At 58.6% G+C, this 56,599-nt stretch carries 59 protein-coding genes, 1 tRNA gene, 1 rRNA gene and 1 riboswitch (1 of these 62 cut by a window edge); of the genes, 55 read left to right on the forward strand and 6 right to left on the reverse strand.

Going from position 1 to position 56,599, the window contains the following annotated elements; genetic code table 11:
* Positions 1-96, forward strand: a 5S ribosomal RNA gene (gene rrf, locus ACSEXW_RS25005); the annotation flags it as partial.
* A 442-nt stretch (positions 97-538) separates the two neighbouring features.
* On the opposite strand, the gene ACSEXW_RS25010 is transcribed toward rrf, so the two are convergent.
* Entirely contained in the window at positions 539-1,066 is a 528-nt protein-coding gene (locus tag ACSEXW_RS25010) for a hypothetical protein (RefSeq protein ID WP_438448922.1), read from the reverse strand.
* Positions 1,067-1,286: 220 nt separating this feature from the next.
* Between ACSEXW_RS25010 and ACSEXW_RS25015 the strand changes: the two genes are divergently transcribed.
* The 10 genes from ACSEXW_RS25015 (at position 1,287) to rsmI (ending at position 9,198) form a co-directional block, all read left to right on the forward strand.
* On the forward strand, positions 1,287-1,472 hold the full coding sequence (locus ACSEXW_RS25015; RefSeq protein ID WP_438448923.1) for a sigma factor G inhibitor Gin: 186 nt from the start codon (positions 1,287-1,289) through the stop codon (positions 1,470-1,472).
* A gap of 109 nt (positions 1,473-1,581) precedes the next feature.
* Positions 1,582-3,087, forward strand: a complete 1,506-nt coding sequence (locus tag ACSEXW_RS25020) for an aminotransferase class I/II-fold pyridoxal phosphate-dependent enzyme (RefSeq protein WP_438448924.1) — start codon at positions 1,582-1,584, stop codon at positions 3,085-3,087.
* 2 nt (positions 3,088-3,089) lie between these two features.
* On the forward strand, positions 3,090-3,743 hold the full coding sequence (gene tmk / locus ACSEXW_RS25025; RefSeq protein WP_438448925.1) for a dTMP kinase: 654 nt from the start codon (positions 3,090-3,092) through the stop codon (positions 3,741-3,743).
* Between the two features lie 128 nt (positions 3,744-3,871).
* Positions 3,872-4,201: a cyclic di-AMP receptor DarA gene (gene darA, locus ACSEXW_RS25030; protein ID WP_438448926.1), complete on the forward strand. Its 330-nt coding sequence runs from the start codon at positions 3,872-3,874 to the stop codon at positions 4,199-4,201.
* A 37-nt stretch (positions 4,202-4,238) separates the two neighbouring features.
* Positions 4,239-4,685 (forward strand): YaaR family protein, encoded by a 447-nt coding sequence (locus ACSEXW_RS25035; protein ID WP_438448927.1) that lies wholly within the window; start codon positions 4,239-4,241, stop codon positions 4,683-4,685.
* 17 nt (positions 4,686-4,702) lie between these two features.
* Positions 4,703-5,680, forward strand: coding sequence for a DNA polymerase III subunit delta' (holB, locus tag ACSEXW_RS25040; protein WP_438448928.1), 978 nt, complete (start codon positions 4,703-4,705; stop codon positions 5,678-5,680).
* Between the two features lie 70 nt (positions 5,681-5,750).
* Positions 5,751-6,557, forward strand: coding sequence for a PSP1 domain-containing protein (locus tag ACSEXW_RS25045; RefSeq protein ID WP_438448929.1), 807 nt, complete (start codon positions 5,751-5,753; stop codon positions 6,555-6,557).
* A 53-nt stretch (positions 6,558-6,610) separates the two neighbouring features.
* Entirely contained in the window at positions 6,611-6,967 is a 357-nt protein-coding gene (gene yabA, locus ACSEXW_RS25050; RefSeq protein ID WP_438448930.1) for a DNA replication initiation control protein YabA, read from the forward strand.
* A gap of 571 nt (positions 6,968-7,538) precedes the next feature.
* Positions 7,539-8,297: a tRNA1(Val) (adenine(37)-N6)-methyltransferase gene (locus tag ACSEXW_RS25055; RefSeq protein WP_438448931.1), complete on the forward strand. Its 759-nt coding sequence runs from the start codon at positions 7,539-7,541 to the stop codon at positions 8,295-8,297.
* A gap of 4 nt (positions 8,298-8,301) precedes the next feature.
* Entirely contained in the window at positions 8,302-9,198 is an 897-nt protein-coding gene (gene rsmI, locus ACSEXW_RS25060; protein WP_438448932.1) for a 16S rRNA (cytidine(1402)-2'-O)-methyltransferase, read from the forward strand.
* 143 nt (positions 9,199-9,341) lie between these two features.
* Here rsmI and ACSEXW_RS25065 read toward each other — a convergent pair whose 3' ends face one another.
* Entirely contained in the window at positions 9,342-9,596 is a 255-nt protein-coding gene (locus tag ACSEXW_RS25065; protein WP_438448933.1) for an AbrB/MazE/SpoVT family DNA-binding domain-containing protein, read from the reverse strand.
* Between the two features lie 336 nt (positions 9,597-9,932).
* On the opposite strand from ACSEXW_RS25065, the gene ACSEXW_RS25070 reads away from it, so the two are divergent.
* Both ACSEXW_RS25070 and ACSEXW_RS25075 read left to right on the forward strand, forming a co-directional pair.
* A complete protein-coding gene (locus ACSEXW_RS25070; RefSeq protein ID WP_438448934.1) occupies positions 9,933-11,216 on the forward strand; it encodes an HD domain-containing protein in 1,284 nt (427 codons plus the stop codon).
* Between the two features lie 35 nt (positions 11,217-11,251).
* Positions 11,252-12,019, forward strand: coding sequence for a TatD family hydrolase (locus ACSEXW_RS25075; protein WP_438448935.1), 768 nt, complete (start codon positions 11,252-11,254; stop codon positions 12,017-12,019).
* A gap of 66 nt (positions 12,020-12,085) precedes the next feature.
* Here the strand turns inward: ACSEXW_RS25075 and ACSEXW_RS25080 are convergent, their stop codons facing one another.
* Both ACSEXW_RS25080 and ACSEXW_RS25085 read right to left on the reverse strand, forming a co-directional pair.
* Entirely contained in the window at positions 12,086-13,306 is a 1,221-nt protein-coding gene (locus ACSEXW_RS25080) for an ABC transporter permease (RefSeq protein ID WP_438448936.1), read from the reverse strand.
* The gene (locus tag ACSEXW_RS25085) at positions 13,303-14,052 is read right to left on the reverse strand and encodes an ABC transporter ATP-binding protein (RefSeq protein ID WP_438448990.1); all 750 of its coding nucleotides are present in this window, start codon (positions 14,050-14,052) and stop codon (positions 13,303-13,305) included. The genes ACSEXW_RS25080 and ACSEXW_RS25085 overlap by 4 nt, the downstream gene beginning before the upstream one ends.
* Positions 14,053-14,400: 348 nt before the next feature.
* Positions 14,401-14,592, forward strand: a riboswitch (cyclic di-AMP (ydaO/yuaA leader).
* A gap of 261 nt (positions 14,593-14,853) precedes the next feature.
* Here ACSEXW_RS25085 and ACSEXW_RS25090 point away from each other — a divergent pair.
* The 6 genes from ACSEXW_RS25090 (at position 14,854) to ACSEXW_RS25115 (ending at position 20,034) form a co-directional block, all read left to right on the forward strand.
* On the forward strand, positions 14,854-15,948 hold the full coding sequence (locus ACSEXW_RS25090; protein ID WP_438448937.1) for a resuscitation-promoting factor: 1,095 nt from the start codon (positions 14,854-14,856) through the stop codon (positions 15,946-15,948).
* Between the two features lie 86 nt (positions 15,949-16,034).
* Entirely contained in the window at positions 16,035-16,583 is a 549-nt protein-coding gene (gene rnmV, locus ACSEXW_RS25095; protein WP_438448938.1) for a ribonuclease M5, read from the forward strand.
* Positions 16,580-17,479, forward strand: a complete 900-nt coding sequence (gene rsmA / locus ACSEXW_RS25100; RefSeq protein ID WP_438448939.1) for a 16S rRNA (adenine(1518)-N(6)/adenine(1519)-N(6))-dimethyltransferase RsmA — start codon at positions 16,580-16,582, stop codon at positions 17,477-17,479. Before rnmV ends, rsmA begins: the two co-directional genes overlap by 4 nt.
* A gap of 127 nt (positions 17,480-17,606) precedes the next feature.
* Positions 17,607-18,467: a sporulation peptidase YabG gene (gene yabG, locus ACSEXW_RS25105; protein ID WP_438448940.1), complete on the forward strand. Its 861-nt coding sequence runs from the start codon at positions 17,607-17,609 to the stop codon at positions 18,465-18,467.
* Between the two features lie 84 nt (positions 18,468-18,551).
* Positions 18,552-19,628, forward strand: coding sequence for a Gfo/Idh/MocA family protein (locus tag ACSEXW_RS25110; protein ID WP_438448941.1), 1,077 nt, complete (start codon positions 18,552-18,554; stop codon positions 19,626-19,628).
* A 205-nt stretch (positions 19,629-19,833) separates the two neighbouring features.
* The gene (locus ACSEXW_RS25115; RefSeq protein ID WP_438448942.1) at positions 19,834-20,034 is read left to right on the forward strand and encodes a hypothetical protein; all 201 of its coding nucleotides are present in this window, start codon (positions 19,834-19,836) and stop codon (positions 20,032-20,034) included.
* Between the two features lie 36 nt (positions 20,035-20,070).
* On the opposite strand, the gene ACSEXW_RS25120 is transcribed toward ACSEXW_RS25115, so the two are convergent.
* Positions 20,071-20,271: a hypothetical protein gene (locus ACSEXW_RS25120; RefSeq protein ID WP_438448943.1), complete on the reverse strand. Its 201-nt coding sequence runs from the start codon at positions 20,269-20,271 to the stop codon at positions 20,071-20,073.
* Positions 20,272-20,530: 259 nt separating this feature from the next.
* Between ACSEXW_RS25120 and veg the strand changes: the two genes are divergently transcribed.
* The 9 genes from veg (at position 20,531) to ACSEXW_RS25165 (ending at position 27,170) form a co-directional block, all read left to right on the forward strand.
* On the forward strand, positions 20,531-20,806 hold the full coding sequence (gene veg / locus ACSEXW_RS25125) for a biofilm formation stimulator Veg (RefSeq protein WP_438448944.1): 276 nt from the start codon (positions 20,531-20,533) through the stop codon (positions 20,804-20,806).
* 133 nt (positions 20,807-20,939) lie between these two features.
* Positions 20,940-21,134: a small, acid-soluble spore protein, alpha/beta type gene (locus ACSEXW_RS25130; RefSeq protein ID WP_438448945.1), complete on the forward strand. Its 195-nt coding sequence runs from the start codon at positions 20,940-20,942 to the stop codon at positions 21,132-21,134.
* Between the two features lie 151 nt (positions 21,135-21,285).
* Entirely contained in the window at positions 21,286-22,152 is an 867-nt protein-coding gene (ispE, locus tag ACSEXW_RS25135; RefSeq protein ID WP_438448946.1) for a 4-(cytidine 5'-diphospho)-2-C-methyl-D-erythritol kinase, read from the forward strand.
* A gap of 133 nt (positions 22,153-22,285) precedes the next feature.
* Positions 22,286-23,125, forward strand: a complete 840-nt coding sequence (purR, locus tag ACSEXW_RS25140; protein WP_438448947.1) for a pur operon repressor — start codon at positions 22,286-22,288, stop codon at positions 23,123-23,125.
* Positions 23,126-23,130: 5 nt separating this feature from the next.
* The gene (locus ACSEXW_RS25145) at positions 23,131-23,520 is read left to right on the forward strand and encodes a RidA family protein (RefSeq protein ID WP_438448948.1); all 390 of its coding nucleotides are present in this window, start codon (positions 23,131-23,133) and stop codon (positions 23,518-23,520) included.
* A 115-nt stretch (positions 23,521-23,635) separates the two neighbouring features.
* A complete protein-coding gene (spoVG, locus tag ACSEXW_RS25150; protein ID WP_438448949.1) occupies positions 23,636-23,920 on the forward strand; it encodes a septation regulator SpoVG in 285 nt (94 codons plus the stop codon).
* A gap of 96 nt (positions 23,921-24,016) precedes the next feature.
* Positions 24,017-25,420, forward strand: coding sequence for a bifunctional UDP-N-acetylglucosamine diphosphorylase/glucosamine-1-phosphate N-acetyltransferase GlmU (glmU, locus tag ACSEXW_RS25155; protein WP_438448950.1), 1,404 nt, complete (start codon positions 24,017-24,019; stop codon positions 25,418-25,420).
* 46 nt (positions 25,421-25,466) lie between these two features.
* On the forward strand, positions 25,467-26,417 hold the full coding sequence (locus tag ACSEXW_RS25160) for a ribose-phosphate diphosphokinase (protein WP_438448951.1): 951 nt from the start codon (positions 25,467-25,469) through the stop codon (positions 26,415-26,417).
* 108 nt (positions 26,418-26,525) lie between these two features.
* Complete coding sequence (locus ACSEXW_RS25165; protein WP_438448952.1) at positions 26,526-27,170, forward strand: 50S ribosomal protein L25; 645 nt, start codon at positions 26,526-26,528, stop codon at positions 27,168-27,170.
* 97 nt (positions 27,171-27,267) lie between these two features.
* Here ACSEXW_RS25165 and ACSEXW_RS25170 read toward each other — a convergent pair whose 3' ends face one another.
* The gene (locus ACSEXW_RS25170) at positions 27,268-27,468 is read right to left on the reverse strand and encodes a hypothetical protein (protein ID WP_438448953.1); all 201 of its coding nucleotides are present in this window, start codon (positions 27,466-27,468) and stop codon (positions 27,268-27,270) included.
* Between the two features lie 205 nt (positions 27,469-27,673).
* Here ACSEXW_RS25170 and pth point away from each other — a divergent pair, with 205 nt between their 5' ends.
* The 27 genes from pth to hslO form a co-directional block, all read left to right on the forward strand.
* Positions 27,674-28,237: an aminoacyl-tRNA hydrolase gene (pth, locus tag ACSEXW_RS25175; RefSeq protein ID WP_438448954.1), complete on the forward strand. Its 564-nt coding sequence runs from the start codon at positions 27,674-27,676 to the stop codon at positions 28,235-28,237.
* Between the two features lie 79 nt (positions 28,238-28,316).
* Positions 28,317-28,547 carry an anti-sigma-F factor Fin gene (gene fin, locus ACSEXW_RS25180; protein WP_438448955.1) on the forward strand — a complete coding sequence of 77 codons (231 nt, stop codon included), beginning with the start codon at positions 28,317-28,319 and terminating at the stop codon, positions 28,545-28,547.
* Between the two features lie 142 nt (positions 28,548-28,689).
* Positions 28,690-32,217, forward strand: coding sequence for a transcription-repair coupling factor (mfd, locus tag ACSEXW_RS25185; RefSeq protein WP_438448956.1), 3,528 nt, complete (start codon positions 28,690-28,692; stop codon positions 32,215-32,217).
* Positions 32,201-33,280 (forward strand): peptidylprolyl isomerase, encoded by a 1,080-nt coding sequence (locus tag ACSEXW_RS25190; RefSeq protein WP_438448957.1) that lies wholly within the window; start codon positions 32,201-32,203, stop codon positions 33,278-33,280. The genes mfd and ACSEXW_RS25190 overlap by 17 nt, the downstream gene beginning before the upstream one ends.
* A gap of 291 nt (positions 33,281-33,571) precedes the next feature.
* The gene (gene spoVT / locus ACSEXW_RS25195; RefSeq protein WP_438448958.1) at positions 33,572-34,114 is read left to right on the forward strand and encodes a stage V sporulation protein T; all 543 of its coding nucleotides are present in this window, start codon (positions 33,572-33,574) and stop codon (positions 34,112-34,114) included.
* Between the two features lie 180 nt (positions 34,115-34,294).
* On the forward strand, positions 34,295-36,019 hold the full coding sequence (locus ACSEXW_RS25200; RefSeq protein WP_438448959.1) for a putative polysaccharide biosynthesis protein: 1,725 nt from the start codon (positions 34,295-34,297) through the stop codon (positions 36,017-36,019).
* Between the two features lie 26 nt (positions 36,020-36,045).
* The gene (gene yabN, locus ACSEXW_RS25205; protein ID WP_438448960.1) at positions 36,046-37,539 is read left to right on the forward strand and encodes a bifunctional methyltransferase/pyrophosphohydrolase YabN; all 1,494 of its coding nucleotides are present in this window, start codon (positions 36,046-36,048) and stop codon (positions 37,537-37,539) included.
* A gap of 87 nt (positions 37,540-37,626) precedes the next feature.
* Complete coding sequence (locus ACSEXW_RS25210; RefSeq protein WP_438448961.1) at positions 37,627-37,899, forward strand: HU family DNA-binding protein; 273 nt, start codon at positions 37,627-37,629, stop codon at positions 37,897-37,899.
* Positions 37,899-38,159, forward strand: coding sequence for an RNA-binding S4 domain-containing protein (locus ACSEXW_RS25215; protein ID WP_438448962.1), 261 nt, complete (start codon positions 37,899-37,901; stop codon positions 38,157-38,159). The genes ACSEXW_RS25210 and ACSEXW_RS25215 overlap by 1 nt, the downstream gene beginning before the upstream one ends.
* Positions 38,160-38,337: 178 nt before the next feature.
* Positions 38,338-39,492, forward strand: coding sequence for a substrate-binding domain-containing protein (locus tag ACSEXW_RS25220; RefSeq protein ID WP_438448963.1), 1,155 nt, complete (start codon positions 38,338-38,340; stop codon positions 39,490-39,492).
* Positions 39,493-39,551: 59 nt separating this feature from the next.
* Complete coding sequence (gene yabP, locus ACSEXW_RS25225; protein WP_438448964.1) at positions 39,552-39,839, forward strand: sporulation protein YabP; 288 nt, start codon at positions 39,552-39,554, stop codon at positions 39,837-39,839.
* Positions 39,836-40,399: a spore cortex biosynthesis protein YabQ gene (yabQ, locus tag ACSEXW_RS25230; RefSeq protein ID WP_438448965.1), complete on the forward strand. Its 564-nt coding sequence runs from the start codon at positions 39,836-39,838 to the stop codon at positions 40,397-40,399. The genes yabP and yabQ overlap by 4 nt, the downstream gene beginning before the upstream one ends.
* A 32-nt stretch (positions 40,400-40,431) precedes the next feature.
* Positions 40,432-40,773 (forward strand): FtsB family cell division protein, encoded by a 342-nt coding sequence (locus ACSEXW_RS25235; protein WP_438448966.1) that lies wholly within the window; start codon positions 40,432-40,434, stop codon positions 40,771-40,773.
* 115 nt (positions 40,774-40,888) lie between these two features.
* Positions 40,889-41,410, forward strand: coding sequence for a S1 domain-containing RNA-binding protein (locus tag ACSEXW_RS25240; RefSeq protein WP_438448967.1), 522 nt, complete (start codon positions 40,889-40,891; stop codon positions 41,408-41,410).
* Positions 41,411-41,695: 285 nt separating this feature from the next.
* Positions 41,696-42,847, forward strand: coding sequence for a cation:proton antiporter (locus ACSEXW_RS25245; protein WP_438448968.1), 1,152 nt, complete (start codon positions 41,696-41,698; stop codon positions 42,845-42,847).
* A 43-nt stretch (positions 42,848-42,890) separates the two neighbouring features.
* Positions 42,891-42,964: transfer RNA gene (locus tag ACSEXW_RS25250), tRNA-Met, on the forward strand.
* Between the two features lie 369 nt (positions 42,965-43,333).
* Positions 43,334-45,826, forward strand: coding sequence for a stage II sporulation protein E (gene spoIIE / locus ACSEXW_RS25255; RefSeq protein ID WP_438448991.1), 2,493 nt, complete (start codon positions 43,334-43,336; stop codon positions 45,824-45,826).
* A gap of 147 nt (positions 45,827-45,973) precedes the next feature.
* Positions 45,974-46,696 carry a vWA domain-containing protein gene (locus ACSEXW_RS25260; protein ID WP_438448969.1) on the forward strand — a complete coding sequence of 241 codons (723 nt, stop codon included), beginning with the start codon at positions 45,974-45,976 and terminating at the stop codon, positions 46,694-46,696.
* On the forward strand, positions 46,680-47,594 hold the full coding sequence (locus ACSEXW_RS25265; RefSeq protein WP_438448970.1) for a protein kinase domain-containing protein: 915 nt from the start codon (positions 46,680-46,682) through the stop codon (positions 47,592-47,594). The genes ACSEXW_RS25260 and ACSEXW_RS25265 overlap by 17 nt, the downstream gene beginning before the upstream one ends.
* A 23-nt stretch (positions 47,595-47,617) precedes the next feature.
* Complete coding sequence (gene tilS / locus ACSEXW_RS25270; RefSeq protein ID WP_438448971.1) at positions 47,618-49,057, forward strand: tRNA lysidine(34) synthetase TilS; 1,440 nt, start codon at positions 47,618-47,620, stop codon at positions 49,055-49,057.
* A 69-nt stretch (positions 49,058-49,126) separates the two neighbouring features.
* Entirely contained in the window at positions 49,127-49,666 is a 540-nt protein-coding gene (hpt, locus tag ACSEXW_RS25275) for a hypoxanthine phosphoribosyltransferase (RefSeq protein ID WP_438448972.1), read from the forward strand.
* Positions 49,667-49,814: 148 nt separating this feature from the next.
* Positions 49,815-51,770: an ATP-dependent zinc metalloprotease FtsH gene (gene ftsH / locus ACSEXW_RS25280; RefSeq protein WP_438448973.1), complete on the forward strand. Its 1,956-nt coding sequence runs from the start codon at positions 49,815-49,817 to the stop codon at positions 51,768-51,770.
* 271 nt (positions 51,771-52,041) lie between these two features.
* On the forward strand, positions 52,042-52,980 hold the full coding sequence (nadA, locus tag ACSEXW_RS25285) for a quinolinate synthase NadA (RefSeq protein ID WP_438448974.1): 939 nt from the start codon (positions 52,042-52,044) through the stop codon (positions 52,978-52,980).
* A gap of 43 nt (positions 52,981-53,023) precedes the next feature.
* Positions 53,024-54,643 carry an L-aspartate oxidase gene (nadB, locus tag ACSEXW_RS25290; protein ID WP_438448975.1) on the forward strand — a complete coding sequence of 540 codons (1,620 nt, stop codon included), beginning with the start codon at positions 53,024-53,026 and terminating at the stop codon, positions 54,641-54,643.
* Positions 54,636-55,505 (forward strand): carboxylating nicotinate-nucleotide diphosphorylase, encoded by an 870-nt coding sequence (gene nadC, locus ACSEXW_RS25295; protein ID WP_438448976.1) that lies wholly within the window; start codon positions 54,636-54,638, stop codon positions 55,503-55,505. Before nadB ends, nadC begins: the two co-directional genes overlap by 8 nt.
* Positions 55,502-56,287, forward strand: a complete 786-nt coding sequence (locus tag ACSEXW_RS25300; protein ID WP_438448977.1) for a type III pantothenate kinase — start codon at positions 55,502-55,504, stop codon at positions 56,285-56,287. Before nadC ends, ACSEXW_RS25300 begins: the two co-directional genes overlap by 4 nt.
* Positions 56,288-56,328: 41 nt before the next feature.
* Positions 56,329-56,599, forward strand: the 5' portion of a protein-coding gene (hslO, locus tag ACSEXW_RS25305; RefSeq protein ID WP_438448978.1) for an Hsp33 family molecular chaperone HslO. 614 nt of this gene lie beyond the right edge of the window; the window shows 271 of its 885 coding nt (coding positions 1-271); its start codon is at positions 56,329-56,331; the stop codon falls past the right edge of the window.

Raw genomic sequence — 56,599 nt, forward strand, 5'->3', positions numbered from 1 at the left:
GAACCACGCGTTCCCATCTCGAACACGACCGTTAAGCCCTCCAGCGCCGATGGTACTTGGACCGCAGGGTCCTGGGAGAGTAGGACGTCGCCAAGCACTGAGAAGCCTCTAAGCATATTGCTTAGAGGCTTCTTTGTTTTGTGCGCGAGGTCCTACGATGTAGAGTGTCCGAACCTACTTATCGTTGCAGCGAAGAAGCTAGCCCGGCACGAGATGTTGGACGCCGACCACCCGGCAATACCGCCATATGGCGGCCGTGGAGGTGCGGAATGGACGTCTCTAAGCGCAAACGAGCTCTTTGGTCTTTTGACCAGAGGGCTCGCCGTGGAGGTGCGGAGTTTGGAATCTAACGGTTGCCACCGGAGCTATTGTACCGAAAACGCCGTCAGTAGAATTCTAACTGTTATTAGCCGCGTTATTTAACCTGGATGCGCGCAGGAATCCCTGTTTACACGAAATAACGATCCCTGCAACCGTTAGACTCTCTGAATGGTCTATATGAGCTAAATAACGCTTGTGGTGATCGTTAGAGCACTTTTTAAGCCTTATACAACGAGATGTCTTGCGGGTTCAGCTTCACCAGACCGCTGCGGTTGATCCGGCGGCAGCTGCTGACATAGATCAGCTGCGGCAGCAGAAGGAAGTAGTGGGCGGCTGCAGCGTTCGCGAACCAGGGGAAGGGCAGCCATACGTACAATAGAGCCACCAGGGCGAAGCCGATGGTCAACCGGTGCCGGTTGGCCCGGTTCCAAGAGCTGACGGGAATGTAGCCGGAAGGCAGGTAGCCGTAGAACGGGAAGGTTGCGGCCCATCCCCAGGTCCGCGGGACCGTGCCCTGGGCGAACCGGAGCAGCAGCAAGGTGATGGCAGCATGCAGCACCAGCCCCGCCAAGCCTGTGCCGAGAAACAGTACGAGCCCATGAGCCTGCCAATAGATCACGTCCACAGCCAGCCACAGGAGCATGGCAGCCGCATAGGTCCAATAAAATGGATGTTTGCGCGTAAACCGGTATAATAGCGTATAATGATAAACAGTGGAGTCTTCCGAGATGCGGTGCTTTGCCATAGCCTTCCTCCTGTAAGTCTTCTATTCCATAATATCGGCATCCGGTCGGGCAGAGTATAGAGCCGCAGCCCCCGAATACGAAATAAATCCCGTACAAACACCATTCCACCCACGCCCACATAGAAATATACAACAAATACCGATTCCGAAACTTTGAAAGAGGGTTAAAAGGATAGATTTCGGACATACTGATAGGTAAAAGACTAGAGGTGAGAACGCCATGGAAGAACAAAAGGATCAGGTCTGCATCATCTGCGGCGGCTCCGGCCGGGATGGGATTACGATTGTGTCCGAGTTTATCTGCGAAGGCTGCGAGATGGAGATGGTCCGGACGGATGTGCAGGATGCCAAATATCCATTCTTCATCCACCAGATGAAACAAATTTGGTACAGAAAAAATGCCTAGACGGATTCGTGCTTTCATTCAAGAGGTTTTTTTCATATAGTAGAAGAGGATGAGAATACGATCTTATCCTCTTTTTTCGTGTGCAGAGAGAATGTGGAGGATCGACCCGATGAATCAGCAGACAGCCCCTTTGTTCGAAGCGCTGGCCGGCCGGCGTGCCAAGGGGGAGACCAGCTTCCATGTGCCGGGGCATAAATTCGGCGCGCAGCTGGAGCCGGAGGAGCTTGCAAGTTATGGGCCCGTTATGGGCATCGATTATACGGAGATTGAAGGCTTGGACGACCTCCACCACCCGGAGGGGGTCATTCTGGAGGCTGAGCGTCTCGCAGCAGAATGCTTCGGGGCGGAGAGGAGCTATTTTCTCGTCGGGGGTAGCACGGCGGGGAACTTGGCTTTGATCACCGCGGTGTGCGGGAGAGGGGAGCGGATCCTGGTTCAGCGCAATGCCCACAAGTCCGTGATACACGGCTTGATGCTGGCTGGAGCAGAGGCGGTATTCCTGCAGCCGGAGCTTGATCCCGATACCGGGCTGGCTGCAGGCGTGTCGCTCCATACGGTGAAGAGGGCGCTGGAAGCCTATCCCGACGCGAAGGCCTTGTTCCTGACCAATCCGAACTACTATGGGATGGGGGTTGATCTTCGCCCCTACGCGGATGCGGCCCATCAGGCCGGAATGCCGCTGCTGGTGGATGAAGCGCACGGAGCCCATTTCGGCTTTCACCCGGCGGTACCCGCCTCCGCCCTTTCCTGCGGCGCCGACGGAGTCGTCCAATCCACTCACAAAATGCTCACCGCCATGACCATGGGGGCGATGCTGCACCTTCAGGGCGACCGGCTAGACCGGAGAAGGGTGGAGCAGCGGCTGGCCATGCTGCAGAGCTCCAGCCCCTCCTACCCGCTGATGGCTTCCTTGGATCTGGCTCGCAGGCTGGCTGCAACGCAGGGCAGGAACCTTCTGGAGCTCAGGATCGGATGGCTGGCGGGGTTATTGAAGGATCTGGATCGCCTCCGTTTCATCCGTCCCGTGCGCCGGATACCCGGCACATCCCCTTATGAAACCCTGGATCCCTTCAAAATCACGCTGTACGACTCCTCGTCCAGCTTAACAGGCTTCCAGCTGCAGGAACGGCTGGGTCAGTCCGGGATCATCACAGAGATGGCCGATGACCGTCACGTGCTGCTGGCCTGCAGCTTGGCCACCGGGAAGGAGGAGCTGGACCGGTTGTTCCAGGTGCTTCAGCTCCTGGAGCGTGATCTGGCTGGGAATCGCGATATGGGCGGAGAGGCTGCAATTCCGGTTGTGCCATCGGTACAGGAGCTCCTCCAACAGAAGGATTCAGCGGCCTCGGATATCGGGGACCCAGTGCCCATGACGATGGAGATTCGATCGACGGGCGTGACGGCCGTACCGTTGGAGGAGGCGATAGGCCGACCTTCGGCGGAAACGGTGATTCCTTATCCGCCCGGCATCCCGCTTCTGTTCGCCGGAGAAGTGATCCGTCCCGCGGCGGCGCAGCGCATCCGGCAGCTGGCAAGGGCGGGGGCACGGTTTCAGGGCGGTCTGCAAGACCCGTCCGGTTGTAGTATACTAATCTTAAGTGAGAATGGAGAATAGCGGTGCCTAACGGATGGTTCATCAGTATCGAAGGCGGCGAAGGAGCCGGCAAAACATCGGTTATCCGCCATCTGGAGCAGGAGCTGACGGCGAAGGGCTATCCTGTCATGGTGACCCGGGAGCCAGGGGGCATCGAGATCGCGGAGAAGATCCGCTCGATTATTCTGGACAAGTCCCACACCGCCATGGACGCCCGGACAGAGGCGCTCCTATATGCAGCGGCAAGACGCCAGCACCTGGCCCAAAAGGTGATCCCCGCGCTACAGGCGGGAGCCGTAGTCATCTGCGACCGCTTCATTGACAGCTCGCTGGCCTACCAGGGCTATGCCCGGGGATTGGGCATCGACGAGGTGTACAGCATTAACCGGTTCGCCACGTCGGATCGCATGCCGGACCTGACTCTGTGGCTGGATGTGAGCCCTGAGACGGGCTTGTCCCGGATCCACGCCGATCAAGGCCGGGAGATCAACCGGCTGGATCTGGAGGGGCTCACGTTCCATCATAAGGTCCGGGAAGGGTACCGGGTGGTGGCGGAGCGTTTTGCCGGAAGGATCGTCAGGATCGATGCGGACCGTACTCCTGAGGCCGTCTGGTCCGAAGTGCGAAAAATCGTGGAGTTAAAGCTCGAAGCAGGAAAAGACCCCCGGGATGTCTAATTAGTTCCATTAGTACATTCCTGTCAAATCCTTCCCGCGTCTATAGGAACGCAGCTGGGCTTGGTTTCATATGATGCAGCAGGATGAATCCTATCAAGGTATTGTATAATGAAGGAGGAGGGTTTCGTATGAAGCTGGTCATTGCCGTCGTACAAGACAAAGACAGCAACCGGTTGTCCAATGCGCTGATCAAGGAAGGATTCCGGGCAACGAAGCTGGCAAGTACAGGAGGATTCCTGAAGGCGGGGAATACCACCTTTATGATCGGGATCGAGGACGAGCGCGTGCCGGAGGTGCTGCAGGTGATCCGGACGAACTGCAAGACCCGTGAACAGCTGGTGACCCCGGTTTCGCCCATGGGCGGAACGTCGGACTCTTACATTCCATTCCCCGTTGAAGTACAAGTGGGCGGTGCGGCCGTGTTCGTCATGCCGGTGGAACGGTTCGAGCATTATTAAGCGGACCCGTCCTTCTTGAAGAAAGGTTGGAGCCTTCATGAAAATCAATCCGGGCTGGCGCCCTCTCGGACAAGAGATTCGCAGAACGGAGTCTGCTCCGTCCCCCGCTGTGGAAGGCAAGAGCTTCTCCGACAACCTGCGCCAGCAGGATGAGAGGGCCGGCCAGGAGCAGCTGAACAAGCTGCTGGAGCAGATTCATCTTCAAGGCGAGCGGCTGAGCAAGTCCATGACCGTCCGGGAGCTCCGGCAGTATAAGCTCTTGATCAAGCAGTTTCTGGAGGAGACGGCACGCCGCGGCGTCGGGCTGAAGGATACCCGGGGTTGGGACCGGCGGGGCCGGACCAAGCGATACAAAGTATTGGATGAAATCGATGAGCACCTCTTGGCTATGGCCGACGAGCTTCTCGAGACGGAGCAGGGAAAGATTGAGATCCTGTACCGGGTCGGGGAGATTAAGGGGATGCTGATTAATTTAAGCTTTTGACTGCGGGGGAAGACATCATGTCGTTTCAATCGATACCGGGCCAGGAACGCGCCAAGCGGATGCTGCAGAACGGACTCCGGAACGGCAAGCTGTCCCACGCCTATATCTTCAGCGGTCCATCCGGCTCCGGGCGGAGCCGGATGGCCGTCCAGCTGGCGCAGGCAGTGTTCTGCACGGCCGGGACCGGAGATGCCTGCGGCACCTGTGTGGAATGCCGGAAGGTGGAGCACGGCAATCATCCGAACCTGATTCGGATCGAGCCGGACGGAGCCAGCGTGAAGATCGAGCAGATCCGGGATCTGCAGAAGCAGCTGGGCTACCGGTCCAGCGGGGAGCAGAAGAAGATCTACATCATTCACCAAGCCGACCGGATGACGGTGCAGGCCGCCAACAGCCTGCTGAAGTTCCTGGAGGAGCCGAGCGCGGACATTATGGCCATTCTAATCACGGAGAACGGACAAGCTTTGCTTCCGACCATCCAGTCCCGGGCGCAGTGGATCCCCTTTGCCCCCCTCCATGTGGAGGAGATGATCGAGATTCTGCACCGCCAGGAGGGCCATCCGCTGGAGCTGGTGAAGTCGGCGGCTCACGTGGCCGGAGGCGTGGAAGCGGCTCGTGCCTTTATCCAATCAAAGGAGTTTGCAGAAGCTCGAAACGTAATGTTACAATTGGCTCAGGAAACGCTCACACGTTTCCCCCATGTGCTGGTGACGGCCCAGCAGACCGTATTCAAGTCGGATCTGGCGGAGCGCTTGCCGCTGATCGTCGATTTATGGCTGTTGTGGCTGAAGGATATCATTCATTTGCGCTGCGGACGCAAGACAAGCATCGTTTATATAGATCAGATGGACGCTATGACGAAACCTGCGATGAGCCGGGACATGCCTTACTGGGTCCGCAGCATGGAGAAGATGGTGGAGCTGCAGCGTAAGCTGCGGGGTCCGGCCAATCCCCAGCTGGCCCTGGAACAGGCGATTATCGCCATGCAGGCATAGGTCCGCATTTTTATTTTGGAAAGACCCATTCTCTTCCTCGAAGAGTTTCATATAACAGGGGTGATAAGACGTGTATTCCGTAGTGGGCGTTCGCTTCAAAAAAGCGGGCAAAGTGTTTTATTTTGATCCGATTGATTTGCCTGTGGAAAAAGACAGCAGTGTCATCGTCGACACCGCCCGCGGGCTGGAATACGGCAAGGTCGTGATCGGGAAACGGATGGTTCCCGAGAATGACGTGGTGCTGCCGCTGAAGAAGGTGATCCGGATCGCGGACGAGAACGACGCCCGGATCGTCGACAGCAATAAGACCGCGGCCAAGGACGCCTTTGGCATCTGTCAGGACAAAATTCGGGACCACGGGCTTAAGATGAAGCTTGTGGACGTGGAATATACCTTCGACCGCAACAAAATCATCTTCTACTTCACGGCGGAAGGGCGCGTGGATTTCCGGGAGCTGGTGAAGGACTTGGCCAGCATCTTCCGGACCCGGATCGAGCTGCGCCAGATCGGCGTGCGGGATGAGGCGAAGCTGCTCGGAGGCATCGGGCCCTGCGGCCGGATTCTCTGCTGCTCCTCGTTCCTGGGGGACTTCGAGCCGGTCTCGATCAAGATGGCGAAGGACCAGAATTTATCCTTAAATCCTACCAAGATCTCTGGACTGTGCGGACGGCTGATGTGCTGCTTGAAGTATGAGCATGACAATTACGAAAGCGGGAAAACCGAGCTGCCCAAGGTGGGACGGATTGTCATCACCTCTCTGGGACAAGGTAAGGTCATCGGCTTGAACGTGGAGAACCGGACGGTCAAGGTCGTTCTGTTCGAGCAGAATAACCGGGTGCTGGAGCTGCCCGGAGATGATGTGGTGGAGCAAGACTAAGATACAGCGTCCATGCTGCAGGTTTCAGGATAGGCTCACTGAGGTGACAACGGTTGGATAAAAAAGAGATCTTTACGCAAATCGAAGCTATGGAAGAGCAAATGGGGAACATGTATGCGGACTTAACTAAGCTGAAGGCCACCGTGGTCGAGCTGCTGGAGGAGAACAAGCGCCTGGGCATCGAGAACCAGCAGCTGCGCAAGCTGATTCGTCCGGACACCTATCCGGATCCGGATGAGGAGCCTGTGGCTTCGTCCATTAAGCCGGAGGTGTCCTCCCCGTTAACCCGGGAGGGTTACGATAATCTGACCCGGCTGTACCATGAAGGCTTTCACATCTGTAATGTGTACTACGGTCACTTGCGTACGGAAGGCGACTGCTTGTTTTGCTTATCCTTTTTGAATAAATAGGGGGATTGGGGGCTTCCCCCAGGTCCCCCTTTTTGTGTGGGGCGATCCCCCTCATTCCCCCTTGGCCAAGGGGGAGGTGCCGGGCGCTATCCGCCCCGGCTCCCCCGGAAATGTGGCGTGGGAGGGACCTGGGCCGTCGTTGAAGGTACGTGGGGTGGGGGAGCGCTATCGTTCCCGCCCTTCTGCCGGGCCTGCCGGCTGGTGCCGGCGGCCGGGCAGAAGGGCGGGAACCCGCTGGAAGGTGGCGTCCTTCCGGAACGTGTTGCCCCTGCCGCCTGCTACTGGTGCGCGATGGAGGGGGGGCGTGCGGGGAGCCGCGTCAGGTCCGCTGGCCCTGAAGCTCTTTGTTCGGCGCAGAGCAAGTCTTGACGGGTGGTCGCTGAGCCTTACGCCCGCTCTCCCCGTCGCCATCCCCACAAGACTAAAGACAAGATCACAATCTAAAACCTGACGGGTTACCGCTGAGCCTTACGCCCGCTCTCCCCGTCGCCGGTTGCCTGCGGATTCCGCGGTCTACGCCCGCTTGTCCGCCGGTGGATACGAAAGATATACATAGAGGAGTCCCATACGCATGCTGCGAGATCATGAACGCGCGGACGATCTGCTCCGCAACGATCTGAAGATTATACAAAGCGACGAGGTGTTCGCTTTCTCGATGGACGCGGTGCTGCTGGCCCGCTTCTGTTCGGTGCCGGCCCGCGGCCGGATTATGGACCTCTGCACCGGCAACGGGGTGGTGCCGCTTCTGGTGAGCACCCGCACCCGCTCCGAGCTGTGGGGCGTGGAGATCCAGGAGCGCCTGGCCGACATGGCGGCGCGGAGCGTGGCCCTGAATGGGCTGGAGGAGCGCATTCATATCCACCAGGGGGACCTGAAGGACATTCACCGGACGGTTGGAATGGGCACATACGATCTGGTGACCGTGAACCCGCCCTATATGCCGGTGACGGCGGGGGAGCAGAACGCCAACCTGCATCTGGCTGCCGCCAGGCATGAGATCTACTGCACGCTGGAGGACGTAATTGCAGCCTGCAGCCGGTTGGTGAAATACGGGGGCAAGGTGGCCATGGTCCACCGGCCCACCCGGCTGGTGGATATCGTCACCCTGATGCGGAAGTACAAGCTGGAGCCCAAGCGCCTGCGATTCGTCCACCCGAGAGCGGAGGAGGAAGCCAACATGGTGCTGGTGGAGGGCATCCGCGAGGGCAAGCCGGACCTGCGGCTGCTTCCGCCGCTTCTGGTGTACGGTCCCGACGGCCATTATACGCCGGAGCTGCAGAGTATCTATTACGGCCAGGCGGACAGCCTGCGGCCGGATGAAGGAGCGTAACCCCATGCAGATCCAAAAAAGCTACGCCGATCGGCCCGGCTCCGAAGGGACGCTCTACTTGGTGGCCACGCCAATCGGCAACCTGGAGGATATGACCTTCCGGGCCGTCCGGACGCTGAAGGAAGCGGACATCATCGCCGCCGAGGATACCCGGCAGACCCGGAAGCTGCTGACCCACTTCGACATCGGAGGGCGGCTCGTCAGCTACCACGAGCATAACAAGCATGCCAGCGGCCCGGAGCTGGTCCGGCTCATGAAGGAAGGACAGACCATTGCCTTGGTCAGCGACGCGGGGCTGCCGGCTATCTCCGATCCGGGCGAGGATCTGGTTCGTCTGGCCGTCGAGGAGGGCATTCGTGTTGTTCCCGTCCCCGGCGCCAACGCGGCCTTGTCCGCGTTGATCGCTTCGGGATTGCCGACCGCCGGATTCCGGTTCGGAGGCTTTTTACCCAGAGAGAAGAAGGGGTTGAAGGAGGCTCTGGCCCCGCTGGCCGGAGATCCGGCGACTTTCCTCTGCTACGAATCCCCGCATCGGGTGGCGAAGACGCTGGAGGCTATGCTGGACGTCTGGGGCAACCGGCGGGTGGTGCTGGCGCGAGAGCTGACGAAACGCTACGAGGAATTTACACGAGGGACACTGGAGGAGGCCCTGGCCTACTTGGAGGAGCATCCGCCGCTGGGCGAATACTGCCTCGTGGTGGAAGGGGCCCAAGCCGGAGCGGCCTCCGGTGCATACGGGGTAGCCGATTCCGGAGACTGGTGGCAGGCGAAGAGCATTCGGGAGCACGTGGACCATTACGGGGAGCAGGGGCTGGACCGGAAGGAAGCCATGAAGAAGGCCGCCCAGGACCGGGGCGTATCCAAGCGGGAGATTTATCAGGCCCTTCTGGAGGAGGAGTAACGGCCGGACCGTTCCTTCCTCCCGGAGGACAAAAAATATCCCCAAGCGACTACGCCGGCTTTGCGCAGTTGCCCAGGGATCAGAGGAGATATTAAAAAGGTTAGAATTAACATTGGTTATAAAATCATTATACACTATAATTCTTATTTTGTCACAGGTGTTGGCATTTCTGTTAAGCAAACATTGCAAACAATTTTTCCTTTGAAATAGGACACATTCTCTGCGTTGCCGCAGAAGATGCAGGCAGGCTCATACTTCTTCAGCATGATGCGCTCACCGTCAACATAAATCTCCAACGCATCTTTCTCGCCAATGCCCAGTGTGCGGCGAAGCTCGATCGGAATAACAACACGGCCCAGCTCGTCAACTTTTCTAACAATACCTGTGGATTTCATCATGGCAATAGGTTCCCCTCTCAAATTTTTGTATGTGGAGTAGAATCGTCATCTTTCGACATCGTTCATGCTTTTATGATACCAACCATTCCCATAATAGTCAACCGTTTTTTGAGAATTATTCCAACCAAATGATGGTAATTTGGGGCTTTTGACACGAGTATCTCATAAATAGTTCCACAAAATCAATTTTCGTTTACTGCTTTAAAGTAAAATAGGGAGTTTCTGCCGAAAAAATGGCCGTCCGAATTGGAAGTTGGTTTACGACAGCATTCGACAAAAGCTCTATTGTCGTGTCGAATAATAGTTTCAGGGAAGTCGAAAAGGAGGCGGTGGAGGATGACAGTTAAATTGACAGAGGAAAAGGTGTTCAAAGACCCCGTACATAACTATATTTACGTGCAGGACCAAACCATATGGGAGTTGATCAATTCCATCGAGTTCCAGAGACTCCGGCGCATCCGGCAGCTGGGCACCTCCTATCTGACCTTCCACGGAGCCGAGCACAGCCGGTTCTCCCATTCTCTCGGTGTATATGAGATAACGCGGAAAATCATCTCTCAGTTTGAACGGAGCGGATATCCCGATTGGCCGGCGGAGGAGAGGCTTCTTTGCTTGTGCGCGGCACTCCTGCATGATGTCGGCCATGGCCCTTTTTCGCATTCGGTGGAAAAAGCTTTCGGTACCCATCACGAGGCCTGGACCTGCCGGATGGTGCTGGGGGATACGGAGATCAACCGGATTCTGCGGCGGGTCGATCCGGAGCTGCCCAAGAAGGTTGCCGCCGTCATCTCGAAGACGTACCATAAGGAAATCGTGGTCAGCCTGATCTCCAGCCAGATGGATGCGGACCGCATGGATTATCTCCTGCGGGATGCCTATTTTACCGGTGTGGACTACGGCACCTTCGATCTGGAGCGGATCCTGCGGATGATGCGGCCCTACAAGGGCCATATCGTGGTGAAGGAGAGCGGCATGCACGCCGTCGAGGATTACCTCATGTCCCGGTACCAGATGTACTGGCAGGTCTACTTCCATCCGGTCACCCGAAGCGCAGAGATTCTCCTCCATAAAATATTCGCAAGAGCCCGGGTGCTTTATGAGGAGGGGTACCGGTTTTCCTTTTTTGTCGAACCTATGCGGAATCTGTTCGAGGGGAAGCTGACCATTCCGGAATACATCAAGCTGGATGAGGCCTTCATGCAGATGGTGTTCACCCAATGGATGGAGGAGCGTGACGCGATTCTGTCGGACCTGTGCCGCCGGTTCCTCCACCGCTGCCTGCTGAAGTACATTCCTCTGGAGCGGATCGACGTCCCTGTGCTGGAGCGGATCCGCCACAGCATGTCTATGGAGGGCTACGATTCGGCCTATTATATGGAGATCGACTTCCCGGCGGATCTGCCCTACGACGTCTACCGTCCGGGGGAGCATGATGAGAAGCTGCCGATCCTCCTGCTGGACGCCAAGGACCAGCTGTTCGAGATCTCTCGCAAGTCGGAGATTGTCCGGTCCATCAGCGGCATCCGGCTCGGGCAGCACCATCTGTATTTTCCCGAGGAGCTGCTGGATTCCAAGGGCCTGCCCCAGGATCTGAGACGGTTTCTAGAGAAGCGTACCTAAGCCCACAGCGACATTCCACCAAAGGAGCAGAACTCATGTTTACCGATACGCACACGCATATGGACAACAAGTCCTTCGACGAGGACCGCCACGACGCGCTGATGCACGCGTATGAGAGTGGCGTTACCCGCATCGTCAACGTCGGCTTCAACCGCGAGACCATCCCCACCACCCTGAAGCTGTCCGAAGACTATGCCTTCATCTATGCCGCCGTCGGCTGGCACCCCCAGGATGCCAAGGATATGCGGCCGGAGGATCTGGATGAGATCGAGGAACTGTGCAAGCGGCCCAAGGTGGTGGCCATCGGCGAGATCGGCCTGGACTATTATTGGGATACCTCCCCCAAGGAGGTGCAGCACCGGGTATTCCGGGAGCAGATCCGGCTGGCCCGCCGAATCGGCAAGCCGATCATCATCCACAACCGGGATGCTCATCAAGACGTCCTTGCGATTCTGAAGGAGGAGAAGGCGGCGGAGGTCGGCGGCATCATGCACTGCTTCTCCGGAAGCTGGGAGACGGCCAAGGCGTGTCTCGACATGAATTTCCACATTTCGTTCGGAGGCCCGGTCACCTTCAAGAATGCCGTCCAGCCCAAAGAGGTGCTGGCCCGGGTGCCCATGGACCGCCTGTTGATCGAGACGGACGCCCCTTATCTGACCCCACACCCGCACCGGGGCAAGCGCAACGAGACCGGCTACGTCAAGCTGGTGGCCGAGGCGGCTGCCGAGATCAAGGGAATTCCCTTGGAGGAGCTGGCTCACCATACCACGGAGAACGCGAAGAAGCTGCTTCAGCTGAGTTAAAAAAACCGAAAAAAACCCGCCCGGGCTCCTCGGAGAGCCTGCAGGCGGGTTTCTTGCGGTTATGGACTAATCATCCTCCCGGGCGGAGGCTCTCTTGCGCAGCGGAACGTTCTTATAATAGTACACATACAGGAAGCCGAGCGCCACGGCGATTACGGCATGGAGCTTGTCGCCGTGGAAGAGGATGAGAGCGGCTCCTGCCAAGAGGTTCCAAAGGTTCAGGGCCCAGCCGGCAGTCGTCACGATGGCGTTGGTCCGGAGCCCCTTCGGCACCGGATAGAGTTCCAGCCAGAAGCTGTATCGGTGTGCCTGATCAAGGGAGGAGACCGTGGCGGAGGTCATCAGCAGCGCCACGGCGTAAATCAGCGGATCTGCGACGGCATTCTCCACGAAGATCAGGAGGAAGACGGCAACCGCCAGGATCCGCACCGTAATGCCGTACCATTCCGAGCGGAGGAAGGTCTTGAAGTACAAATAGCGATAGGTTTCGCTCTTGTCAAACGGCAGCCGGTTCACAGCCTCTGCCCAGAGTCTGCGCGCCTTGGGACGCGCAGGCAGCTTCGGCACGTCCGCGAACCAGCTGAAGAAGGTATAGTGCACCTTCAGGTAGTCGGCTTCCTTGCGGATCCAGACTTCCCATGGAATCCGGTGTGACGGCAGGATCCGCGCGGTGAAGGCATGAAGCAGGTAGAAGAGGAAGAACACCAGCGCGCCGTAGAAATAATCCTGCGTCAGGACCATGAACGCGAACACAACGGACATCACCCACCGCATGATGGATAGCGGAATCCGGTGGGTCCGGTACAGGAGCTTGCTCTCCGCCACCCGCCGGTCCAGGGAGGCAGCCTTGACGAACAGGACGGAGGCGGCTGCGTTCACGAAGGGCACTGCGGCCGTTCCCTCGCAATGAGCGTACAGCGGCCACAGGATCAAGAGCGCCCCCAGGGTCCAAGCGGCTTGGAACAGGTAGCTATAGACGCCGCTGTAGAGCCAGGTTCGCCCGAGCTTCAGCTCCGCAGGCATGAGGAACACCTGGTCCGCCTGCTTCAGGAAAGTCCGGTAGGGCGACAAGCCGATAACCGCAGCCAAGACCGGTGTGGTGATCCTCCAGTAGGGATAATCGGCCGGCAGCGTCTTGAGAACGGTCATATAGGCATAAGAGCCGATGATGAAGAACAGGAGCAGAAAGGCGGTCAGGCCGCTTCGAGCCGCATAGCTCCAATAGACGGCGGCTTCCTTCCAGAAGGCGGCGGCCCGCTTGGACCACAGCCGGTTCAGGTCCGTCATGCCGGACTCCCTCCTCCGGCCACCAGGCGGCAGAAGGCGTCGTCCAGCGTCCCCTGCCGGAGCCCCGCAGCTTCCAGGATCTGCTCCAACGGGCCTTGGGCTGCGATCTCCCCCTGGTGCAGCACGACGAACCGGTCGCAGTAGCGCTCTATGGTGGAGAGGATATGGGAGCTGATCAGGAAGCTGGCACCCTGGCGCTTCATCTCAACCATCAGGTCCAGGAGGGAACGGATGCCCAGGGGGTCCAGGCCGAGGAATGGCTCGTCTATGATGTAGAGGGGCGGTTCCACCAGGAAGGCGTTCATAATCATGACCTTCTGCTTCATGCCCTTCGACAGATGGCCGGAGAAGCTTCCCAGCTTCTCCTTCATCCGGAAGGTGCCGAGGAGCCGCTCCATCCGTCGCTCCCATTCGGCTTCCTTCAGACCGTAAGCCCGGGCCGTCAGCTCCAGGTGCTCGCGGATGGTCAGCTCCTCATAGAGCTCGGGGGACTCCGGCACGAAGGCGAAGGCGGACCGGTAAGGCTCCGGATCCTCCTTCAGGGTCAAGCCCCGCACGCGGATCTCTCCTTTCTGGGGTTGAAGGAGTCCCAGGATGTGTTTGATGGTGGTGCTCTTGCCGGCCCCGTTCAGGCCGATCAGCCCGACCATTTCGCCCTGACGGACGTCGAACGTTACGTTTTTCAAGACGGGTTTATGGGGGAAATATCCTCCGTACAAGCCCTCAATCCGGAGTATGGAATCGATTCGGACCACCTGCTTCGTTGGAATAAAGGTACTGGAAATCGCGTTCAGACCTCTCTAAAAATATTATGGGAAAAAGTCCCGGACGAGTCAATTTGTTCTCAAATGGCCTGTCCAAATGGGGCGAATTGATGCCGCTGTGCGATGGAAAGTTCACCATTTTTCCGAAAATCGGGGTCCGAATGAAGAAAAACGGAGATAATGGCTGAAACAAGTGGGATATGAAGCCAAAAAAGCGGGTTTTAATCGCATACATGGGCAATTTTGAGCCATATATAGACTTTTCGCTATTTACAACTTTCCTGTAAGGCATTATCATACAGTTCAAGATAACTTAATAATGCTTGCCAATTTTCCAATTCGCTGAGTTTCCACTATGGGAAACGGGGGAACCGAATGTGAACGACTGAGGTGCATGCTGGGCCTTAGTAACGGCACGGTTTTGGGGTGAATCCTTAGATGGCTGCTTCGCAGCCGCGTAGGTAGGGCGACTCTTACGTCCGAATCCGTCAGCTAACCTCGTAAGCGTTGAAGAGAGGACACTTGTCGTGCATTGATGAATTTATTTTGTCATGCCCAGCCACGAGAAGAGCTTCCTCTTCACGGGGCTTTTTGCGCTTCGTGTGACCTCTTCCTTCCCATTGCTCCAGAGAATTCGTAAGAAAGGACCAAGCATTATCATTACTCAATAGTCGCGTCAAACCCAGCATGCATCATACTTGACGGCGGGACTATGAAGGAGGACCGAATGAAGTGGGCGCAATCCCTGTAACAACGGAACCCCATGTAAGACGATCATCCAGCATGGCCTTCGCATTGCGATGGAAGCATGAAAACGGGCGTTTGATCGGAATCGCTGCTCTGATCTTCACAGCTCTGGCATTCATGTTTTTCATGTTGTTGTACGGTACGGCTACCAAGCGCGTATCCGTAGTGGTCGACGGACAAGAGACCGTGATGGTCACGAAGAGCTCTGTCCTGCAACACCTACTGGATGACAAAGCCATTCAGGTCGGCGAACATGACCGGATCTCGCTGCCTCTTGACACCAAGCTCAAGAACGGCGACGCCATCGTCATTAACCACACCTCGCCTATTCAACTGACCGCCGATGGCAAGACGGTGACGTTGTACACAACCGGAAAGACGGTTGCAGAAGCATTGGAAGACCTGAATATTCAAGTGGGCGAGCTGGATAAGGTAAGCCCCGGGCCGGAGTCGACATTGGCGTCCGGTGCTGATCTGAAGATCGTACGGGTGAAGAAGGAGGTCTCCGAGGAGACTGTCGCCATCGCCTACGATACAGTGACGCAGAACGATGGGAACCTGCTGAAGGGCAAGTCCCAGACCGTGCAGGAAGGCGTGGAAGGCTCCAAGGTCGTTCAGACCGAGAAAGTGTATGAGGATGGAGTCCTGGTATCGGAGAACAAGGTGGGCGAAACCGTAAAGGCCGAGAGCGTAAGCAAGGTCGTAGCGGTGGGCACCAAGGTTCCTGTGGTTACGGTTCTGTCGAATTCTTCTCCGAACGTGGATGAAATCACCAAGAGCGGGGTAAAATTTGGATATAAGAAGGTTCTGAACAACGTCACGCTGACCGCTTATTCGGCCGGCGCGGCATCGACGGGCAAGGATGACAGCCATCCCCAATTCGGTCTGACCTATACCGGCACCACGGTGACGGAAGGCCGGACGATCGCCGTCGATAAGAACGTCATCCCGCTGGGCTGGTGGGTGTACATCGAAGGGCTGGGCTTCCGCAGAGCGGAGGATATCGGCAGCGGCGTGAAGGGTAACACCATCGACGTCTACTTCGACAGTATGTCTTATGCCACCAAGTTCGGCACCAAGCGCGGGTATACCGTGTATGTCATCGGTCCGAAGAAGCCGACGGTTGATTAATTTCACAATGCGATTCAAGGAAGAGGCGGAAGCCTCTTCTTTTCCTATTTGAACAGACGATTGGCCGGGAGGAAAAGTTGCACCCTATGATCAAAGAAATTATCGTGGTAGAAGGCAAATCCGACACGGTGGCCATCAAGCGGGCCGTAGAGGCGGAAACCATCGAAACCGGAGGCTCCGCCATCAACAAGGACGTGTACGAGAAGATCCGTCTGGCTCTGGAGCGGCGGGGCGTCATCATCTTCACGGACCCGGACCATGCGGGGGAGCGGCTGCGCCGGCTCATCACCGAACGCTTCCCGGGCTGCAAGCAGGCCTTCCTGACCCAGGAGGAAGTGACGGTGAAGGGCGACGTCGGCATCGAGAACGCAACGCCGGAGATGATTCGCCGGGCGCTTGCCAACGTGAAGACGGACTTCGCCCAGGAGGGCTCCCAGATCGCCTGGGAGGACCTGATGGAGGCAGGCCTCATCGTCCATCCCCAGGCGGCGGAGCGCCGCAAGGCCATGGGCCGGCTGCTCGGCATCGGCTATTCCAACGGCAAGCAGTTCCATAAGCGGTGCCAGATGTTCCAGATCAGTAAGCAGGAATTCCAAAACGCGCTGGAGCGATTCCATAAAGAGGGCTACGAATGAATACGAAACCGAATGTGATTGCAGATGTCGCCACACCGGCGAGAACGAAGGAAGTCCTGAAAAAGTATGATCTGGCCGCCAAGAAGAGCCTGGGCCAGAACTTCCTGGTGGACTTGAACATCTTGAACAAGATCGTCTCCGCTGCTGGCTTGGACGAATCCAAGGGCGCCCTGGAGATCGGTCCGGGCATCGGGGCCCTGACACAGCAGCTGGCCAAGCAGGCGGGCAAGGTGGTAGCGATCGAGATCGACCAGCGGATGCTGCCGGTGCTGGAGGAGACGCTGGCTCCTTACGCGAACGCTGCCGTGGTCCACGGGGATGTGCTGAAGGTGGACCTGAACGAGGTGTTCGAGCGGCATTTTGCCGGAATGTCAGGCGTCAGTGTGGTGGCCAACCTGCCGTATTACATCACCACGCCGATCATCATGCGGCTTCTGGAGGAGCGTCTGCCGGTGGAGAACATCGTCGTGATGATTCAGAAGGAGGTGGCCGACCGGATGGCGGCCAAGCCCGGCACCAAGGACTACGGCAGCCTGAGTATTGCGGTGCAGTACTACTGCGAGCCTCAGGTGGTGACCATCGTGCCGCATACCGTCTTCATCCCCCAGCCCAACGTAGACTCGGCGGTGATCCGGCTGCAGGTGCGGAAGGAGCCGCCGGTGCAGGTGGAGAACGAGAAGCTGTACTTCGAGGTGGTTCAGGCCTCCTTCGCCCAGCGGCGGAAGACCATCAGCAACAATCTGCTGAGCCGCTTCTTCACCAAGGAGACGAAGCCCCGTATGGAGGCGGCGCTCCAGGAGGCCGGAATCGACCCGTCCCGGCGCGGGGAGACCCTGAGCCTGCAGGAATACGCCTCGCTGACCGCGGCGCTGTCCCGGGCAGGCGTGACGCTATAGCAATTGCAGCTCCCCCGCCTCTTAGGGCGGGGGAGTTTTTCGTTCCGTGAGAAGCATTCCACAATAACCCGACCCGCACCAAACGCCCATCCCCCTCATACGATACACGAAGGAGGGGATTTCGCACATGAAGCAAGGTGACCTGGTTGTCCGGAAATCCTATGGCGGTGACGTCATTTTCAAAATTCAAGAGTTTACTTATCAAACGGCGCTGCTCCGGGGGATCGATTACCGGCTGTTGGCCGATGCCTCGGTTGCCGATCTGGTGCCGGCTTCCCAAACGCTTCTGGACGAGCACGAGCAGGACATGCAAAGAAAAAGCGACGAGATGCGCAGCTGGATGACTCGGGAGCAGCCGGCGGGAGCGGATCGTCGATCCGCCCGCGGGGGGAAGCCCGACCGGAACAGCTACCCGTATTTTGAGGTGCCGGGTAAGGTGCTTCATCTCGACGGCGATCCGAATTATCTCCGCAAGAGCATGGCGCTGTACGGAGAGCTGCGGGTGCCGGCCGAGGGCATCTACGTGCCGGAGACGAACATGGCGGATGCGCTGGTGCGCCTCCTGCCTCAGGTGAAGCCGGATATCGTCGTGGTCACGGGGCACGACGGCATTCTGAAGGAGCGCAAGGATGCCAGCATGCAGAGCTTGAACAGCTACAAGAATTCGCAGAATTTCGTCAACGCGGTCCGGGTAGCCCGGCAGTACGAGCGAAACCGGGATTCGCTGGTTGTGATTGCTGGGGCGTGCCAATCCCATTTTGAAGCGCTGCTCCAGGCAGGGGCCAACTATGCCAGCTCCCCTGGCCGCGTGCTGATCCATGCGCTGGATCCGCTATACATCGCCGCCAAGGTGGCGTTCACTTCGATCAAGGACACGGTTCCGATTATGGACGTCCTCCAACACACGATGAGCGGCCTGGATGGGCTGGGCGGCATTGAGACAAGGGGAAGCCACCGGATGGGGCTTCCCAAGCTCAAGCAGCCTTAGAAGCCGTCCTGGCGCCCCAAGGGTTGCCAAACCCTCCGAAGTCGGGAACAATAGAGAGAAAGACAAGCGACGGGAGATGAGGGAATGGCGGTACGGTTTGCCATAGTAGGCTCCGGCTGGAGGGCCGAGTTCTTCTTAAGAATTGCGGAGGCGCTGCCGGAACGGTTCCGGGTGACGGATATGGTGGTCCGGGACCCGGCGAAGGCGGAAGCGGTCTCCCGCAGATGGGGAGTCCGCGTCCATGCGGATGCCGGAGGGCTGCCTGCGGACGGCTGCTTCGACTTCGCCGTCGTGTCGGTTCCGCGGCAGGCGGCGCCGGAGCTGATCCTGGAGCTGACGGAACGGGGGATCCCCGTCCTGTGCGAAACGCCTCCGGCTCCCGACCTGGAGACACTGCAGTCGCTTCATCGGAGGCTTCCGAAGGGGGCAAGGGTGCAGGTGGCGGAGCAGTATATCTTCCAGCCCCACCATGCGGCCCGGCTTGCGATCGTCCGTTCGGGGCGGCTCGGAACGGTGACCCAAGCGCAGGTGTCGGCGGCCCACGACTACCACGGAATCAGCCTGATCCGCCATCTGCTCGGCGCCGGGTTCGAGGAGGCGGAGATCGAGGCTTACTCCTTCACCGCCCCGATCGTCGCGGGGCCCAGCCGGTCCGGTCCGCCGGAGCGGGAGGAGCTGGCCGACTCCGAGCAGACGATCGCCCGGATCGACTTCGGCGGCAAGCTGGGCGTGTACGATTTTACACGGGATCAGTATTTCTCCTGGATTCGGGGCCCCCGGGTCCTGGTTCGGGGAGAACGGGGCGAGATCCACAACGAGGAGGTCCGGTACCTTCGCGACTTCCGGACTCCGGTGGAGACCGGTCTCCGTCGTATCCAAGCCGGAGCGGGAGGGAATCTGGAGGGGTTCCACCTGAAGGGGATCCTGCTGGGCGAGGAGGAGATCTACCGCAATCCCTATGCCCCCGGACGCCTGTCGGACGATGAGATTGCTGTGGCGACCTGCCTCGGCAGGATGGGGGAGTATATCGGCGGCGGCTCATCCTTCTATTCGCTGGCCGAGGCTTCCCAGGACCACTATCTGAGTCTCTTAATCAAGCAGGCGGCTGCAAGCCGACAGAAGATTCGGACGGAACGGCAGATTTGGGCCGATCCCGTCTGATAGCCCGGACACGAAAGGCGGACCGATGCGGACCGCCGTTTTTTTTGTGCGGCTTGATGATGGGGAAGGCTGCAAGATCAACCGCTTGAGTCTAGCAAAGGCTCGCCCTCTCTATATTTCCACGAGTACCGTGGTAGAATCGCACACTCTCTCAACCGAATCTTGCATAAGATGAACTATCAAGATGAGAGAGGAGGCGATCGGGATGGGAGAGTACAACACCGCAGTGCAAAGTATCCTGAGCCAGATCGGCGTCGGTACGCCAAATATCCGCATCCACTTTGACGGAACATTTCACACCGGAACCTACATGGGCATCATGAACGGCTCCGTTGTCATCAACCAGGGTGGATTCCTGCGCTTCATCAAGCTGTCTGCCGTCACAGGCGTAGACATTCTGTCTTAATCTGTAACAGCGCAAGAAGGTGAGAGGCCCGGCCTCTCACCTTCTTCTTTTTGGCCGCTGGAGCAGCATGACCGCTGCAATCCGGTCGTACCGGATGTAGACGGCGGACCTGCGCTTCAGGGTGAGAAGCAGAACCGAGTCATGATGGTGAATCCCCATGTACCGTCCGTCGAGATACCGGCGGTCGAAATAGATCCGGACTGGCGTCCCCCAGGACATCAGCTGGATGATCCGCATCCGCAGCGCCTCCTTTCCTATGCTTACCAACAGCATATGGCGCGCGGCGGTCCTCCGATTGGACGATAAAACGGCTGCGGGGATGGATAGATCCTTCACAATAGGGAATCGTAATAACATTGCCCGGCCGGGCTGGTAATTTTCAGGCAATAAAAAATCGTTGACAAACACTTCGTACCGCTGATATAATATTTGGCCAAAATTTGACAAAATGCCGCAAATCAGGTATAATCAAATTGGAAAGAGGTGGTAGCACTCAATGGCTAAAAATGCGCTATTGGAGATCAAACGCACCATGGAGACCCACGTTGGCCAGAAGATCATGCTTCGGGCGAACGGTGGGCGCCGGAAGACCATTGAACGTTCGGGAGTTCTGGAAGAAACCTACCCTTCTGTTTTCATCGTCAAGCTGGACCAAGAGCAGCAGACCTTCAAGCGCGTGTCCTACAGCTACGCCGACATTCTGACGGAGTCCGTCGAGGTGACCGTATGCAAGGATGACGGGCAGGTGCGGATCACTTACATACAGAATTAGCGACATAGAGCGGCGAAATCCCGGGGGATTTTGCCGTTTGTGCTGTCCAGGGATAAGGGTCCTCATCTTGGCGCACAATAGCCGCATACACACATTTTATGCCGGCTATCAGCGGCGCAGGAGGTGGACAGCCATGGGCAGGAGACGCCGCGGCGTCATGTCCGAGGAGCTCAAGTACGAGCTGGCCAAGGATCTCGGCTTCTATAACAAGGTTCAGCAGGAAGGCTGGGGCGGGATCACGACCAAGGATGCCGGGAATATGGTGAAGCGGGCCATCCAGATTGCGGAGCAGGCTTCCCGGGGACCGCAGGGTCCCTACGGCAGATAAGAGCATGCATCGGTTGGGCCGGAGCGGGAGCGCTTCGGTCTTTTGGCGTACAGGGCTTGGAGCTTACGGAAAGGCGCCATGTGCTTTTCTGCCTTCGGTTTGTTATAATATGTAAAGCTGAAGGGGCTTATAGCCGAAAGAAGGTGCGGGAATGAAAATCATGGAGAAAGCCGCCGCCAAGATCAATCTGACCTTGGATGTGCTGCGCAAGCGCGACGACGGATACCACGAGGTTGAGATGATCATGACCATGGTCGACCTGGCAGACCGGATCGAGATGCAGGAGCTGCCGAGGGACACCATCATCATATCCAGCCAGGCCGGATACATTCCGCTCGACGAGAAGAATCTGGCGTTCCAAGCGGCTAAGCTGATCAAGGACCGGTATGAGGTGAAGCACGGCGTATACATACATTTGGACAAAAAAATTCCCGTCGCCGCCGGCTTGGCGGGAGGAAGCAGCGATGCCGCCGCCACCCTGCGGGGGCTGAACCGCTTGTGGAGGCTGGGCATCGGAGATCAGGAACTTCGGGAGCTGGGCGCCGAATTGGGCTCGGACGTGCCCTTCTGTGTCACGGGCGGGACGGCCGTGGCCCGGGGACGAGGGGAGAAGCTGGAGTTCATCGATTCGCCGCCGGGATGCTGGGTCGTCTTGGCCAAGCCGCCCATCAACGTATCCACCGCCGATGTGTACGGCAAGCTGCGGGCAGACCGGATCGAGCGCCACCCCGATACGGCTGCAGTGATAGAGGCCATCCGGCAGAAGGACTTCCAGGCGCTGTGCGGCGGGCTCGGCAACGTGCTGGAGGAGGTGACCCTCTCCTTGTACCCGGAGGTGCGCCAGCTGAAGGACTGCATGGTCCGTCTGGGAGCGGACGGCGTGCTCATGTCCGGAAGCGGTCCCACGGTGTTCGGAATCTGCGCCAAGGAGTCCAAGGCGACCCGGGTCTACAACGGGCTGCGGGGGTTCTGCAAGGAAGTCTATGCCGTCAGGCTTCTGACGAAGGAAAACAATTAGGATTTTGCCCTTATGTCACCTTGATGTAAGAATAATTTTCATGAGAACCTTGAACATTTACGGACAAAAATGATATATTCTCATTATAATATTCGGATTTTGCTATGCATGATTCGCATCAGGGGGTGCGTCGATGAAGAAATTGAAAAGAAGCGCAAGATTGGTGGAAATGACGCAATATTTGCTGTTCCGCCCCCATACGCTTATTCCTTTGACTACATTCGCCGAGCGCTACAGCTCGGCTAAATCCTCGATCAGCGAGGATCTGGCCATCATCAAGGAAGTGTTCGAGATGGAGGGCCTGGGTGATCTTCAGACCTTGGCGGGTGCCGCCGGAGGCGTGAAGTTCATTCCGCGGGTGCCGAAGGCGAAGTCGCTGGGCTTCATCCAGGACATCTGCCGGCAGCTGGAGCAGCCGGAGCGTATTCTTCCCGGCGGGTACATGTACATGTCCGACCTGCTGGGCCGGCCTATGGTGCTGAACGAGATCGGCAAGATGTTCGCCACCGCCTTCTCCGGAAGGGACATCGACGTGGTGATGACCGTGGAGACGAAGGGCATTCCCATGGCTTACGCCGTGGCGACTCATCTGAATCTGCCGGTGGTCATCGTGCGGCGGGACAATCGGGTGACCGAAGGCTCCGCCGTCAGCATCAACTACGTCTCAGGCTCCAACAAGCGGATCCAGACCATGTCTCTCTCGAGACGGGCGCTGAAGGAGGAGTCCCGGGTGCTGATCATCGACGACTTCATGCGCGCGGGCGGTACGATCCACGGCATGATGGACCTGCTTCAGGAGTTCCGCGCCACGGTCAAGGGCGTCGGGGTGTTCGTCGAATCCGACGAAGTGGAAGAGCATCTCGTGGACGAGTATGTGTCGCTGGCCCGGCTCTCCGGCGTGGATTCCAAGACGCGCCAGGTGAAGGTTGTGCCGGGCAACTATTTTGACGAGGAAGAAGTCGGGGAGGACTGAACGACATGTTGAAGACCATAGCGACTCCGAACGCCCCTGCGGCGATCGGCCCTTATTCCCAAGCGGTGGTGTGCGGCAGCCTGCTGTTCACCTCCGGTCAGATTCCCTTGAAGCCGGACGGGCAGCTCCTGCAGGGCGGCATCAAGGAGCAGGCGGAGCAGGTGTTTAAGAATTTGGAAGCGGTTCTAACGGAGGCGGGTTCCAGCTTCGGACAAGTGGTGAAGGCTACCGTCTTCCTGAAGGATATGAACCAGTTCGGCGAGCTGAATGAGGTGTATGCCTCCTACTTCGGCGATCACAAGCCGGCGCGCTCCACCGTAGAAGTGGCGCGGCTTCCGAGGGATGTGCTTGTCGAAATCGAGCTGGTTGCAACGATAAATGTCGAAATAGTTTAAGTTGTAGGATTATTTAAAAAAATACCTAAAAACCTTCAAAAAAAAGAAGGAATTTACCAGTTGTTGTGGAAATATACAGCAAGTCTCGATAAGTTCAAAGGTGGTGAACAGAGAAGTGCAAATTACCGACGTAAGACTCCGCCGAGTCAACTCCGAAGGGAGAATGAAGGCCATCGCCTCCATTACCATCGATAATGAATTCGTGGTTCACGACATTCGCGTCATCGACGGGAACAATGGAATGTTCGTCGCCATGCCGAGCAAGCGGACCCCGGACGGAGAGTTCCGCGACATCGCTCATCCGATTTCCTCCTCCACCCGGGAGAAGATCCAAGCGGCTGTCCTCGCTGAGTACGAGAGGGCGGCAGTGGATGAGGACGTAATGGAAGAAGGAGCTTAATAGCAAGTTCGCTATGGGAGCCGCTCGGCTCTCTTTTCTTTTGCCCCAAAGTGAGATATATTCAATATGGACTTTATACAAACGGAGTTGATGGATTTGAATATATTTAGTATCGTTTTGGCCGCAGGCCAAGGGAAGCGCATGAAATCGAAGCTCTACAAGGTCCTGCACCCCGTTTGCGGCAAGCCGATGGTGGGACACGTGCTGGATGCGGTGGAGAGTCTCCAGGCAGCCCGCAAGATCGTCGTAGTCGGGCATGGAGCCGAGATGGTGAAGGAAGTTCTGGGAGACCGGGCCGAATATGTGCTGCAATCTGAGCAGCTGGGCACCGGTCATGCTGCGTTGCAGGCGAAGGATCTGCTGGCGTCCGAGGACGGCATTACCTTCGTGGTGTGCGGGGACACCCCGCTGATCCGGGAGGAGACGCTGCGCAGCATGGTGGAGCTGCATCAAAGCCGGGGAGCCGCTGCGACGGTGCTGACGGCGGAGTTCGCCAACCCCCACGGCTATGGCCGGGTCCTAAGGGATGCGTCCGGGCAGGTGTCGGCCATCGTCGAGCAGAAGGATTGCTCGCCTGAGCAGGCGGCGGTCCGGGAGATCAACACCGGCAGCTACTGCTTCGACAACAAGAAGCTGTTCGCCGCTCTGGCGCAGGTGAAGAACGATAATGCCCAGAAGGAGTATTATCTGACCGACGTGATCAAGATTCTGAAGGACCAGGGCGATACGGTGCTGGCCCATTGCACGGACGACCTGGCCGAGGCTATCGGCGTGAACGACCGGGTAGCGCTTTCCGAGGCGGAGGGCCTCATGCGCAGCCGCATTATCAGGCAGCATATGGTGAACGGGGTTACGGTCATAGACCCGGGGAACACTTATATTGAGAAGGACGTGCAGATCGGGGCGGATACCGTGCTTCTGCCGGGCTGCATCCTGAAGGGGACCACGGTGATCGGCGGGGACTGCATCATCGGCCCGTTCGTGGAGATGACGGATTCCACCGTGGGCAGCGGCGTCCACATCAAGCAGTCCGTGCTGCTCGAAGCTTCGGTCGGCAACAGCGTCAGCATCGGCCCCTTCGCCTATCTGCGTCCGGGCGCCAAGCTGGCGGACTCGGTCAAGGTCGGCGATTTCGTAGAGATCAAGAACGCCGTGATCGGCGAAGGCAGCAAGGTGCCGCACTTGAGCTATGTCGGCGATGCCATCGTGGGCAGCGGCGTCAACATCGGCTGCGGCGTCATTACGGCCAACTACGACGGCTTCAATAAATCGACTACGGAGATTGAGGACGGCGCCTTCATCGGCAGCAACTCCAACCTGATTGCTCCGGTCAAGATCGGCAAAGGCGCGTATGTGGTAGCGGGCTCCACCATCACCCAAGAGGTGGGGGAGAACGACGTGGCCATCGCGCGTGAGCGCCAAGTGAACAAAAAGGGGTATGCGGAGAAGATCCGCAACCGCTTCAAGGCGAAGAAGGATCAGGACAAGGAATCACATTAACCTTTCTGGATACCCAGCAAGGCCGACTTCCGAGGGGGAACCGTTAGTGGCTTATCTAGACCCGAAATTGAAGATTTTCACCTGCAACTCCAACCCGAAGCTGGCTCAGGAAATCAGCGCCTACATCGGCCTTCCTCTGGGGGACGCCGAGGCGCTCCAATTCAGCGACGGAGAGATCCGCATCAAGCTTAATGAAAGCGTACGGGGCTGTGACGTCTACGTGATCCAGTCCACCTGTTATCCGGTCAATGACAACCTGATGGAGCTTCTCGTGATGGTCGACGCCTTGAAGCGTGCTTCCGCCAAGAGCATCAACGTGGTCATGCCGTATTACGGCTATGCGCGGCAGGACCGCAAAGCGCGTTCCCGTGATCCGATCACCGCCAAGCTGGTTGCGAAGATGATCGAAACCGCAGGCGCCAACCGGGTCATCAGCATGGACCTGCACGCCACCCAGATCCAGGGCTTCTTCGACATTCCCGTGGATCACCTGCTGGGAGTCACCATCCTAGGCAAGTACTTCCGCAACAAAAGCTTCCCGAACGTAACCGTCGTCTCCCCGGACCACGGCGGCGTCGTCCGCGCCCGCAGGCTGGCCGACTATCTGTCCGCGCCGCTGGCCATCATTGACAAGCGCCGCCCGGAGCCCAACGTCTCGGAGGTCATGAACATCATCGGCGACATTAAGGGCCGCACGGCCATTCTGATCGACGACATCATCGATACGGCCGGCACCATGGTGCTGGCGGCCAACGCCTTGAAGGAATACGGCGCCGAGTCCGTATACGCCTGCTCCACCCATCCGGTCCTGTCCGGTCCGGCCATGGAGCGCATCGACAAGTCGCCGCTGCAGGAGCTGGTTGTCACCAACACCATTCCGCTGCTTCACCCGGAGCCGTCCTCCAAGGTGAAGGTGCTGTCTGTGGCTCCGACCATCGGGGAAGCGATCATCCGCATCCACGAGCAGCTGCCGATCAGCAAGCTCTTCGAGGATTAAGGGACAGCTGGATGGAACCTCCTGATTTTGGGCATACTAGAAGGTAGATTGCTGGTTCTACTGGTATCGATCACTAGTGCAGCCGAAAAGGCCAGGAGGTTCTCACATATGGTACTGTCATTGAAAGCGGAAGTCCGCGACGGCTCGACGAAACATGCGGTGAAGCAGCTTCGCTCTTCGGGCAAGGTTCCGGGGGTGGTATACGGCAAGAAGGTCGGCAGCACGACCATCGCTGTGGAAGCGAAGGAGCTCCTGATGCTGCTTCGTTCCAATCCCCACGCCATCGTCGAGATGGATCTCCCGCAGGGAGGCAAGCAGCCCGTCATGATCCATGAGGTGCAGCGGGACAAGATCACCCGGAATCTGCTGCATATCGACTTCCACCAGATCAACATGGACGAGCCCGTCCGCACCTCCGTCACCTTGGAGCTGGTGGGTGAGCCCAAGGGCGAGCAGGAGGGCGGCATGCTGCAGGTGCAGATGCACGAGGTCGAGATCCGCTGCTTGCCGGCGCTTATACCCGGGGCCATCCGATACGACATCTCGGCCATGGAGCTGGGCGACACCGTCCTGGTGCGGGATCTGGTCATGCCGGAAGGCATCGAGCTGAAGTCTCACGCGGAGGATGTGGTGGCGACCCTCTTGGCGCCGCAGAAGGAAGCGGAGGAGCCGGATGAGGCAGCTGCACAAGCGGAAGCCAAGGGCAAGCCTGCTGCAGAGGCCGTGCAGCAAACGGCGGAGACCGTATCCTGAACAGAAAGAACGGGCGGCAACCTTCGTTGCGCCCGTTTTTTATTTTGATATCCGAGGTAAGAGGGTTCCTGAGCAGCGATAGAGCGCTTACATTCCTTCAGTAACCGGGCCGTGAGATGAACGTGTAGAGGCTCCTCCGGTAATAAAGGTTGCCGATCTTGATGAACTCCCGGGATATGCCTTGGACGAAACCGATATCCAAGTGCCGGCGGCCATTGTACACCTGAACGGGAATGCCGTGCTCCATATGGTCGAGGAAATGGATGTCCTCGCTCAATACTTGGCCGAAAGAATACACGATTAACCTCCTTATGGAAACGGATTGTGCGTATCGACAGCATGCCGTTTGCCCGGGCTCCACCGGTTGTTGAAGGATCCGCGGGGCCGGTATTTCGAATAGAGGCTTATATGAGATATGACAAAGGATACCATGCAAAGGTTTGATCTGAAAATCATGTTTTTGTAAAAAATCTTCATAAATGGCGTCAAAGGGGAGAAACCGGATGAAATGGTTTGTAGGGCTGGGAAATCCAGGGAACCAATATGAGAAAACGCGTCACAACGTCGGGTTCATGGCGCTGGACCGGGCGGCGGCGGAATGGGGAATCGCCTGGAAGCCCCACGGGAAGAGCAAGGCCCTCGTCGGAGAGGGGAACGTCCAGGGGGAGAAGGTCGTGCTGATCAAGCCACAGACCTATATGAATTTGTCCGGCGAATCGGTCCGGGGCTTCATGGACTTCTACAAGGCGAAGCTGGAGGATATGGTGGTGCTCTACGATGACCTCGATACCCCGTTCGGGCAGATCCGGCTCAGGTATCAGGGAAGCGCCGGCGGGCACAACGGCATCAAGTCCATCATCGCTCACACAGGCACGCAGACCTTCAACCGGATCCGGATCGGAATCTCGCGCCCGCAGCCGGGCTTCGACATCGCGAACTACGTCCTGGCCGACTTTCGCAAGGAGGAGTTCAAGGAGCTGCCGGCGGTGCTGGAGCGGACCGGGGACGCCATGACCTTCGCCCTCTCCCATACCTTCGAGCAGACCATGGCCAAATACAACGGGTAACGAAAGTGCGGCGCCCGTATGGAAACCCTCCTGTTCAGGGCATACTGTCAGGTATACCATGAATGCGGGAGGCATACATATGGCCATAAAGTACATTTGCCGTCATTGCCACACAGATATCGGACAGATCGACAGCGACGCGGTCAGCGAATTCCAGCTGGGCTTCCATTTCTTGACCCCTGATGAGCGTAGAGATATAATAGCATATAGCCAAAATGGCGACGTAACGGTCAAAGTGACATGCGATTACTGCAGGCAGGCCCTGGAGACCCATCCGGAGCTTGTGCTCGTCGCCAATCCGCTTCAATAAGGCATAGCAGTATGGTGACAAGGCCTTGGCGAGGATTCGCCCGGGCTTTTTTTGGATGCCAAAAAGAAGAGCATGCTCCGCCTCTTACCGGGGGCCGGGGCACAATCCAGTATGTCCGCAAGGTATAAGGAGTGGTTCTACGTTGCAGGCCTTGATACATGCCTTTTCCCAAGATCCCGACTTCCGTTCCATCGCATCAGGGCTTGCGGGCGGACTTCGAGAGCAGATCATCTCAGGCCTCTCCGGTTCATCCCGGCAGGTCATGATCGCGGCCCTAGCCGTAGAAGCCCAGCGGCCGGTCGTGGTGCTAACGCACAATATGTTTGCCGCCCAAAAAATCACGGAGGACCTGACGGAATGTCTCTCCTCCGATCAAGTGATCCTGTTCCCCGCCCAGGAGCTGATGGTGGCGGAGATGGTCGCCCAAAGCCCGGAGATGCTGTCTCGGCGAATTGACGCCCTGACGCGCCTTGCCGCCGGCTTTCGGGGCGTTCTTGTCGTTCCTTACGCCGGGCTGCGGAAGCTGCTTCCGCCCCAGCAGGTGTTCGCCGAAGCCTTAATCCGCGTGAAGACCGGGGAGACGGTCCAGCTGGACAGCCTGCTCCGCAGGATGTCGGCCATGGGCTACGAGCGGTCGGACAAGGTGGAGAATAAGGGCGAAATGAGTGTCCGCGGCGGCATTCTGGACTTCTTCCCGATGACGGCTCCCAACCCGTACCGCATCGAGCTGTTCGATGACGAAGTGGATTCCATCCGGACCTTCGATACGGCCGAGCAGCGGTCCATCGAGAAGCTGGACGAGGTGGAGATCCGCCCTTGCAAGGAGCTTCTCGCCGATAGTAAGCGATTCCAAAGCGCGGCCCAGCATGCCTACGAGCTGCTGCAGGACCAGCTGTCCAAGATGTCGGACCGCTCAGCCAAGACCAAGCTGCAGGAAGAGATCATGCAGGAGATCGAGATGCTCCGGCAGGAGCAGTATTTCCCCGCTATGGCCAAGTATATCTCCATGCTGTATCCCGAGCGCCAGACGCTCTTGGACCAGCTGCCGCCGGATACGGTGCTCGTCATCGACGAGCCGGCCCGGATCGTGGAGACGGCCAAGCAGCTGGAGCGGGACGAGGCCGAATGGATTACCGGCATGCTGCAGGAGGGCAAGAGCCTGCCTGCCTTCGTCATCTCCAAGCCGTATGAATCGCTTCTGCACCGCAAGCCGTTCCCCTGTGTGTACTTGTCCCTGTTCCTCCGCCAGGTGGCGGGGGCCAGCCCGCAGAACATCGTCAACGTGCCTTGCCGTCCCATGCAGAACTTCCACGGCCAGATGAACGTGCTGAAGTCGGAGATGGAGCGGTGGAGGAAGACCGGCTCCAAGGTGCTGCTCTTGGCCCAAGGCCGGGAACGGATCGATAAGGTCCGCCGCGTGCTGCAGGATTACCATATTGAGGAGCCCGAGCTGATTCTGGATGGCAACCTGCAGGCCGGCTTCGAGATTCCTTCCGTCCGGCTGGTGGTCATCACCGAAGGAGAGCTCTTCACCCAGAAGCAGCGCAAGGCCCGGAAGATCGACAAGAAGCTGGAGAATGCCGAGCGGATCAAGAGCTATCAGGAGCTGAAGGTCGGCGATTATGTGGTTCATGTAAACCATGGCATCGGCAAATACGTCGGCATCGGCACGCTGGAGATCAACGGGATCCACAAGGACTATATTCATATCTTATATGCCGGAGGCGACAAGCTCTCCGTCCCGATCGACCAGATCGACCTGATTCAGAAGTACGTGGGAGCCGACGAAGGCAAGGAGCCCAAGATCTACAAGCTGGGCGGCACGGAGTGGAGCAAGGTCAAGAGCAAGGCCCGCTCGGCCGTTCAGGACATTGCGGACGACCTGATCAAGCTGTACGCAGAGCGGCAGTCCCGTCCCGGCTATGCGTTCAGCAAGGACACGCCGTACCAGAAGGACTTCGAGGGGATGTTCCCCTACGAGGAGACCCGGGACCAGAGCCGGGCCATCGAGGAGATCAAGGTGGACATGGAGCGTTCTCGTCCGATGGACCGTCTGCTCTGCGGCGACGTGGGCTACGGCAAGACGGAGGTGGCCATCCGGGCCGCCTTCAAGGCGGCAATCGACGGCAAGCAGGTGGCTGTGCTGGTACCGACGACCATCCTGGCCCAGCAGCATTACGAGACCTTCAAGGAGCGGTTCTCCGGCTTCCCCTTCAACGTTCAGGTGCTGAGCCGGTTCCGGTCCAAGAAGGAACAGAACGAGACGATCAAGGGAGTCAAGAACGGAACGGTGGACGTCGTCATCGGCACCCATCGTCTCTTGTCCACCGATATGGTATGGAAGGACCTGGGCCTTCTCATTGTGGACGAGGAGCAGCGGTTCGGCGTGTCTCACAAGGAGAAGCTGAAGCGGCTGAAGACGAATGTGGACGTGCTGACCTTGACCGCTACCCCGATTCCGCGGACCCTGCACATGTCCATGCTGGGCGTCCGGGATCTCTCCGTCATCGAGACCCCGCCGGAGAACCGTTTCCCGGTTCAAACCTATGTGGTCGAGTACGGCAACGCGCTGGTGCGGGAGGCCATCGAGCGGGAGCTGGCCCGTGAGGGGCAGGTGTACTTCCTGTACAACCGGGTCCAAGGCATCCAGCAGATGGCGGACCAGATTACCATGCTGGTACCGGATGCACGGGTGGCGGTGGCCCACGGGCAGATGTCCGAGCAGGAGCTGGAGAAGACCATCCTGGACTTCCTGGACGGAGAATACGACGTCTTGGTCAGCACCAGCATCATCGAGACCGGCGTGGACATCCCCAATGTGAACACGCTGATCGTCCATGATGCGGATAAGATGGGCTTGTCCCAGCTGTATCAGCTCCGCGGCCGGGTAGGCCGGTCCAACCGGATCGCCTATGCGTACTTTACCTACCAGCGGGACAAGGTCCTGACCGAGGTGGCGGAGAAGCGGCTGCAGGCCATTAAGGAATTCACCGAGCTGGGCTCCGGCTTCAAGATCGCCATGCGGGACCTGTCCATCCGGGGCGCGGGCAATCTGCTCGGAGCGGAGCAGCATGGCTTCATCGCCTCCGTGGGCTTCGATCTGTATTCGCAGATGCTGGCCGAGGAGGTCCAGAAGCGCAAGGCCGAGCTGGGCGAGCCCCAGCCGGAGAAGCGGGCCTTCATCACCCAGCTGGACGTGCAGCTTGACGCGTATCTGCCGTCCGATTATATTTATGACAGCATGCAGAAGATCGAAATTTACAAGAAAGTGGCCACCGCAACCTCGCTGGATGAGGTGGAGGATCTGGAGGAGGAGCTGACGGACCGGTTCGGCGACCTGCCCCAGGCAGTACGCAGCCTCATGACGGTAGCCCGGATCCGAATCTACGGCTCGGAATATCAGATCGAAGCCATCAAGCAGCGTGGAGAAGACTACGAGCTGATCTTCCAGCCCGCCGCCGCAGAGCGGGTGGACCCGAAGAAGCTGGCCTCTCTCCAGAGCGCCTTCGAGAACCGGATCCGCACCGTACCGGGAGCCGGCCACCAGCTTCTGTTCAAGGGAAAGGGACTTACGCCGGAGCAGTCTATCGAATGGCTGGAACGGTTCTTGGTACAATATAAAGATGCTCTCAAACCGAAAGGGGAATTAGAGAATGTTGCAAACTCTTAAGAAGGCCCGGGCGCCCAAGCTGATGCTGGTGGCGGTAATGGGAGCTGCGTTGGCGGTATCCGGATGCGGCAAGAAGGAAGGCGAAAGCGGCGGGTCGAAAACCGTCGTGGCTACGTACAAAGGCGGCGAGATTAACCAGACCGAGATGAATACGTTCGCGAGCATCTTCTTCTCGCAGTACGGTCCCGTGGAAGGCAACGCTCAGCTCCAGGAGTATGTGCTGAAGCAGCTGGCCACCATGAAGATTCTGTCCGCCCGCGCAAGCGATGCCAACAAGAAGGCGGCGGAGACCGAGGCGAAGGACCAGATCAAGCAAATGCAGGACATGTACGATGCCCAAGAGAAGGGCTCCTTCGATAAGCAGTTGAAAGAGCTGAAGGTCACCAAGGCGGATCTGGAAACCTACATCACCATGAGCGGTTCAGTGGTGAAGGAAGCGAGCAGCAAAGTGACCGATCAGCAGGTGAAGGACAACTACGACCAGAAGCTGAAGGTCGACCCCCATGCATTCGATGTGGCGTCCGTCGCCCATATCCTGGTTGCCCTGAAGGATCCGAGCGATCCGACCGGCGCCAAGGATCTGCGCACGAAGGATGAGGCCAAGAAGCGTGCCGACGAGGTGAAGGCGAAGCTGACCGCAGGCGGCGACTTCGCGGTGCTGGCCAAGGAATATTCCGACGATCCGGGCTCCAAGGATAAGGGAGGCAAGTACGAGAACGAGAACCTCGGCACAACCGCATGGGATCCGGCCTTCAAGGAGAAGGCGATCCAGCAGCCGGTGGGCCAGATCGGCAGCCCGTTCGAGAGCTCCTTCGGCTACCACATCATGAGAGTGGACAAGCGTGAAGCTCAGACCATCGATGCCGTCAAGGAATCGCTGAAGAGCGAGTTGGCCGATGCCAGCATTAGCGATTTCATGACCAAGGAGCTGCCGACTCTGGACTTCAAGGTCACCGCTCCGGCAGCATCGGCTTCTCCTGCCGCATCGTCCGCCGCGTCGCCGGCCGCTTCACCTGCAGCCTCTCCGGCAGCATCCCCGGCAGCATCGCCGGCTGCGAAATAAGGTACCAGGCACCCCTCGGGGTGCTTTTTGTTTTTCTGAGGAGAATGAACTTGGCAAGAGCTGGCGGCATTGTATAAGTTAAATTTGGACATAATGTAAACACCGGGGGGAAGGCAGCCGGCCCAGTGGCGGATGCATAAGAAGGGACCCGCCAGGTCAAGGTAAGACGCGCATAAGACAATGGGAATCGAAGAATACTATGGACAAGTACTCGATCTCCCCTCCACAAGTGATACAGCTCGCATCATGAGAAACCAACTAATCTTCGTGGAAAGCGAGGCATCAAGAGGCATGAAAGCAACTGGGATTGTTCGTCGCATTGACGATTTGGGCAGGGTTGTCATTCCGAAGGAAATTCGCCGGACATTGAGAATTCGTGAGGGCGATCCCCTCGAAATTTTCGTAGACCGCGATGGAGAAGTCATCCTGAAGAAGTACTCGCCGATCGGCGAGCTGGGCGATTTCGCCAAGGAATATGCCGAATCGCTGTACGAAAGCACAGGCCATATTACGATGATCTCCGACCGCGATAATATTATCGCCATCTCCGGCGCCTCTAAGAAGGACTATCTGGATAAGCAAATCGGACCGCTGGTGGAGACCAGCATGGACCAGCGCAAGGCTTCGATCGAAGCTACAGCAGGCCAATACGAAATCTGCAAGGACTTGGAGGAAACCTACAGCTCCTTCGTCATCGCCCCGATTGTGGCGGGCGGCGACCCGATCGGATCCGTTATTCTGATCAGCAAAGAAGAAGGCGTGAAAATGGGCCAGATGGAAGTCAAAATGGCGGAGACCGCATCCGGATTCTTGGCCAAGCAAATGGAGCAGTAAGACCAGGTTGACCATAGCCCTAGAAAATACGCTTCCTTACGAGAAAAAGTCGACTTTTTCTTGGGGGAAGCTTTTTTTGTGCGGAAGAAGGGAAGGCAGGTTCTGGCAATGCCCGGCGGGATTGGTTATAGTAAGAATATTGCATGGGAAATAACGCCATGGGAAGGATACCGTAGCATCATGGCAAGGATGAATCGGATGAAGGGTGGCGGGCTGTTCCGCGGGGCAGCCGTTCTGGGGCTTGCGGCAGTGGTGTCCAAGCTGCTGGGGACGCTCCAGAAGATCCCCCTGCAGAATATCGCAGGGGACGAAGTATTCGGAATTTACAACGCAGTGTATCCCTTGTACACGTTGATCTTAACCTTGGCGACGGCGGGCTTCCCCATCGCCGTCTCCAAATTTGTGGCCGATGCGGTCGTCTCGGACAAGCCCCGGGAGGTGGAGCGGGTCTTCGGCACCGCCTTATGGATGCTCAGCTTAACCGGTGTGCTGGGCTTCGCCGGGCTGTACGCCGGGTCGGATGCCATCGCCGGCGCCTTCGGCATGAGGGCGGCCGCGCCGGCGATCCGCAGCGTGTCCTTCGCCCTGCTGGCCGCTCCGGCCATGGCGGCCGTAAGGGGATTTTTCCAGGGGCTGCAGGATATGGTGCCTACGGCTGTCTCCCAGGTTGCGGAGCAGACGGTCCGGGTGGCCGTGATGGTGACGCTGCTTCTGGTTCTGATGGACCGTGGAGCGGCGCCCTCCGCCATCGCAGCGGGAGCCACCTTCGGCTCGACGGCGGGGGTAGCCGGCGGCATGGCCGCCGTACTGTGGTTCTGGCTGCGTTGGCGGAAAAGGGGAAGTCCGCTGGCAGAGGCAGGTGCAGGCGGCGGTCCGGCTCCGGGGGAACGCGGGCCTGATGAGGTTCCGGCTAGGGCCGGCAGGCGCTTGACCGGGGATGCCCCGGAGGAGCGGACGATGGGGCTGGTGCGGCGGTTTGCCGTGTTCGCCATCCCGGTGTGTCTGGGCTCCATCGCCCTGCCGGTGCTGACCCTTGTCGACGCGCTCACCATGCCCCGGCTCCTGGCCGGCGGCGGCCGGATGACAGAGGCCGCCGCCGCTCACCTGTTCGGCATCTATAATCATGGGATGCCGCTGGTGCAGCTCGTCACCATGATCGCCACGTCCATGGCGGCGGCTCTCGTGCCGTCGGTGGCGGCTGCCGCGGCGGCTCAAGACGGCCGGCTCCTGCAGGCGCGGACGGAGCCGGTGCTCCGGTTCACGTGGCTGGTGGGTCTGGCCGCCGCCTTCGGCCTGGCCGCCACCTCGCTGCCCGTGAACGTGATGCTCTTCGAGTCGCCGCAGGGCTGGCAGGCGATGGCGGTGGTGGCGTTCACCGCGCTGTTCGCCACGCTGCACGTGGTGACGGGCAGCATGCTCCAGGGCCTGGGCGCGGTGATGGTGCCGGCCCGCAGCCTGTTCATTGCCGCGGGCCTGAAGCTTGCGGGGAACCTGCTGTTGGTTCCCCTGTGGGGCTTGCAGGGCGCGGCGGCAGCGGCGGTGGCGGCCTATGCGGCGGCAGCGGCGCTGAACCTGCGGGCCCTGCAGGGGCTGGTCCCGCAGGCGGTGACGCCGCCCCGGGCGCTGCTGGCGCCGCTGGCGGCCGCAGCCGGCATGGGCGTGGCCGTGCTGGCGGTGGAGGGGGCCCTCCTGGAGGGCCTCCACCGCTTCACGCCCCTGCCGGAGCGGCTGCGCTACACCGCAGCCGCGCTGGCCGCCGTGGCCGCCGGCGCCGCCTTCTACGCCGCGGCGCTCTTCCGGACGGGCGCCGTGCGGCCCGCCGATCTTTTATGGATACCGGGCTTCGACACCAAGTGGAAGCCCGTTCTCTACCGGCTCCGGCTCCTGCCGAAGAGCCGCGACTAACCCCACATGAAAGGTGGTACCGTTTCATGCCTGCAACCCTTACGGTCGTCGGACTGGGCTCCGGCGACGACAACCAACTGACGCTGGGCGTCCTCCGCAAGCTGGAGTCCGCCCAGCGCATCTATCTGCGGACGGCGGAGCATCCCGTCGTCCGCTTCCTCCAGGACCGGGGCCTCGCCTTCGAGACCTTCGACGGTCTGTACGAGGCCCATGACGACTTCGGGGCGGTGTACGAGGCCATCACCGCCGAGCTGCTCCGCCTGGCGGCGGAGGCGGACGGCGGCGACATCGTCTACGCAGTCCCGGGCCACCCCTTCGTGGCCGAGCGCACGACGATGCTCTTGAAGGAGCGCTGCCCGGAGCAGGGAATCGGCTTCGCAGCATTAGGCGGGGAGAGCTTCCTGGACCAGGCCTTCGCCCGGTTCGGCTTCGACCCGATCGAAGGCTTCCAGCTGCTGGACGCCTCGGATCTGTCTCCCCGGACCTTGAACCCCCGCCTTCACACCGTCATCGGGCAGGTCTACGACATGTATACGGCCTCTGAGGCCAAGCTGTCGCTCATGGAGCTGTATCCGGACGAGCATCCGGTCTGGGTGGGCCATGCCCTGGGCGTGGCGGAAGAGGAGAAGCTGTTGCAGGTTCCCCTCTACGAGCTGGACCGGATCGAGGGCTACGGCAACCTGTCGCTGATCTACGTTCCCCGGTCGGAGGCAGAGGCTCTGACCAACCGGACCTTCGCCCGCCTGCACGAGATCGTGCAGATTCTGCGCAGCCCCGGCGGCTGTCCGTGGGACCGGGAGCAGACCCATCAGAGCATCCGCAAGAATCTGATCGAGGAGACCTACGAGGTGCTGGAGACGCTGGATGACGACGATCCGGACGCCATGCGCGAGGAGCTGGGGGATTTGCTCCTGCAGATCATGCTGCATGCACAGATGGAGGAGGAGGAGGGCAGCTTCACGGTCTTCGACGTGATCGAAGGGCTGAACGAGAAGCTGATCCGCCGCCATCCCCATGTGTTCGGTACCAGCGGAGCCGAGGATGCGGAGGAAGCGCTGGTCAAGTGGAACGAAGTGAAGGCCGAGGAGAAGCGCAAGAAGGGGCTGGAGCCGGAGAAGCTTTCGGCGCTCCACGGGGTGCCGCGGGATCTTCCGGGCCTCATGAAGGCCTATAAGCTGCAGAAGAAAGCCGCCGAGGTGGGCTTTGATTGGGAGAAGATCGAGGACGTCTTCGACAAGGTGGAGGAGGAGCTCCAGGAGCTCCGGGAGGAGCTGGGGCCGGAGGGCTCGAAGGATCGCCAGCAGGCGGAGCTCGGCGACCTGCTTTTTGCCGTGGTCAACCTGGCCCGGTTCGTCAAGACCGATCCGGAGGAGGCGCTGGCCCTCACGAACCGGAAATTCGTGCAAAGATTTTCGTATATTGAGGAGCAGGTGCGTTTAAGCGGCAAAAAATTGGAGCAAACTAGTTTACTAGAAATGGAAAACTACTGGCAGGAAGCGAAAAAAGTTTTGCAAGACTAGGCGCTCCGGCAGGATTTTCCGGGCTGGCAAAGAATACTATCTCATATCGGCTATGGTGAACCATGATTTCATTTAGGAGGAAGAACGATGAACAAGACAGATTTGATTAATAACATCGCAGAGAAAAGCGGCTTGACCAAGAAGGATGTTGAAACCGTTCTGAACGGATTCCTGGGAGAAGTAACCGATGCGCTCTCTTCCGGCGACAAAGTTCAACTGATCGGCTTCGGCACCTTCGAAACCCGCAAGCGCAACGGCCGTACCGGCCGCAACCCGCAGAACGGCACCACCATCTCCATTCCGGAATCCGTGATCCCGGCCTTCAAGGCAGGCAACAAGCTCAAAGAAGCGGTTAAGTAATGAGGCTCGACAAGTTTCTTAAGGTGTCCCGGCTGATTAAGCGTCGGACGGTGGCCCAGGACGTATCCGACCAGGGGCGCGTGATGCTGAACGGCCGGGAAGCCAAGAAGAGCAGCACTGTGAAGGTGGGGGATGAGCTGTCCATCCGCTTCGGACAGAAGAGCGTGACGGTCCGCGTCGAGAGCATCGCCGAGACCTCGCGCAAGGATGAAGCCGCCGGCATGTACACGGTGCTGAAGGAAGAAACCCATAGCGATTGATGACACCACAAGACAGGCCGGACACGCTCCGGACCTGTCTTTTGCTTTGCGGCCGGTTGGTGGCGGAGGCAGGGCAACTCCTCCAGGAAGCAGGAAATGGAGCTGCGGTAGGGAATGTAGTCTTTATTGGATGATGTTGACAGGAAGGGCAGGAACCGGGATGCAGAAGGAAGGCTTTTTGTCGAGGCTGGCAATCGGGGTACCGCTGCTGCTATTCATCGGGTTTGGATGGCTGGTGGCCAACTTTTTTCTCTACCTCATGGTCGGACAGAGGTTTTATATCCATCTGACAGAGGTAGCCGCCGCCGTATTGGCGGGATTCGTATTGCTCTGGGTGACGGGGGTGGGAAAGCCTGCTGTCCGCCGGCGGCTATTCCTGGCAAGTCTGGCCGTGGGCATCGGTATCGTTACGGTTCACGAGATTCAAGCGGGCTATCGGCACAGCTTGGCATCAGTCACCGACCAGGTGGATTTGTATGAATACCGGCCGTTCGCGGAGCACACCAAAGCTGTCGTGCTGGGAGAAGCCTCCACGCTGAAGCTGACGGGAGAGCTGCCCCGCTTGGACGGCGCTACGGCTCTATACCCGCTGTATTCGGCCTTCGCCCAGGCGGTATATCCGGAGAAGGAGTATCTTCCTTACGGAGGGAATAGCGAGGTTGTCTGCTCCACCACCTCCGAAGCCTATAAGAATCTGTTGTTGGGAAGGGCGGATCTGATTTTTACGGCAGGCCCGTCGAAGAAGCAGCAGGAGGAAGCAGCGGCCATGGGGAAGGAGCTGGTGCTCACCCCGATCGGGCGGGAGGCCTTCGTGTTCTTCGTGAATGTGCGCAACCCGGTCCGGAATCTGACGCTGGACCAGATCAAGGGCATCTATTCTGGAGAGATCCGCAGCTGGTCTGGCGTCGGCGGGGAAAAGGAAGCGGTCCGCGCCTTCCAGCGCCCTGAGGACAGCGGCAGCCAGACCATGCTGCAGAAGCTGATGGAGGGGCGGCCGCTTATGAGTCCGCCCAAGGAGGATGTGGCGAGCGGCATGGGGGACATTATTTCCCGTTCCGCCGATTACCGGAACTACCGCAATGCTATCGGGTACAGCTTCCTGTTCTACGCCACCGAGATGGTGAAGGAGGGGGAGATTCGTCTCCTGGCCGTCAACGGCGTGGAGCCGTCCCGGAGCACCATCCGCAGCGGAACGTACCCGCTGGCCTCGGAGTTCTATGCGGTGAGCCTACGTGACCCCGGGAATCCACATGTGAAGGAGTTCACGGATTGGATCCTGTCGCCCCAGGGACAAGTGCTGGTCGAGAAGACCGGCTATATTCCCATCCAATAACCGCCGGTTCTATTTTCGGACTACCCCCCATACCATAGTTGTGAGGAGGGGTACGAGCCATGGTCATGGAACCCAATAAAGTGAAGCGGCAAGAAGTGAAGATGTTAAACCGCAAGCTGCTGGAGATTTCGGGAGTGCTGAATGTGGAGAGCTTCGACAGCGAGGAGTTTCTGCTCGAAACGGAGATGGGCTTTCTCGCCATCCGAGGAGTCAACCTGCACATCAAGAACCTGAATCTGGAGCAGGGCCTGGTCGCCATTGAGGGATTGGTGAACGAATTGGCCTACGTGGACGGCGGCGGAGCAGGCGGCAAATCCAAAGGCTTCTTAGGGAAGCTGTTCAAGTGAGCTTACACGTCCAGATGCTGACGATGGGGCTTATGCTGGCCAGCGGCGTGGGGATCGGCATTCTATTCGATCTGTACCGCGTGCTGGCGCATGAGCTTCGGTTCCCCCGGTGGCTGATCCCTCTCTTAGACTTAGCCTACTGGGCGGCTGCCACGTTCGCCGTCTTCCGGGTCCTCCTCTTCAGCAATTTCGGACAGGTCCGCTTCTTCGTCTTCCTGGGCCTGTTCGCCGGCTATACGCTCTACTTCCTGGGGCTTTCCCGAACCTCTGTCAAGCTGATCCGCTGGATCATCGGGGTGGTGGAGGCGATGGTGCGCTTTTTCGTCAAGGCCTTCCACATCCTTGTCATAACGCCCGTCATGGCCCTATATAGATGCGTTGTTGTCATTCTAAGGTATAGTACGAAGGTCGCTATTTTCATATGTAAACTTGTGGTACAATTGCTCTATCCTGTGCGTCTCCTCTTCCGATGGATCGGACGGGCCCTGAAGCCTTATCTGAAGGTGCCGGGGTGGATTCTGAAGCCATGGCGCCGGTTCACCGGCTGGTTGAAGAGATAGCGCTATCGTTATGGACAGGGGGATTACCACGAATGGCCAAGCTAGCAGGAGCCGGTATTTCTCCGGTCTCCGAACCCAAATCCAACCGAAGTGGAAGCCGCAAGCGGATCCGACTGTTGCTCGTCGGCGTGCTGGCTTTAGTGATATGGGCGGCCGGAACGGCCTGGACCCAGATGAAGAATATTCATCTCGGATCGGAACGTCTCGGTGCTCTCGAGAATAAGATGAACCAAGCACAAGACACGAACGCCAAGCTCAAGCGGGAGATTGAGCGTTTGTCCGACCCGGAATACCGGGCGGAGCGGATGCGGAAGGACATGCATTTGTCCAAGGAAGGCGAGACGGTATTCGAGGTGCCCCGGTCCAATCCATGAGGGGCTCTTTTGTTGACCGTATTTCAACCTTCGGGTATAATTCACATATCCAGTTCTTTTCGTTATGACGGGTGGAGCTTTTGTTTAAACTTTTAAGGGAGGAACAATTACCTTTATGGCAATTGAAGTAGGCAGCAAGCTTGAGGGAAAGGTGACAGGCATTACCCATTTCGGAGCATTCGTTGAGCTTCCGGAAGGACAGACGGGCCTTGTTCACATCTCGGAAATTGCGGACAATTACGTGAAAGATGTAAATGATCACCTGAAGCTGGCCGATAAGGTCATCGTGAAAGTGATCAACGTGGACAAGGACGGGAAAATCGGCCTTTCTATCAAGCAAGCCGTCGACAAGCCTCCGGGTGAAGAAAACCGGGCTCCCGAACGGCGGAGCTTCCCTCCTCGCGACCGGGGAGAAGGCGGAGACCGTGGAGGATTCGGCGGACCGCGCGGTGATCGCGGCGGATTCGGCGGCGGACGGGGTGACCGTGGCGACCGCGGTGGACGTTCCTTCGGACGAACACAACCTACCTTCGAAGACAAGGTGTCCAAGTTCTTGAAGGACAGTGAAGAGCGCATGTCTTCCCTGAAGAAGAACACGGAAGGCAAGCGTGGCGGCCGCGGAGCGCGCCGCGACTAATATTCCCTTAACCATGATGCCGCCGGTCGTTGAGACCGGCGGTTTTTTGCGCGTCATCCAGGTGGATGAAACCTTCAGGCCGCTTCAGCCGTATAACCTGATAACCCCATAATGGATAGACCCGGAGGAGCCTGTCAGCTTGTTTTGTCCTGCCCGAAGCAGGAGCAAATCAGAGCTGTCAGGCTCCTTTTTGTCTGCGGGGCTAGTCTGGGGAAGGCTGACCCCTGGATCAAGGTCTTTTACCCTAATCGGGGAAGTCTAAGGAAAAGAAGGAGGAATCATCACATGCTGATCTACGAGTTGGCCCTTATCCTATTAGCATCCAAGCTGGCGGGAGACTTGAGCGTCAGACTGGGGCAGCCCTCCGTACTGGGCAAGCTGCTGGTCGGAATTCTCCTGGGTCCATCTGTCCTGGGGCTGGTCACGAACACGGATATCTTAAGAGAAATCAGCCAGATCGGCGTGCTGCTCCTGATGTTCATTGCCGGTCTGGAGACGGATGCGGGGGAGTTCAAGAAAACCGGTAAAGCCTCCGGGTATGTCGGTCTTGCGGGAATCGCGGTTCCCTTCTCCTTCGGATGGATGGCGGGTCTGTACCTGGAGCTTCCGCAGCTGCAAGCCGTCTTCCTGGGGCTGCTTCTCTCGGCGACCAGCGTCAGCATCTCCGTCCAGGCGCTGAAGGAAATGGGGCGCTTGAAGTCGAAGGAGGGCGCTACCATTCTGGGGGCTGCCGTCATTGATGACGTGTTGGTCATCATTATCCTGGCGTTCGTTATGTCCTTCGCCGGAGGAGACGTGGAGCTGGGAACCGTCATCCTGAAGAAGCTGGCGTTCTTCGGAGTCGCCATCCTGATTGCCTGGAAGGCTGTGCCGTGGTTCCTTCGGAAATTCGCGCCGCTCCGGATTACCGAGGCGGTGATCTCCGCAGGGCTGATTCTCTGTTTCCTGTACGCCTACATGGCGGAAGCTGCGGGAGTGGCCGGGATTATCGGGGCATATATCGCCGGGGTAGCCATCAGTATGACAGAGCATAAGCACGAAGTGTTCGAAAAAGTAGAGACGATCGGCTACTCCATCTTCGTCCCCGTCTTCTTCACCTCTATCGGGGTGACCGCTCAATTTATGGGCCTTGCAGGACATCTGCCGCTGATAGCCGGACTGAGCATTCTGGCTGTCGCTACCAAGCTGGCGGGCTCTGCGGCCGGGGCCCGGCTGGCCGGCTTCCCGGGCAGAGCCTCTTGGGGGATCGGCGCCGCCATGGTATCCCGCGGTGAGGTAGCGTTAATCATCGCGGCCATGGGGATGGATGCCGGACTGCTCCGGGAGGACATGTTCGCGGTGCTCGTAGCGGTGGTGCTGATCACGACCATCGTAACCCCACCTATGATGAAGGGCTTCTTCAAGGAAAAGGCCTTGCAGGAAAAGGCCACCACTTGACGGTGACCCCGCCTTTCGGGTATACTCATGCTTGTTCCACTGCGGCGGTGTAGCTCAGCTGGCTAGAGCATTCGGTTCATACCCGAAAGGTCGGGGGTTCGATTCCCTTCGCCGCTATATGATTGTTACGCAAGAATCCTTGCCATCCGGCAAGGATTTTTTTGTTTATTCACCCCACTGTGGCGTTGGCTGCCCCGGTGATCCCGTGATCAGAACGCCGCTCCGTCGACCTGCAACCCGAAGTCGACACCATTTCCGCCCCGCCTGCCGTTGAGAAATGCGGATTAGTGCGGAATTCCTCCGGCACCCCCTGCTGGAAACAGGGATGAAAGCTTGCCCGGCTTGGCCCCTCCGGCATCGTCTTGCATGTCGGAAAGTTTTTGGTGTCTACCACGTGATTATGACAAACTTCCTGATAGATTCCACTTATAATAGGGAACACATTACGAGAATAGAATCTAAGGAATGGAAGGTGTGGAACAATCCATGAGCAAGCCGAACAAGATTCACCGACTTGAACAATCCATCCCTGCCGCCGCCGGCCATACCGCGCAAGGCTTCAAGACTTTCCTGATGGAAAACCGGCTGGTCCAGGCCTGGATGATCCGGAAGTGGGCGCTGCTGTTGGTCGCGACGGGATTTTTGCTGGGCCGGGCTACGATCCTGGGGGATCTGATGCCCTTCGCCATCGCCTATTTCGCGGTCATCTACTATGTCCGTTCGGAAATTACAACTTGGGTCGGCACCGCTCTGGTGGTGGGAAGTCTGCTGTCCGTGCCTTCTCACACGGGATACCTGGTAACGGAGCTTCTCGTCTTCCTCTTAATCCAGAAGGGAATGGAGAAGTTCGAACGGGCGGACCTGTCGCTGGTTCCCGTCATCGTCTTCGCCTCCTCCTTCCTCGTCCAGCTCTTCTCCTATGTCATGATGACGGAGCTCTCCTGGTATACGCTGATGATGACCGGCGTGGAAGCGATTTTGTCCTTCGTCCTGACGCTCATCTTCATTCAAGCGGTACCCGTGCTCACCCAATCCAAGCAGAAGACCAGCCTGAAGCACGAGGAAATCATCTGTCTCATCATCATGCTGGCTTCCGTCATGACCGGTACGGTCGGTTGGCTGATGAACGGAGTGTCGGTGGAGCATGTTTTCTCACGGTACCTGATCCTGCTCTTCGCCTTGGTCGGGGGAGCGCCGCTGGGCGCCTCCGTGGGCGTCATCACCGGGCTGATCCTGAGCCTGGCGGATATTCAGGCGGTGTACCAGATGAGCCTGCTGGCTTTTGCGGGATTGCTGGCGGGTCTGATGAAGGAAGGGGGCAAATGGACCGTAGCCCTGGGCATGCTGCTGGGCTCGTCCATCCTGACCGTGTACGTGGGAAGCCAAGATACGATCATCGCCTCCACGTGGGAGACGGGAATCGCCGTGGCGCTGTTCCTCCTGACGCCCCGCGGTCTGGTGCAGACCTTGGCCAAGTACGTGCCAGGCACCCAGGAGAACATGAAGACCCATTACGAATATGCCAAGCGGGTTCGTGACATTACGGCGGGCCGGGTGGAGCAGTTCTCCGAGGTGTTCCAGCAGCTCTCCAAGAGCTTCAAGCAGCTGACCGAGCAAGGGCAGGAGCGGAAGCGGGAGGAGGAGGTCAGCCATTTCATGAACCACGTGGCGAACAAGACCTGCACCTCCTGCTGGAAGAAGAACCATTGCTGGGACAAGCAGTTCTATGACACCTACGCCTTCATGAGCGACATGATGTCGGCCGTCGAGAAGGACGAGAAGATCACGAAGAAGGACATCACCCCCGAGTGGAAAAAAGCCTGCTCCAAAACGGACCAGGTCCTGGAGGTGATGAAGCACCAATATACGCTGTACCGCCATGACCTGCAGTGGAAGAAGCAGATTCTCGAGAGCCGCCAGCTGGTCTCCGACCAACTGATCGGCGTGTCCCAGGTCATGGAGGACCTGGCCAAGGAGATCAAGCGGGAGGGACAGGAGCTGTTCCTGCAGGAGGAGCAGATCCGGCACGCCCTGGAAGGGCTCGGACTGTCCATCATGGCCATCGACGTCATCAATCTGGAGGAGGGCAACGTCGAGATCGAGATCATGCATCAATATACGAAGGGCTTCGACGAGTGCCGGAAGATCATCGCCCCGCTCCTGTCGGACATTCTGGGCGAGAACATCGCCGTGAAGAAGGAAAAGTATTCGGAGAAGGGTGAAGGCTACTGCACGGTATCCTTCGGCTCGGCGAAGGAATATGAAGTGGAGACGGGCATCGCCGGCGCGGCGAAGGGAGGAGACCTGCTGTCCGGGGACAGCTTCAGCACGGCGGAATTAGGCAACGGCAAATTCGTGGTGGCCCTGTCGGACGGCATGGGCAACGGGGAGCGCGCGCGGGCGGAGAGCAGCACGGCACTCACCATATTGCAGCAGCTGCTGCAATCCGGCATGGATGAGAAGCTGGCCATCAAGTCGGTGAATTCGGTGCTCCTGCTCCGTTCGCCGGATGAGATGTACGCCACAGTGGATATGGCTCTCATCGATCTGTACAGCGCCAACACCACCTTCATGAAGATCGGCTCCACGCCCAGCTTCATCAAGCGGGGCAACGAGGTGCTCCAGATTACGGCCAACAACCTTCCGGTTGGCATCCTGCAGGAGATCGATGTGGATCTGGTCAGCGTGCAGCTCCTGCCGGGGGATGTTCTGATCATGATGACCGACGGCATCTTCGACTCACCAGGCTATGCGGTGAACAAGGAGCTGTGGATGAAGCGGGTCATCGGGGAGATCGACACCGACAGCCCCCAGGAATTCGCGGATTGTCTCCTGGAGCGGATCGTGCGGCAGCAGCACGGGGAGATCTCCGACGATATGACGGTGATCGTGGCCAAGGTCGAGCGGTACCGCCCCGAATGGTCCACTTTCCGGTGGCCGGGTCTCACCAAGCTGGACCGCCCCAAGACCGTCAGTTAAGAAGCGCTTCGGCGCTTCTTTTTGTTGTAGTAGAGTGGGTGCGGTACGGTTCGAGGGTGTAATTCGCAGGGGAGGTCTATTCTTCCATCCGGGTGGGCATACTAGAGTTAGTAGAATTCCAACACATGAAGACCCGGAGGAATGGACATGAAGCAGATTATCTTGATTACGGACGGCTGCTCCAACGTAGGAATCGATCCCGTTATTGCGGCGGCGGAGGCCCAGGAGGAAGGGATCGTCGTCCATGTGATCGGTGTAATTGATCAGGGAGAGATCGGGGAGCTGGGAGCCGCGGAGATTGCGGATATCGCCAAGGCGGGAGGGGGCTTGAGCCGGATCGTAACTCCGAGCCAGCTGTCCCAGACCGTACAGATGATGACGCGCAAGACCGTGACCAGCACCATCCAGCAGGCGGTCCAAAAAGAGCTCCGCCACATCCTTGGCGGAGGCGGCGAGCTGACGGAGCTTCCGCCCGAAAAGCGGGGCCATCTGGTGCAGGCCGTCGAGGATCTGGCGGAGAACGTCAGCCTGAAGGTGGCGCTCCTGGTGGACGCCAGCGCCAGCATGAAGCCCAAGCTGGCAGCCGTCCAGGAAGCGGTTCAGGACCTGATGGTAAGCCTCCGGGCCCGGACGGGCTTAAGCGAGCTGTGCGTGTTCCGGTTCCCCGGCTTTCACGGAGCCGACACCCACCTGGACCTGGACTGGACCCGGGAGCTTGCAAAAGTGCCCAACTTGTTCTATAAAATTAACATGAGAGGCACCACACCGACAGGTCCCGCCCTTCTGCATGTCATCCGTCATCTGGCGGGGCGCCCGCAGGAGGAGCGGGCGGCGGGCAAGGACGGGATGCTGAGTGAATACGTCATCTAACCCGCCGCTGTACGTCGGCATGCGGGTCCAAGGCAAGTGGAACGGCGGCGAATACCGGATCGAGAAGGGGCTCGGCGAAGGAGCCAACGGCAAGGTCTACCTGGTGAGCCGGGGTGAGGCCTTGGTCGCCATGAAGGTAGGCACCGACGCCATGGATCTTCAGGCGGAGGCTAATGTGCTGAAGGTGCTGTCCAAGATGGAAGGCTCCTTCCGCCGGTTCCTGCTCGATGTGGATGATTTCCATATGGAGGGGAAGGATTATCCCTTCTACATCATGAAGTATGTCCGGGGCAGACAGCTCCAGGAATACATGGGTGCGAAGGGCAAGGACTGGTTTCCCGTGGTGGGGCTCCGGCTTCTCGAGAAGCTGGCCGAGCTTCATGCCAAGGGGTATGTGTTCGGTGACCTGAAGCGCGAGAACGTGCTGGTCTCCGAGTTCGGCCATGTGGAGCTGGTGGACTTCGGCGGGGTGACCCCGATGGGCAAGGCCGTCAAGCAATTTACGGAGCTGTATGACCGGGGTTACTGGAATGCGGGTATACGGAGCGCGGACGGCGCTTATGACGTATTCGCCTTCGCCGTCCTGTGCGTCCATGTCTGCGGTGGACCCAAGACGAGCTTCAATAAGGCGATCCTGCCCCAAGTCCGGAATCTGGACGAGCTCCTGGCGGAGATCCGGTCGGATCCCCAGCTGAAGGAATACGCGCCGTTCCTGCTCCGGGCTCTGAAGGGGGAGATCCCCTCGGCCGGACAGGCTCTGGCCGAGTGGCGCGGGCTACTGAAGAACCGGACGGGCCATACGCCTGCGGGGATGGGGCAGCTGCCTACCCTGTGGGTGAAGGCGGGCTTCGCGGCATCGGTGATGTTGTTCGCCGCCGTCTTATGGTATTATTGGTAATGAGTTTTTGATGAACGGATGGGATGGGATGGTGGATCCCGACTGAAAGGACCGGCACCATGGATGTATTGGGCAAGCTGAACCGTATCTTGGAAGATGAACATTTGCTCCAACCGGGAGACCACATCGTGGTGGCGGTATCGGGAGGCCCCGATTCCACCGCGCTGCTGCAGCTCCTTTTTTTGCTTTCCGGACGCTGGGGCTGGACGTTGACGGCCGCCCATGCGAACCACGGCTTCCGGCCGGAGGAGTCGGAGCGGGAGGCGGCATGGGTTCGGGCCTTCGCGGAGGAGCGGGGGATTCCGGTTGTCTATCAGGAGCTGCAGGTGCCTGCCTATCTGAAGCAGCATGGGGGGAATCCCCAGGATGCGGCGCGCCTGCTCCGGTACCGCTTCCTGCTGGAGACGGCCCGCCGACTGGGAGCCGGGCGGATTGCGCTGGCCCATCATGCGGACGACCAGGCAGAGACGGTGCTCATGCGCCTCCTAAGGGGGACGGGCATATCCGGATTGGGCGGAATTCCCATGCGGAGGATGGAGCAAAATGTGGAACTCGTCCGGCCGCTGCTCCGTATTACGAAGAATGAGCTGCTGGAGGAGCTGGACCGGCAGGATATCGGGTATTGTACCGATTCCAGCAACACCAAGCTGACGTACACCCGCAACCGCATCCGGCTGGAGGCACTTCCCTACCTGGCCCGGTTCAACCCCTCCGTGGCGCAGGCGCTTAACCGTTTGGCCGGGTTGGCGTCGTCGGACGACGATTATCTGAACCGGGAAGCGGAACAGGCCTTCCGGCGCATGGCGCAGGCTGTGCAGGGGGGATTACGCCTGGACCGGAGGGACTACGCCACCCTCCATGTTGCTTTACAAAGGCGAGTCCTTAAACTAATATTAAACTATGTCTCTTCAGGAACAGAGCCCCAAGACTTCGAGGAAGTGGAGCGGATCCGTTCCGGCCTTCTTCAGGAGGGGAAGCCCAACGCCGTGTGGCAGACGGGCGGACTCCGGGTGGTCCGCGCATACGACGAAGTCCGTGTGGAGCAGGCGGAGCAGATCTCAGCCGGCCTGGCGTATTGCTACACTATGGAGGAAGCGGACGGGGAGTTATGGATACCGGAAGCCTCCTGCAGATTGGTGTTCCGAACGGTACCGGCTGCGGAGCTCATCTCCGGACCCGATGGGGAGCAGGCCTTCTTCGACGAGGACGCGCTGCGCTTTCCGTTAACCGTCCGGAACCGGAGAGACGGAGACCGGATGCGGCCCGATGGTTTAAACGGCTCCAAAAAAGTGAAAGATATCTTCATTGATCACAAAGTGCCGCAAGCCGTCCGAGAACGGCTTCCGCTCCTTGTGGACCGGGAGGAAAAGGTGCTCTGGATTCCCGGGCTCCGGCGTTCGGGTACGGCCAAGGTTATCGACGGCACCCGGCGCGTCGTGTGTGTTCATTATCTTCCGGCCTGAAGCAGGTTGTTCGGGACCGGGGGAATGTACCATTTTCAGCTTTCATAGTATAACGTAGGAGGGTCACCTTTGCGCAACGACATTGAAGAAGTACTTTACTCCGAGGAACAGATCCAAGCTAAGGTCCGGGAGCTGGGCGAACAGCTGAGCCGGGAATATGAGGGGCGCAATCCCCTGGTGATTTGCGTGCTGAAGGGTGCCTTCATCTTCATGGCGGACCTGTTCAAGAACATTACCATTCACTGCGAAGTGGACTTTATGGCCGTTTCGAGCTATGGCGCCTCCACCAAGTCCTCCGGCGTGGTCAAGATCATCAAGGATCTGGACGTACCGGTGGAAGGCCGGGACGTCATCATCGTGGAAGACATCATCGACAGCGGCTTGACGCTGTCCTATCTGATTGACGTGCTGGAACGCCGCAACGCCCACTCCATCTCGGTGGTGGCGTTGTTCGATAAGCCCGGACGCCGCACGGTGGAGCTGGAGCCCGACTGGAAAGGCTTCACCATTCCCGATGCATTCGTGGTGGGCTATGGCTTGGATTATGCGGAGAAGTACCGGAATCTGCCCTTCGTTGGCATCCTGAAGAAGGAAATCTATACGACCTGAAGAACCGGATGATCACACCGATGTTCCGGCTGCCGCCGGCTAGGGACGCACGCTCTGGATGCGTTTTCCGTCAAATGCGGTTTGGTTGTGAAGCCGAGACATGCTGTGGTAAAATAAAACAAGTGTGCCGCATGAGAGGAGGTAGGGGATGAATCGGATCCTCCGCAATACAGGATTTTATCTGCTAATCTTTTTGGTTGTGATCGGGATCGTCCGTTTTATCAGCTCGCAGAACGATCTGGAGTCCACCATCCCGTACAATCAGTTCCGCGAAGAGCTGGTGAATACGGCGAAGCCCAATGCAACAGGCAATAAAATCGATCGGGTCACGATCAAGCCGGAAGGCTATACGTATCTGATCAAAGGGGAATACAAGGACGGCAAGCCGTTCAAGACCCGCGCACCGCTGAGCGATCATGTGATTGAGCTGCTGGATGCCAGCGGGGTCAAAGAAGAACACCTGAAGATGGACGGAGACAGCATTTGGATCTCCTTTTTGACCTCCATCATTCCATTCGTCATCATTTTCATCCTATTCTTCTTCCTTCTGAACCAAGCCCAAGGTGGCGGGGGCAAAGTGATGAACTTCGGCAAGAGCCGAGCCCGCTTATATAATGAAGAGAAGAAGAAGGTCACGTTCGAGGACGTGGCCGGGGCTGATGAAGAGAAGCAGGAACTGGTGGAAGTCGTCGAATTCCTGAAGGATCCCCGGAAGTTCGCTGCCGTGGGCGCCCGCATTCCGAAGGGCGTGCTGCTGAACGGTCCTCCGGGTACCGGTAAGACCCTGCTGGCCCGGGCTGTTGCCGGTGAAGCAGGCGTACCGTTCTTCAGCATCAGCGGTTCGGACTTCGTGGAGATGTTTGTCGGTGTCGGCGCCTCCCGTGTCCGTGACCTGTTCGAGAATGCGAAGAAGAACGCGCCTTGTATCATCTTCATCGACGAGATCGACGCCGTCGGACGTCAGCGGGGCGCAGGCCTCGGCGGCGGACATGACGAGCGCGAGCAGACCTTGAACCAGCTCTTGGTCGAGATGGACGGCTTCGGTGCCAATGAAGGCATCATCATCATCGCCGCCACGAACCGTCCGGACATTCTGGACCCGGCGCTGCTGCGTCCGGGACGCTTCGACCGTCAGATTACGGTGGACCGTCCGGATGTGAAGGGCCGCGAAGCGGTGCTGAAGGTCCATGCACGGAACAAGCCGCTGGCGAAGGACGTACGCCTGGACTCCCTGGCCCGGTATACCACCGGCTTCACCGGTGCGGACCTGGAGAACCTGCTGAACGAAGCCGCTTTGATCGCCGCCCGCCGGAACCGCAAGGATATCTCCATGGCGGAGATCGAGGAAGCCTTCGACCGCGTCATCGTCGGTACATCCAAGAAGAGCCGCGTCATCAGCGAGCGGGATAAGAAGACCGTCGCTTACCATGAAGCGGGTCATGCGATTATCGGCTACTACGAGCGCAATGCTCATATGATTCACAAGGTCACCATTGTTCCCCGCGGACGTGCAGGCGGTTATGTCATGATGCTGCCGAAGGAAGCGGAGGATCCGTTGGTGATCACCAAGGCGGAGCTTCTGGACCAGATTACCGGTCTCTTGGGCGGCCGGGTATCCGAGGAGCTGTTCATCGGCGAGATCGGTACCGGTGCGTACGACGACTTCCGGAAGTCCACCGAGATTGCCCGCCGCATGGTGGTTGACTACGGAATGAGCGATAAGCTGGGACCGATGCAGTTCGGCCATTCCCAAGGCCAGGTCTTCCTGGGCCGCGATCTGGGCCATGAGCAGAACTACAGCGATGCCGTCGCTTACGAGATCGACCTGGAGATCCGCAGTATCGTCATGCGCTGCTACAACCGGGCCAAGGAAATCTTGTCCGAGCATGCCGACAAGATCCACCTGGTGGCGCAGACCTTGCTCCGCAAGGAGACGCTGGATAAGGATGAGATCGTCAAGCTGATCGAGGAAGGTTCCCTGGGCGACGGAAACGACGTGGACCTGAAGAACCTGCTGGCCTCCGACGACGTGAAGATCAACATTCACAGCCAGGATGACCACAAGGAAGACGACAAGGACGGGAACGATTCCGGCCAAGCATAAACGGGAGACCGGCAGCCTTTCGGGCTGCCGGTTTTTTCTTTTTCCAAGCGATTGGCTCCAGGGACTGTCCCTGGGGGTTGTAGCGTGAAATTCCGATGAAAAACAGGAAAATAGAGGGTCGATTGGTGGTTGACACACGGGGTTAGGTTGTGTACAGTAGGTTTAAACTTATTCCAAGATAGCTGGAATCCACCGTTAAGGTCCGGAGTGAAACCGGGGCTGGCTTGCTCATAATAACGGTACGCATCATATGAAGGGGGAGGAGTCGTCCATGGAAGCCCTGGCTCTGGAACGCAAGGCTGAGCAGAACCGCGAGCTGAAGGAACGGATCCTGCAGCTGAAGAAAGAACGGAACGCCATCATACTGGCCCACTATTACCAGCGGGATGAGATACAAGAGATCGCCGATTTCCGGGGGGATTCATTCCTCTTGGCTCAGAAGGCCGCCACAACGGACGCCGAGGTCATCGTGTTCTGCGGCGTTCATTTTATGGGGGAAAGCGCCAAGATCCTGGCCCCCAACAAGACCGTCATCATTCCCGATGAACGGGCGGGTTGTCCGATGGCCGACATGGTCAATGTAGACGGCTTAAGGAAGCTGAAGGCTCAGCACCCTAACGCCAAGGTCGTTGCATACATCAATACGTCGGCCGAGGTGAAGTCGGAGACGGATATCTGCTGTACATCCGCTAACGCCATCAAGGTCATCGAAGCGGTAGATTCGGACGAAGTGATCTGGGTGCCGGATAAGAACCTGGGGGATTACGTCTCGAAGCATACCGGCAAGAAGATGATCATCTGGGAAGGCTACTGCAATACCCATGACATGCTCACCGTCAAGGACGTGGAAGAGATGCGGGCCATGTACCCGAACGCCCAGTTCGTGGTCCATCCCGAATGCCGACCCGAGGTGGTTAAGCTGGGGGATTTCGTAGGAAGCACCACTGCCATCATCAAGTACTGCAAGGAATCCGACTGCCAGGAGTTCATCGTCGGCACCGAGGACGGCACCGGCTACCAGCTGCGGCTGGACAGCCCGGAGAAGAAGTTCCACTTCGCCACCAAGTACCTGGTCTGCCCGAATATGAAGGTCAACAACCTGAAGAAGGTGGCCAAGTGTCTGGAGACGTTGTCCCCGCAGATCTACGTTCCGCCCCATATCGCTGATAAGGCAAGATTGTCGTTAGAGCGCATGCTGCTTGTGAAATAAGCAGCATGCGCTACTTCCTTGTTAAAGACAGGTGAATCGAACCATGATACCCCGTTATTTGGTCGACGAGAATTTAAGAGAGCTGCCTGTAGTGGAGACGGATGTCATCGTCATCGGGGCCGGCATCGCCGGCTTGTTCGCGGCCATCAAGGCGGCGGAAGAGCGCAAGGTGCTCATGATTACGAAGAAGGCGCTCACCGAGAGCAACACCCGATATGCGCAAGGGGGAATCGCGGCGGTCATCTCCGACGAAGATTCCTTTGAATTTCATCGCCAGGATACCCTGATCGCAGGTGCGGGCCTCTGCGATCACGAGGCCGTGGACGTGCTGGTCCATGAAGGACCCGACGGCGTCCATGACCTGATCCGGTATGGTACCCAGTTCGATCTGGAGAATGGGGAGCTGGCGCTCACCAAGGAAGGGGCCCACAGCATGCGGCGGATCCTGCATGCGCATGGGGACGCTACCGGTGCCGAGATCGTCCGGGCGTTATCGGAGAAAGCGCTGCAGCATCCCAATATCGAGGTGTGGGACGATCACTTTGTCATCGACCTGATCACGAACAGCAACGAATGCTGCGGGGCCCTCCTGCAGAAGCCGGGCGGTCAGCGCCTGGTTGTGCACGCTTCCGCGACCATTCTCTGCTCCGGCGGAGCCGGTCAGCTCTACCGCTATACGACGAACCCGGAGATCGCCACCGGTGACGGCATTGCCATCGCCTACCGGGCAGGGGCATCCGTTCGCGACGTGGAGTTCATTCAGTTCCATCCCACCGCGCTGTGCTATCCTGGTGCGCCGCGTTTTCTCATCTCGGAGGCCGTCCGAGGGGAAGGCGCCGTGCTGCGCAACATCAAGGGAGAGCGCTTCATGGAGCAGTATCACCCGCTCCTGGAGCTGGCGCCGCGGGATGTGGTCGCGCGGGCCATCGTCAGCGAGATGGAGAAGACCAAGTCCACCTTCGTCTATATCGACATCACCCATGAATCCAGCGAGAAGGTCAAGAGCCGGTTCCCGACTATTTACGAGACCTGCCTTCAATTCGGCTTGGACCTGTCCTCCGATTGGATTCCCGTTGCCCCGGCAGCCCACTATATGATGGGCGGGGTGGAAACCGATCTCTTTGGGGAGACTACGCTGAAACGGCTGTTCGCCTGCGGCGAGGTATCGTCCACCGGGGTACATGGCGCCAACCGCTTGGCCAGCAATAGCTTGTCGGAGGCCATCGTCTTCGGACGCCGGATCGTGGACCGGGTTCTGAAGCTGAAGGACCGGGTGGAGCTGCCTGAGACGACCCTTACCGACCGTGATGTACGCACCGAGCCGATCCAGCAGGCCATCGTAGAGAAACGGCTGAAGCTGCAGAAGATCATGCTCCGGTATGCCGGTCTGAAGCGCAGCGGCAGCGGGATTGAGAAGGGCTATGAAGAACTGAAGCGGCAAAATCATATATTCGATGCCTGTCTGACCAAGCGGGAGGAGATGGAGTTCGCCAACATGCTGACCTGCTGTCTCCTGATCCTTCGTGCGGCCGGAATCCGGGAGGAGAGCAGAGGCGGACACTACCGCGACGATTTCCCCGAGCGGGACGATCTGCTGTGGCGCAAGCACATTGCATTCAACCGGGAAAAAGGCGTATTGGAGGAGCGTATGTCCGATGTATAACTTGAATCTTCAGAAGTTGGAGAACCAGATCCGGCTGTGGCTGGAGGAGGATATCGGCACCGGCGACATCACCACGATGACCACCGTACCTTTAGACCAAGAGTCTAAAGGTATTCTTCATGTGAAAGAGGGCGGCATCGTTGCAGGCATTCCGGTAGCGGCCGCCGTCTTCCGGGTGGTGGATCCGGAGCTGGAGTTCCGCCCGATGGTGGCGGACGGCGACCGGGTAGAGAAGGGAACCGTCCTCGCGGAGGTGCACGGCAATACGCGGAGCATTTTGCTGGGCGAACGGCTTGCGTTGAACCTGATGCAGCGTCTGTCGGGCATCGCCACCCGGACGAGGCAGTATGTGGATGCGCTGGAGGGGCTGCCGGCTCGTCTGGTGGACACCCGCAAGACCACACCGGGGCACCGGATGCTGGAGAAGTATGCGGTTCGCGTAGGCGGCGGCCATAACCACCGCTTCGGCTTGTATGACGCCGTCATGATCAAGGACAACCATATCAAGGGCGCAGGCGGCATTCCCCAGGCGGTGGCCGCAGCCCGCAGCCAGATCCCCCACACGATGAAGATCGAGGTGGAGGTGGAGAACTTCAACCAGCTTCAACAGGCGTTGGAAGCGGGAGCGGACATCATCATGCTGGACAACATGAAGCCGGCAGACATGAAGGAAGCCGTCCGGTTCATGAAAGAAAAAAGCCCGCATATCTTGATAGAGGCGTCGGGGAGCGTAACCTTGGAAACCATCAAGAGCATTGCCGAGACCGGGGTGGATGTGATCTCCGTCGGGCGGCTGACCTACTCCGTCCATGCCCTGGACATCAGCCTCGACCTGAATGAAAGGAAGGACCAACACCTATGATCCTGGTCGTCGACGTCGGCAATACCAATATCGTACTCGGGGTGTACGAGGGCAAGAAGCTCCTGCATCATTGGCGGATCAGCACCAACCGCTCGGCTACGGCGGATGAGTACGGCATTACGATCTTTAACCTGTTCGCTCACAGCGGGCTGAAGCTGGAGACCATGGAAGGCGTGATTATCTCCTCTGTGGTGCCTCCTCTGATGTTTGCCTTGGAAACCATGTGTAAAAAATATATCAAGAAGGATCCCTTGATCGTCGGTCCCGGCATCAAGACCGGGCTCAGCATCCGCTACGAGAACCCGAGGGAGGTCGGTGCAGACCGCATCGTCAACGCGGTGGCGGGCCTGGAGCTGTATGGCCCTCCGCTCATCATCGTGGACTTCGGCACGGCCACCACCTTCTGCTACATCGACGAGCAGGCCCAATACATAGGCGGCGCCATCGCCCCGGGCATCGGCATCTCCACCGAGGCCTTGTACCAGCGGGCGGCGAAGCTGCCGCGCATCGAGCTGGTGAAGCCGAAGAGCACGGTAGGACGGAATACGATCACCTCCATGCAGGCGGGGATCATCTACGGCTTCGCCGGACAAGTGGACGGAATCGTGCAGCGGATTAAGGAGGAGTTCGGCACAGAGCCGACGGTGGTCGCCACCGGAGGACTGGCGGAGCTCATCTCCGCGGAATCGCGGACCATTGATATCGTGAATCCTCAGCTAACCCTTCAGGGACTGCAATTAATCTACGAGCGCAACCGGGCGGAAGCATCCTCCACCCGATAAGGGAGGACGTCCGGGTTAACGACATGAAGGAGTGAGCATTGTTGAAGGACCAATTGATAAGAGCGACGGGCCTTAACGGTAAAGTGCGGGCGTTCGCCGCAAGAACCACGGGTATCGTCGAGGAGCTGAAGCGCCGCCATACCACTTCCCCGGTGGCGACGGCGGCACTCGGCCGGACCATAACGGCCGGCGCCATGATGGGGGCTATGCTGAAGGGGGAGGAGAAGCTCACCATTCAAGTGAAGGGCGGAGGACCCATCGGCGCCGTCGTCGTGGATGCCAACGCCAAGGGCGAGGTGCGCGGGTATGTGG

It is taken from the genome of Oryzibacillus soli (genome assembly GCF_051594765.1).
In the GTDB taxonomy this organism is placed as follows: Bacteria; Bacillota; Bacilli; order Paenibacillales; family NBRC-103111; genus Paenibacillus_AR.

Bases quoted from the DNA above. Each gene is read 5' to 3' on its own strand.
- ACSEXW_RS25010 (WP_438448922.1), bottom strand. From the start codon at position 1,066: ATGGCAAAGCACCGCATCTCGGAAGACTCCACTGTTTATCATTATACG.
- ACSEXW_RS25015 (WP_438448923.1), top strand. From the start codon at position 1,287: ATGGAAGAACAAAAGGATCAGGTCTGCATCATCTGCGGCGGCTCCGGC.
- ACSEXW_RS25020 (WP_438448924.1), top strand. From the start codon at position 1,582: ATGAATCAGCAGACAGCCCCTTTGTTCGAAGCGCTGGCCGGCCGGCGT.
- darA (WP_438448926.1), top strand. From the start codon at position 3,872: ATGAAGCTGGTCATTGCCGTCGTACAAGACAAAGACAGCAACCGGTTG.
- ACSEXW_RS25035 (WP_438448927.1), top strand. From the start codon at position 4,239: ATGAAAATCAATCCGGGCTGGCGCCCTCTCGGACAAGAGATTCGCAGA.
- holB (WP_438448928.1), top strand. From the start codon at position 4,703: ATGTCGTTTCAATCGATACCGGGCCAGGAACGCGCCAAGCGGATGCTG.
- ACSEXW_RS25055 (WP_438448931.1), top strand. From the start codon at position 7,539: ATGCTGCGAGATCATGAACGCGCGGACGATCTGCTCCGCAACGATCTG.
- rsmI (WP_438448932.1), top strand. From the start codon at position 8,302: ATGCAGATCCAAAAAAGCTACGCCGATCGGCCCGGCTCCGAAGGGACG.
- ACSEXW_RS25065 (WP_438448933.1), bottom strand. From the start codon at position 9,596: ATGATGAAATCCACAGGTATTGTTAGAAAAGTTGACGAGCTGGGCCGT.
- ACSEXW_RS25070 (WP_438448934.1), top strand. From the start codon at position 9,933: ATGACAGTTAAATTGACAGAGGAAAAGGTGTTCAAAGACCCCGTACAT.
- ACSEXW_RS25075 (WP_438448935.1), top strand. From the start codon at position 11,252: ATGTTTACCGATACGCACACGCATATGGACAACAAGTCCTTCGACGAG.
- ACSEXW_RS25080 (WP_438448936.1), bottom strand. From the start codon at position 13,306: ATGACGGACCTGAACCGGCTGTGGTCCAAGCGGGCCGCCGCCTTCTGG.
- ACSEXW_RS25090 (WP_438448937.1), top strand. From the start codon at position 14,854: ATGGCCTTCGCATTGCGATGGAAGCATGAAAACGGGCGTTTGATCGGA.
- rnmV (WP_438448938.1), top strand. From the start codon at position 16,035: ATGATCAAAGAAATTATCGTGGTAGAAGGCAAATCCGACACGGTGGCC.
- rsmA (WP_438448939.1), top strand. From the start codon at position 16,580: ATGAATACGAAACCGAATGTGATTGCAGATGTCGCCACACCGGCGAGA.
- yabG (WP_438448940.1), top strand. From the start codon at position 17,607: ATGAAGCAAGGTGACCTGGTTGTCCGGAAATCCTATGGCGGTGACGTC.
- ACSEXW_RS25110 (WP_438448941.1), top strand. From the start codon at position 18,552: ATGGCGGTACGGTTTGCCATAGTAGGCTCCGGCTGGAGGGCCGAGTTC.
- ACSEXW_RS25115 (WP_438448942.1), top strand. From the start codon at position 19,834: ATGGGAGAGTACAACACCGCAGTGCAAAGTATCCTGAGCCAGATCGGC.
- ACSEXW_RS25120 (WP_438448943.1), bottom strand. From the start codon at position 20,271: ATGCGGATCATCCAGCTGATGTCCTGGGGGACGCCAGTCCGGATCTAT.
- veg (WP_438448944.1), top strand. From the start codon at position 20,531: ATGGCTAAAAATGCGCTATTGGAGATCAAACGCACCATGGAGACCCAC.
- ACSEXW_RS25130 (WP_438448945.1), top strand. From the start codon at position 20,940: ATGGGCAGGAGACGCCGCGGCGTCATGTCCGAGGAGCTCAAGTACGAG.
- ispE (WP_438448946.1), top strand. From the start codon at position 21,286: ATGAAAATCATGGAGAAAGCCGCCGCCAAGATCAATCTGACCTTGGAT.
- purR (WP_438448947.1), top strand. From the start codon at position 22,286: ATGAAGAAATTGAAAAGAAGCGCAAGATTGGTGGAAATGACGCAATAT.
- ACSEXW_RS25145 (WP_438448948.1), top strand. From the start codon at position 23,131: ATGTTGAAGACCATAGCGACTCCGAACGCCCCTGCGGCGATCGGCCCT.
- ACSEXW_RS25165 (WP_438448952.1), top strand. From the start codon at position 26,526: ATGGTACTGTCATTGAAAGCGGAAGTCCGCGACGGCTCGACGAAACAT.
- pth (WP_438448954.1), top strand. From the start codon at position 27,674: ATGAAATGGTTTGTAGGGCTGGGAAATCCAGGGAACCAATATGAGAAA.
- fin (WP_438448955.1), top strand. From the start codon at position 28,317: ATGGCCATAAAGTACATTTGCCGTCATTGCCACACAGATATCGGACAG.
- ACSEXW_RS25190 (WP_438448957.1), top strand. From the start codon at position 32,201: ATGTTGCAAACTCTTAAGAAGGCCCGGGCGCCCAAGCTGATGCTGGTG.
- spoVT (WP_438448958.1), top strand. From the start codon at position 33,572: ATGAAAGCAACTGGGATTGTTCGTCGCATTGACGATTTGGGCAGGGTT.
- ACSEXW_RS25200 (WP_438448959.1), top strand. From the start codon at position 34,295: ATGGCAAGGATGAATCGGATGAAGGGTGGCGGGCTGTTCCGCGGGGCA.
- yabN (WP_438448960.1), top strand. From the start codon at position 36,046: ATGCCTGCAACCCTTACGGTCGTCGGACTGGGCTCCGGCGACGACAAC.
- ACSEXW_RS25210 (WP_438448961.1), top strand. From the start codon at position 37,627: ATGAACAAGACAGATTTGATTAATAACATCGCAGAGAAAAGCGGCTTG.
- ACSEXW_RS25215 (WP_438448962.1), top strand. From the start codon at position 37,899: ATGAGGCTCGACAAGTTTCTTAAGGTGTCCCGGCTGATTAAGCGTCGG.
- yabP (WP_438448964.1), top strand. From the start codon at position 39,552: ATGGTCATGGAACCCAATAAAGTGAAGCGGCAAGAAGTGAAGATGTTA.
- ACSEXW_RS25235 (WP_438448966.1), top strand. From the start codon at position 40,432: ATGGCCAAGCTAGCAGGAGCCGGTATTTCTCCGGTCTCCGAACCCAAA.
- ACSEXW_RS25240 (WP_438448967.1), top strand. From the start codon at position 40,889: ATGGCAATTGAAGTAGGCAGCAAGCTTGAGGGAAAGGTGACAGGCATT.
- ACSEXW_RS25245 (WP_438448968.1), top strand. From the start codon at position 41,696: ATGCTGATCTACGAGTTGGCCCTTATCCTATTAGCATCCAAGCTGGCG.
- spoIIE (WP_438448991.1), top strand. From the start codon at position 43,334: ATGAGCAAGCCGAACAAGATTCACCGACTTGAACAATCCATCCCTGCC.
- ACSEXW_RS25260 (WP_438448969.1), top strand. From the start codon at position 45,974: ATGAAGCAGATTATCTTGATTACGGACGGCTGCTCCAACGTAGGAATC.
- tilS (WP_438448971.1), top strand. From the start codon at position 47,618: ATGGGATGGTGGATCCCGACTGAAAGGACCGGCACCATGGATGTATTG.
- ftsH (WP_438448973.1), top strand. From the start codon at position 49,815: ATGAATCGGATCCTCCGCAATACAGGATTTTATCTGCTAATCTTTTTG.
- nadA (WP_438448974.1), top strand. From the start codon at position 52,042: ATGGAAGCCCTGGCTCTGGAACGCAAGGCTGAGCAGAACCGCGAGCTG.
- nadB (WP_438448975.1), top strand. From the start codon at position 53,024: ATGATACCCCGTTATTTGGTCGACGAGAATTTAAGAGAGCTGCCTGTA.
- nadC (WP_438448976.1), top strand. From the start codon at position 54,636: ATGTATAACTTGAATCTTCAGAAGTTGGAGAACCAGATCCGGCTGTGG.
- ACSEXW_RS25300 (WP_438448977.1), top strand. From the start codon at position 55,502: ATGATCCTGGTCGTCGACGTCGGCAATACCAATATCGTACTCGGGGTG.